General features: G+C 62.2%; 51 protein-coding genes and 2 pseudogenes (1 of these 53 cut by a window edge). 29 read left to right on the top strand and 24 right to left on the bottom strand.

Annotation, left to right across the window (positions count from 1 at the left end; translation table 11 throughout):
• The 7 genes from DBZ45_RS13715 to DBZ45_RS13745 form a co-directional block, all read right to left on the bottom strand.
• A partial coding sequence (locus tag DBZ45_RS13715; protein WP_111904485.1) for an NAD-dependent succinate-semialdehyde dehydrogenase occupies positions 1 to 1,415 on the bottom strand: 1,415 nt, incomplete at its 3' end.
• Positions 1,416 to 1,755: 340 nt separating this feature from the next.
• On the bottom strand, positions 1,756 to 2,355 hold the full coding sequence (locus tag DBZ45_RS13720) for a helix-turn-helix domain-containing protein (protein ID WP_111904443.1): 600 nt from the start codon (positions 2,353 to 2,355) through the stop codon (positions 1,756 to 1,758).
• A gap of 91 nt (positions 2,356 to 2,446) precedes the next feature.
• Positions 2,447 to 3,442, bottom strand: coding sequence for an ABC transporter permease (locus DBZ45_RS13725; RefSeq protein WP_111904444.1), 996 nt, complete (start codon positions 3,440 to 3,442; stop codon positions 2,447 to 2,449).
• Between the two features lie 33 nt (positions 3,443 to 3,475).
• Positions 3,476 to 4,972, bottom strand: coding sequence for a sugar ABC transporter ATP-binding protein (locus DBZ45_RS13730; RefSeq protein ID WP_111904445.1), 1,497 nt, complete (start codon positions 4,970 to 4,972; stop codon positions 3,476 to 3,478).
• Entirely contained in the window at positions 4,969 to 6,624 is a 1,656-nt protein-coding gene (locus DBZ45_RS13735) for an amidohydrolase (RefSeq protein WP_111904446.1), read from the bottom strand. Before DBZ45_RS13735 ends, DBZ45_RS13730 begins: the two co-directional genes overlap by 4 nt.
• Positions 6,624 to 7,772, bottom strand: coding sequence for a TMAO reductase system periplasmic protein TorT (torT, locus tag DBZ45_RS13740; protein ID WP_111904447.1), 1,149 nt, complete (start codon positions 7,770 to 7,772; stop codon positions 6,624 to 6,626). Before torT ends, DBZ45_RS13735 begins: the two co-directional genes overlap by 1 nt.
• The gene (locus DBZ45_RS13745) at positions 7,769 to 8,935 is read right to left on the bottom strand and encodes an FAD-dependent oxidoreductase (RefSeq protein ID WP_111904448.1); all 1,167 of its coding nucleotides are present in this window, start codon (positions 8,933 to 8,935) and stop codon (positions 7,769 to 7,771) included. Before DBZ45_RS13745 ends, torT begins: the two co-directional genes overlap by 4 nt.
• Before the next feature lie 1,188 nt (positions 8,936 to 10,123).
• Between DBZ45_RS13745 and DBZ45_RS23280 the strand changes: the two are divergent.
• Positions 10,124 to 10,304: pseudogene (locus DBZ45_RS23280) on the top strand (recombinase family protein); the annotation flags it as partial.
• Between the two features lie 289 nt (positions 10,305 to 10,593).
• Here the strand turns inward: DBZ45_RS23280 and DBZ45_RS13755 are convergent.
• The 4 genes from DBZ45_RS13755 to DBZ45_RS13770 are packed head-to-tail and all read right to left on the bottom strand — an operon-like array spanning position 10,594 to position 14,594.
• Positions 10,594 to 11,571, bottom strand: coding sequence for a PDR/VanB family oxidoreductase (locus DBZ45_RS13755; protein WP_111904449.1), 978 nt, complete (start codon positions 11,569 to 11,571; stop codon positions 10,594 to 10,596).
• 2 nt (positions 11,572 to 11,573) lie between these two features.
• Complete coding sequence (locus DBZ45_RS13760) at positions 11,574 to 12,089, bottom strand: hypothetical protein (protein WP_111904450.1); 516 nt, start codon at positions 12,087 to 12,089, stop codon at positions 11,574 to 11,576.
• A gap of 28 nt (positions 12,090 to 12,117) precedes the next feature.
• A complete protein-coding gene (locus tag DBZ45_RS13765) occupies positions 12,118 to 13,287 on the bottom strand; it encodes a zinc-dependent alcohol dehydrogenase (protein WP_111904451.1) in 1,170 nt (389 codons plus the stop codon).
• Between the two features lie 23 nt (positions 13,288 to 13,310).
• Positions 13,311 to 14,594 carry a Rieske 2Fe-2S domain-containing protein gene (locus DBZ45_RS13770; RefSeq protein ID WP_111904452.1) on the bottom strand — a complete coding sequence of 428 codons (1,284 nt, stop codon included), beginning with the start codon at positions 14,592 to 14,594 and terminating at the stop codon, positions 13,311 to 13,313.
• Between the two features lie 165 nt (positions 14,595 to 14,759).
• Here DBZ45_RS13770 and DBZ45_RS13775 point away from each other — a divergent pair, with 165 nt between their 5' ends.
• Both DBZ45_RS13775 and DBZ45_RS13780 read left to right on the top strand, forming a co-directional pair.
• Positions 14,760 to 16,355, top strand: coding sequence for an IclR family transcriptional regulator domain-containing protein (locus DBZ45_RS13775; protein ID WP_190243131.1), 1,596 nt, complete (start codon positions 14,760 to 14,762; stop codon positions 16,353 to 16,355).
• A 142-nt stretch (positions 16,356 to 16,497) separates the two neighbouring features.
• Positions 16,498 to 17,790: an MFS transporter gene (locus DBZ45_RS13780; protein WP_190243132.1), complete on the top strand. Its 1,293-nt coding sequence runs from the start codon at positions 16,498 to 16,500 to the stop codon at positions 17,788 to 17,790.
• Positions 17,791 to 18,553: 763 nt separating this feature from the next.
• On the opposite strand, the gene DBZ45_RS13785 is transcribed toward DBZ45_RS13780, so the two are convergent.
• Positions 18,554 to 19,168: a cysteine hydrolase family protein gene (locus tag DBZ45_RS13785; RefSeq protein ID WP_190243133.1), complete on the bottom strand. Its 615-nt coding sequence runs from the start codon at positions 19,166 to 19,168 to the stop codon at positions 18,554 to 18,556.
• Between the two features lie 188 nt (positions 19,169 to 19,356).
• Here DBZ45_RS13785 and DBZ45_RS13790 point away from each other — a divergent pair, with 188 nt between their 5' ends.
• The 12 genes from DBZ45_RS13790 (at position 19,357) to DBZ45_RS13850 (ending at position 31,125) form a co-directional block, all read left to right on the top strand.
• Positions 19,357 to 20,382, top strand: a complete 1,026-nt coding sequence (locus DBZ45_RS13790; RefSeq protein WP_190243134.1) for an ABC transporter substrate-binding protein — start codon at positions 19,357 to 19,359, stop codon at positions 20,380 to 20,382.
• Between the two features lie 108 nt (positions 20,383 to 20,490).
• Entirely contained in the window at positions 20,491 to 21,279 is a 789-nt protein-coding gene (locus DBZ45_RS13795; RefSeq protein WP_190243135.1) for an ABC transporter permease, read from the top strand.
• A gap of 16 nt (positions 21,280 to 21,295) precedes the next feature.
• Complete coding sequence (locus tag DBZ45_RS13800; protein WP_190243136.1) at positions 21,296 to 22,090, top strand: ABC transporter ATP-binding protein; 795 nt, start codon at positions 21,296 to 21,298, stop codon at positions 22,088 to 22,090.
• A gap of 8 nt (positions 22,091 to 22,098) precedes the next feature.
• Positions 22,099 to 22,881, top strand: a complete 783-nt coding sequence (locus tag DBZ45_RS13805; RefSeq protein WP_111904458.1) for an ABC transporter permease — start codon at positions 22,099 to 22,101, stop codon at positions 22,879 to 22,881.
• A gap of 198 nt (positions 22,882 to 23,079) precedes the next feature.
• Complete coding sequence (locus DBZ45_RS13810) at positions 23,080 to 24,492, top strand: DHA2 family efflux MFS transporter permease subunit (RefSeq protein ID WP_223257082.1); 1,413 nt, start codon at positions 23,080 to 23,082, stop codon at positions 24,490 to 24,492.
• 169 nt (positions 24,493 to 24,661) lie between these two features.
• Positions 24,662 to 25,384, top strand: coding sequence for an isochorismatase family protein (locus DBZ45_RS13815; RefSeq protein ID WP_111904460.1), 723 nt, complete (start codon positions 24,662 to 24,664; stop codon positions 25,382 to 25,384).
• A 1,162-nt stretch (positions 25,385 to 26,546) separates the two neighbouring features.
• A complete protein-coding gene (locus tag DBZ45_RS13825; RefSeq protein WP_111904461.1) occupies positions 26,547 to 26,870 on the top strand; it encodes a 2Fe-2S iron-sulfur cluster-binding protein in 324 nt (107 codons plus the stop codon).
• Positions 26,871 to 26,957: 87 nt separating this feature from the next.
• Entirely contained in the window at positions 26,958 to 28,238 is a 1,281-nt protein-coding gene (locus tag DBZ45_RS13830; RefSeq protein ID WP_111904462.1) for an aromatic ring-hydroxylating dioxygenase subunit alpha, read from the top strand.
• A 3-nt stretch (positions 28,239 to 28,241) separates the two neighbouring features.
• Positions 28,242 to 28,757 carry a 3-methyl-2-oxobutanoate hydroxymethyltransferase gene (locus tag DBZ45_RS13835; RefSeq protein ID WP_111904463.1) on the top strand — a complete coding sequence of 172 codons (516 nt, stop codon included), beginning with the start codon at positions 28,242 to 28,244 and terminating at the stop codon, positions 28,755 to 28,757.
• A complete protein-coding gene (locus tag DBZ45_RS13840; RefSeq protein ID WP_223257080.1) occupies positions 28,754 to 29,560 on the top strand; it encodes a 3-methyl-2-oxobutanoate hydroxymethyltransferase in 807 nt (268 codons plus the stop codon). Before DBZ45_RS13835 ends, DBZ45_RS13840 begins: the two co-directional genes overlap by 4 nt.
• Positions 29,561 to 29,572: 12 nt before the next feature.
• Positions 29,573 to 30,421, top strand: coding sequence for an alpha/beta fold hydrolase (locus DBZ45_RS13845; RefSeq protein ID WP_111904464.1), 849 nt, complete (start codon positions 29,573 to 29,575; stop codon positions 30,419 to 30,421).
• Positions 30,421 to 31,125: a 2,3-bisphosphoglycerate-dependent phosphoglycerate mutase gene (locus DBZ45_RS13850; protein ID WP_190243138.1), complete on the top strand. Its 705-nt coding sequence runs from the start codon at positions 30,421 to 30,423 to the stop codon at positions 31,123 to 31,125. The genes DBZ45_RS13845 and DBZ45_RS13850 overlap by 1 nt, the downstream gene beginning before the upstream one ends.
• On the opposite strand, the gene DBZ45_RS23680 is transcribed toward DBZ45_RS13850, so the two are convergent.
• The gene (locus DBZ45_RS23680) at positions 31,049 to 31,267 is read right to left on the bottom strand and encodes an RpiB/LacA/LacB family sugar-phosphate isomerase (RefSeq protein WP_190243139.1); all 219 of its coding nucleotides are present in this window, start codon (positions 31,265 to 31,267) and stop codon (positions 31,049 to 31,051) included. The two genes, DBZ45_RS13850 and DBZ45_RS23680, sit on opposite strands and share 77 nt — an antisense overlap.
• Before the next feature lie 127 nt (positions 31,268 to 31,394).
• Entirely contained in the window at positions 31,395 to 32,342 is a 948-nt protein-coding gene (locus tag DBZ45_RS13860; RefSeq protein ID WP_111904467.1) for an ABC transporter substrate-binding protein, read from the bottom strand.
• A gap of 99 nt (positions 32,343 to 32,441) precedes the next feature.
• On the opposite strand from DBZ45_RS13860, the gene DBZ45_RS13865 reads away from it, so the two are divergent.
• Genes DBZ45_RS13865 through DBZ45_RS13875 form a run of 3 tightly spaced genes read left to right on the top strand, consistent with a single transcriptional unit; the run spans position 32,442 to position 35,289 of the window.
• On the top strand, positions 32,442 to 33,590 hold the full coding sequence (locus DBZ45_RS13865) for a zinc-dependent alcohol dehydrogenase (protein ID WP_111904468.1): 1,149 nt from the start codon (positions 32,442 to 32,444) through the stop codon (positions 33,588 to 33,590).
• Positions 33,590 to 34,297, top strand: a complete 708-nt coding sequence (locus tag DBZ45_RS13870) for a 4-carboxy-4-hydroxy-2-oxoadipate aldolase/oxaloacetate decarboxylase (RefSeq protein WP_111904469.1) — start codon at positions 33,590 to 33,592, stop codon at positions 34,295 to 34,297. Before DBZ45_RS13865 ends, DBZ45_RS13870 begins: the two co-directional genes overlap by 1 nt.
• Positions 34,294 to 35,289, top strand: a complete 996-nt coding sequence (locus DBZ45_RS13875) for an amidohydrolase family protein (protein ID WP_111904470.1) — start codon at positions 34,294 to 34,296, stop codon at positions 35,287 to 35,289. Before DBZ45_RS13870 ends, DBZ45_RS13875 begins: the two co-directional genes overlap by 4 nt.
• Positions 35,290 to 35,380: 91 nt before the next feature.
• Here the strand turns inward: DBZ45_RS13875 and DBZ45_RS13880 are convergent, their stop codons facing one another.
• The gene (locus tag DBZ45_RS13880; RefSeq protein ID WP_111904471.1) at positions 35,381 to 36,643 is read right to left on the bottom strand and encodes an NAD(P)/FAD-dependent oxidoreductase; all 1,263 of its coding nucleotides are present in this window, start codon (positions 36,641 to 36,643) and stop codon (positions 35,381 to 35,383) included.
• A 595-nt stretch (positions 36,644 to 37,238) separates the two neighbouring features.
• The gene (locus DBZ45_RS13885) at positions 37,239 to 37,958 is read right to left on the bottom strand and encodes a FadR/GntR family transcriptional regulator (protein ID WP_317616965.1); all 720 of its coding nucleotides are present in this window, start codon (positions 37,956 to 37,958) and stop codon (positions 37,239 to 37,241) included.
• 563 nt (positions 37,959 to 38,521) lie between these two features.
• On the opposite strand from DBZ45_RS13885, the pseudogene DBZ45_RS13890 reads away from it, so the two are divergent.
• Positions 38,522 to 39,087: pseudogene (locus DBZ45_RS13890) on the top strand (recombinase family protein).
• Positions 39,088 to 39,326: 239 nt separating this feature from the next.
• Here DBZ45_RS13890 and DBZ45_RS13895 read toward each other — a convergent pair.
• Complete coding sequence (locus tag DBZ45_RS13895; RefSeq protein WP_111904489.1) at positions 39,327 to 40,730, bottom strand: xylulokinase; 1,404 nt, start codon at positions 40,728 to 40,730, stop codon at positions 39,327 to 39,329.
• Position 40,731: 1 nt separating this feature from the next.
• On the bottom strand, positions 40,732 to 41,703 hold the full coding sequence (locus DBZ45_RS13900; RefSeq protein ID WP_111904472.1) for a sugar-binding transcriptional regulator: 972 nt from the start codon (positions 41,701 to 41,703) through the stop codon (positions 40,732 to 40,734).
• A gap of 231 nt (positions 41,704 to 41,934) precedes the next feature.
• Between DBZ45_RS13900 and DBZ45_RS13905 the strand changes: the two genes are divergently transcribed.
• The 6 genes from DBZ45_RS13905 to DBZ45_RS13930 all read left to right on the top strand — a co-directional run bounded on the left by DBZ45_RS13905 (position 41,935) and on the right by DBZ45_RS13930 (position 48,553).
• On the top strand, positions 41,935 to 43,428 hold the full coding sequence (locus DBZ45_RS13905) for a sugar ABC transporter ATP-binding protein (RefSeq protein WP_223257083.1): 1,494 nt from the start codon (positions 41,935 to 41,937) through the stop codon (positions 43,426 to 43,428).
• The gene (locus tag DBZ45_RS13910; RefSeq protein WP_223257081.1) at positions 43,425 to 44,417 is read left to right on the top strand and encodes an ABC transporter permease; all 993 of its coding nucleotides are present in this window, start codon (positions 43,425 to 43,427) and stop codon (positions 44,415 to 44,417) included. The genes DBZ45_RS13905 and DBZ45_RS13910 overlap by 4 nt, the downstream gene beginning before the upstream one ends.
• A 49-nt stretch (positions 44,418 to 44,466) precedes the next feature.
• Positions 44,467 to 45,534: a substrate-binding domain-containing protein gene (locus DBZ45_RS13915; RefSeq protein WP_111904473.1), complete on the top strand. Its 1,068-nt coding sequence runs from the start codon at positions 44,467 to 44,469 to the stop codon at positions 45,532 to 45,534.
• A gap of 84 nt (positions 45,535 to 45,618) precedes the next feature.
• Positions 45,619 to 47,346 carry a dihydroxyacetone kinase family protein gene (locus DBZ45_RS13920; protein ID WP_111904474.1) on the top strand — a complete coding sequence of 576 codons (1,728 nt, stop codon included), beginning with the start codon at positions 45,619 to 45,621 and terminating at the stop codon, positions 47,344 to 47,346.
• Positions 47,343 to 47,804 carry a ribose-5-phosphate isomerase gene (locus tag DBZ45_RS13925; RefSeq protein WP_111904475.1) on the top strand — a complete coding sequence of 154 codons (462 nt, stop codon included), beginning with the start codon at positions 47,343 to 47,345 and terminating at the stop codon, positions 47,802 to 47,804. The genes DBZ45_RS13920 and DBZ45_RS13925 overlap by 4 nt, the downstream gene beginning before the upstream one ends.
• A 5-nt stretch (positions 47,805 to 47,809) precedes the next feature.
• Positions 47,810 to 48,553, top strand: a complete 744-nt coding sequence (locus tag DBZ45_RS13930; protein ID WP_111904476.1) for a GolD/DthD family dehydrogenase — start codon at positions 47,810 to 47,812, stop codon at positions 48,551 to 48,553.
• Positions 48,554 to 48,928: 375 nt separating this feature from the next.
• On the opposite strand, the gene DBZ45_RS13935 is transcribed toward DBZ45_RS13930, so the two are convergent.
• The 6 genes from DBZ45_RS13935 to DBZ45_RS13960 all read right to left on the bottom strand — a co-directional run bounded on the left by DBZ45_RS13935 (position 48,929) and on the right by DBZ45_RS13960 (position 53,906).
• Complete coding sequence (locus DBZ45_RS13935; protein ID WP_111904477.1) at positions 48,929 to 49,330, bottom strand: thioesterase family protein; 402 nt, start codon at positions 49,328 to 49,330, stop codon at positions 48,929 to 48,931.
• 39 nt (positions 49,331 to 49,369) lie between these two features.
• On the bottom strand, positions 49,370 to 50,287 hold the full coding sequence (locus DBZ45_RS13940) for a cyclase family protein (RefSeq protein ID WP_111904478.1): 918 nt from the start codon (positions 50,285 to 50,287) through the stop codon (positions 49,370 to 49,372).
• A 25-nt stretch (positions 50,288 to 50,312) separates the two neighbouring features.
• On the bottom strand, positions 50,313 to 50,789 hold the full coding sequence (locus DBZ45_RS13945; protein ID WP_111904479.1) for a MaoC family dehydratase: 477 nt from the start codon (positions 50,787 to 50,789) through the stop codon (positions 50,313 to 50,315).
• Between the two features lie 51 nt (positions 50,790 to 50,840).
• The gene (locus DBZ45_RS13950; RefSeq protein ID WP_111904480.1) at positions 50,841 to 52,460 is read right to left on the bottom strand and encodes an AMP-binding protein; all 1,620 of its coding nucleotides are present in this window, start codon (positions 52,458 to 52,460) and stop codon (positions 50,841 to 50,843) included.
• Between the two features lie 45 nt (positions 52,461 to 52,505).
• Positions 52,506 to 53,480, bottom strand: a complete 975-nt coding sequence (locus DBZ45_RS13955) for an aldo/keto reductase (RefSeq protein ID WP_111904492.1) — start codon at positions 53,478 to 53,480, stop codon at positions 52,506 to 52,508.
• A 123-nt stretch (positions 53,481 to 53,603) separates the two neighbouring features.
• On the bottom strand, positions 53,604 to 53,906 hold the full coding sequence (locus DBZ45_RS13960; protein ID WP_111904481.1) for an NIPSNAP family protein: 303 nt from the start codon (positions 53,904 to 53,906) through the stop codon (positions 53,604 to 53,606).
• Positions 53,907 to 54,067: 161 nt separating this feature from the next.
• On the opposite strand from DBZ45_RS13960, the gene DBZ45_RS13965 reads away from it, so the two are divergent.
• From DBZ45_RS13965 to istA, 4 genes are all read left to right on the top strand, one after another.
• Positions 54,068 to 55,021 (top strand): sugar kinase, encoded by a 954-nt coding sequence (locus tag DBZ45_RS13965; RefSeq protein ID WP_111904482.1) that lies wholly within the window; start codon positions 54,068 to 54,070, stop codon positions 55,019 to 55,021.
• Complete coding sequence (locus DBZ45_RS13970; protein ID WP_190243140.1) at positions 55,018 to 55,767, top strand: IclR family transcriptional regulator; 750 nt, start codon at positions 55,018 to 55,020, stop codon at positions 55,765 to 55,767. The genes DBZ45_RS13965 and DBZ45_RS13970 overlap by 4 nt, the downstream gene beginning before the upstream one ends.
• The gene (locus DBZ45_RS13975; protein ID WP_111904484.1) at positions 55,764 to 56,390 is read left to right on the top strand and encodes a bifunctional 4-hydroxy-2-oxoglutarate aldolase/2-dehydro-3-deoxy-phosphogluconate aldolase; all 627 of its coding nucleotides are present in this window, start codon (positions 55,764 to 55,766) and stop codon (positions 56,388 to 56,390) included. Before DBZ45_RS13970 ends, DBZ45_RS13975 begins: the two co-directional genes overlap by 4 nt.
• Positions 56,391 to 57,073: 683 nt before the next feature.
• Positions 57,074 to 57,196, top strand: partial view of an IS21 family transposase gene (gene istA / locus DBZ45_RS13980; protein WP_111904276.1) — the start only. It continues 1,095 nt past the right edge of the window; 123 of the gene's 1,218 nt are visible here — the first part of the coding sequence; it begins with the start codon at positions 57,074 to 57,076; the stop codon falls past the right edge of the window.

Raw genomic sequence — 57,196 nt, forward strand, 5'->3', positions numbered from 1 at the left:
CCGCCTTCACGGCCCAGGCCGGACTGCTTGACGCCGCCGAAGGGTGCCGCGGCGTTGGAGACGACGCCGGCGTTCAGGCCCAGCATGCCGGTCTCGAGCCGCTCGCCCATCCGGATGCCGCGGTTGAGGTCCTTCGTGAAGACGTAGGCCACCAGCCCGTATTCGGTGTTGTTGGCCAGGCGCACGGCCTCGTCCTCGGAGGAGAACGTGATGATCGGGGCGACCGGGCCGAAGATCTCCTCGGACAGGATCCGGGTTCCCTCGGTGACGCCCTTAAGGATGGTGGGCTGGTAGAAGTAGCCCGGCCCGTCCACGGGCGCGCCGCCCACCACGGTGGTGGCACCCGCGGAGACGGCATCGGTGACCAGTTCGTGGACCTTGTCCCGGCTCTTCGCGTCGATCAGCGGGCCCACCTTGGACTCGGGCTCGGTGCCGCGGGCGGTGGTCATGTCCTTCATCTTCGCGGCGAACTTCTCGGCGAATTCGTCGGCGACGGACTCGTGCACGATGAAGCGGTTCGCGGCGGTGCAGGCCTCGCCCATGTTCCGCAGCTTGGCCAGCATGGCGCCGGCGACGGCGGCATCGACGTCGGCGTCTTCAAACACCACGAACGGGGCGTTGCCGCCCAGTTCCATCGAGGTCCGCAGGACCGTCTCGGAGGCGTCGGACAGCAGCCGGCGGCCCACCTCGGTGGAACCGGTGAAGGAGAGCTTCCGCAGCCGGGAGTCCTTGATCAGCGGCCCGGTGGTGGCCCCTGCGCTGGAGGACGGAATCACGTTGAGCACCCCGGCTGGGAGGCCGGCCTCCTGCATCACGGCGGCGAACAGCATCGACGTCAAAGGGGTGAGCTTCGCGGGTTTGAGGACCATGGTGCAGCCGGCGGCGACGGCGGGGGCAATCTTGCGGGTGGCCATGGCCAGCGGGAAGTTCCACGGCGTGATCAGCAGGCACGGGCCCACCGGCTTCTTGGTCACCAGCAGCCGGGACTTGCCATCCGGGGAGACGGAGTAGCGGCCGAAGGCGCGGACGGCTTCCTCGGAGAACCAGCGCAGAAACTCGGCGCCATAGGTGACTTCGCCGCGTGCTTCGGCCAGCGGCTTGCCCATCTCCAGGGTCATGAGCAGGGCGAAGTCCTCGGCCCGCTCGGTAACCAGGTCAAAGGCCCGTCGCAGGATCTCTCCGCGCTCCCTGGCCGGCACCTTCGCCCAAGACTCCTGGGCGGTGGCAGCCGCGTCAAGAGCGGCCAGGCCGTCCTCCACCCCGGCATCGGCGATGCTCAGCAGGATCTTGCCACTGGCAGGGTCCTCGACCTCGAAGGTCTCGCGCGAGGTCGCCGGACACCATTCGCCTTTGATCAGCAGGCCGGTCGGGACAGCCGACAATATTTCATTCTCACGTTCTAAGGCCGTGGACATGTTTCTCCTTAATAAATTCCTTGGTGGCGCCGTTGGCGCAGTATTTCGGTAGTGAGACCCAGCGCTGGGATGGGACCACGCCGCATGCGGGAGTTCCTGCTGGATCCGGTGGCGATCCTGCCCTACGGGAGGGCCATTAGCCGCTGCTTCAGTAGTACCCAAGGGTCACCTCCTTGCCGAGCACTCCGCGCGGGTCGCCAGCAGTATCCCCAAGCTTGGTCCACCCGGAAAGCCGGCCCAGTCAGCGACGACGAGATCCGCTCCCGGCGAGAACCAGCGCAACCCGCAGCGTCCCACGTCAGGCACAAGGCTTGTGGTGGGAACGGGAATGCGCGGGAGTCTAGTGCCGGTGAGCGGTCTGCGTTGCCGAGATCCAGAGCCAGCGTGCCGGCACCGACCCCGGGTTCCGGTAAGAGTGCGGCGTTCCGGGGTCGATCAGGACGGATTCGCCTGCCTGCAGGTTGTAAACGGTCTCCCCTGATTGGAGCTCGAGTTGCCCGTCCAGCATTACGAGGCATTCTTCCTCGTCCGGGTGCGCGTATGGCGCCACTCGTGAGCCTTCTCCGGGTTCGAGCACCGCTTCGATGACCTGGATCGTTTTTGCGTTGGCGGGGGTGACGAGCCGGTCCCGGTAAACGCCGGATGGGTGCTTCACGAGCGCCCGGGGTGCGGGGCTGGCAGCCAAATTCGTTTCATCAGACTCGGCGAGCAGCAGCGACATGGGAACATTTAGGGCCCCTGCTATCCGCAACAGTGACGAGAAGGATGGGTTGGCCTTTTGCCGTTCGACCTGGGAAATAAACCCTTCCGAAAGCCCTGTCTGGCGCGCCAGCTCGAGAAGGGTCACGTCCTTGGACCTGCGGATTCTGCGGATACTGGGGCCAGGGGATGCGGCGGCGGGGGTGCCTCCGGAGTTGACCGTAGGCTCCGCGTCTTCCATGCCGATTGCTCCTTCTCCGATTATGCCTGCCCGGTGACGGCTGGCCAGTACATGACGATATCAGTGGGGTTGTGGTGGAACGCAGAGTGCCTCACGCCACTCTCTTGAGCCTTTCAGCCGCTACGGCGGCGATCAGGACCATGCCAATGACAAGTTCCTGGATGTAGCTGGAGACGTGGAGCAGGTTCATGCCGTTGCTCAGCACACCCAGAAAGAGGACACCGAGCACGACGCGCCACAGGACGCCTTCACCGCCGAAGAGCGAGGTGCCGCCGAGCACCGCGGCGGCGATGGACAGCATCACGAAGCTTGCACCCAGCGATGCTTCTCCGGAACCCACGCGTGCGGTGAGGAGGATGCCGGCCAGGGAAGCGAGGACGGAGCATAGGACGAAGGCCAGTATGACCGTTTTCTTCACGTTGATTCCCGCTACCAGCGCCGCCGCCCGGTTGCCTCCGACGGCGTACATGTTGCGTCCCGGTACGGTGCGCGCCATAAAGATCCCCATTCCGATGGCGATAACGGTCCCGAGGAGCACCGGCACGGGAATCCCCAGAACGGAGGATGTGGCCAGCGCGTCGGAAAAGATCATCGGGAGTCCGATGATGGGGGCGCCCTTGGAAATGATCAGTGCCAGGCCTGTCAGCACGGAGGTGGAACCGAGGGTGGCCATGAAGGATGGAACCTTCCAGAAGGCCACGATGCAGCCGTTCACCAGTCCAATCACGACGCCGAGCAGGAGCCCGGCTCCCAGTCCCAGCAGGACGCTTTCGGGCCCTCCGGAGCTTGCCGCGGTCACGGAGGCCACGACCACGCTTGTCAGTGCGACCGTTGCGCCCACCGACAGGTCCAGCTGGGCGTTGATCAGGACGATCATCTGCCCCATAGCGATGAGGAGCAGGAAAACGGATTGGCGGGCAACGTTGAGCAGGTTTGAGCCTTCCACAAAGCGCGGTTCCACGATGGCAAAGGCGACGCACATCAGTATCAGCAGGGCGGGCAGGAGGCCGGTGGTCAGTATGAACTGCATGCTGCGCCGGGCGTTGGCCGGGGCTGTTGTGCGTTCTGGACTAAGTGTCGTGGTCAAGGGTTCTCTCCTTAGAAGATGGGAAGTGGAGGCTCACGCCGGGGCTGCGGCGAAGAATGACCTCGCGATGTTTTCTTCGGTGATGTCGCCGCCGGCCAGGTGGGCGGCAATGCGGCCTTCGCGCATCACGTAGACCCTGTCGCTGATGCCGATGATCTCCGTCAGGTCGGAGGAGATCACGACCACGCCGTGTCCGGCATCGGCATAGTCGTCGATCAGACGGTAGACATCCGCCTTCGCTCCGACATCGATTCCCACCGTCGGTTCATCGAACAGGTGGACTTTGGCCGGGCGCAGCCGGCCCCTGGCCAGAACGGCCTTTTGCTGGTTGCCACCCGAGAACTTGCCGGACGCCCGGTCAAGCTGCATGGGCCGCAGGTCCAATTCCTCGGCGATGCTGTGGGCCAGCTCAGATTCCTTCTGCGTCCTCAGGAAACCTTTTCGTGCGATCTGCGCGGGCCGGTGGGCACCCATGGTCATTGATTCGAAGAGCGGCCGCCCCAAAACGAGGCCCTCGGCCCGCCGGTCCGAAGGATAGTAGACGAGCCCGCGCTCCAGCATTCCTGCCGGTGACGGTTTGTCGATCTGCTCGCCGTCGAGCTCAATGACACCGTCCTGAACCGGGTGCAGCCCGAAACAGGCCCGGGCGAGGTCTGATTTCCCGCAGCCGAGCAGGCCGGCGATTCCGACGACCTCACCTGCGCGCACATTCATGGAAACATCGCGCAGGGTTGCGGTGCCGAGCCCGGAAACCACGAGGAGTTCGCGGCCAGGATCCCGTCTCGAGTGCTGGTAGAGCGAGCTGGCCGGGCGCCCGATCATCTTCTCGACGATGAGGGCTTCGTCCATCGGGGCATCGAGAGTCTCGATGAACCTTCCATCTCTGAGGACCGAGACCCGGTCGGCAATGGCCTCCACTTCATGCATGCGGTGCGTGACATAGAGAATGGCGACACCTCTCCGGGCCAGCCCGGTCACGATGTTCAGCAACTGCCGGCTCTCGTTCTCGCCCAGCGAAGCCGTGGGTTCATCCAGGATCAGGAGCCGCGCGTCACCCATCAGTGCCCGGGCGATTTCGATCAGCTGCTGGGAGGAACGCGGCAGGTCACCGGCACGGGCCTCCAGCGGCAGGTCCGCCCCCAACCGGGACAGGGCGTCGGCGGCGCGCTCGAGCATTCTCTTTCGGTCAACGAGTCCGGATTTAAAGGGCAGCGAGCCCAGGGAGATGTTCTCGGCCACCGAAAGCTGCGGAACGATGTTCAGTTCCTGGAACACCGTCCGGATCCCGCCCTTCTCGGCGTCCTGGGGGCGGTCGAACACTGCCTCGGCGCCGTCCAGTGCTACAGATCCTGTCGTAGCCTTGTGAACACCACAGAGAATCTTGATCAGCGTTGACTTGCCTGCACCGTTCTCGCCCATGAGCGCATGGATTTCGCCGCGCCTGATCTCGAAGGAGACATCGCTGAGTGCGGTGACACCGGGAAACTTCTTGCTCACATTACGGATGGCCACTAACGGTTTGGCGATCATGCCTCCCCACCTCCTGAATAAGCCAGGACTCCGTTGACATATGTACGTTCCACGCGGATGTCCTTCAACTCCGCTTCGGTGACGGTATGGGGGTCCCTGTCCAGAACCACCAGGTCCGCGGCCTTTCCTGGTTCCAGGGAACCGGCCACAGGGTCGAGCCCGATGGCTTTCGCCGCTTCGATGGTGTGCAGTCTGAGGGCTTGCGCCACCGAGATCGATTCTTCCGGTTCGATGTGGTTCCCCCAGTAGCTTCTTCGGGACACCGCGGACCAGATGGTGTGTAAGGGATTCGTCGCTCCCGGTTCTCCGCCTAGGGTGATGTCCGAGCTGATGACGGGCGACACACCTTCGTGCAGCACGGTCCGCAGCGGAAGCCTTCCCGTGCTGCCCGTTGCGGGGAAAAGCATGGGCAGGTAGTCACCGATGAAGTTGTGCAGGAAGCCCGGTTGCATCACGGGGATCACGTTAGCCGCCCGCCATGATGCGATTTCCTCCACCGAGTCCAGCACGTTGCCAAGATGCTCGATTCGCACCGGCGGGTGGTCGTGGGCGTCGCCCACGGCGAGAATGGCCTCGATCGCTTCGCGCTGTGCCCTGGTGCCGTTGGTATGGATGGCGACCTGCACGTTTTTGTGGCGTGCAGTCCTGATGGCTTCCATCAGGGCGCCGCGGGAGAGATTGAGTTTGCCCCGGTATCCGGCGCGGGGGCTATGGTCGCGGGAGTAGTCGTCGAGGCTGGCCGCATTGCGTGCGGAGTATCCCCCGTCTGCGAACACCTTGACTCCCCGGGCCCAGACCCGCTCCGGCCCGCTGCGTGAGGAAAAGCCGGCCACCCAGTCGCACGCCGCCGCGGCCGGGAGCAGCGCCGGGGCCATTGCGTACAGCGCGATCCGTCCGTTGAGACTGCCGTCCGCGACCGCCGCGTCCAGCGCCTCCACGTTGCGTGCTGATTCGGCCATTTCGCCGATTGACGTGACGCCGTAGGCGAGGAAGTCGCTGCGGAAGGTTCCGGAGTAGAAGCGCGTCAGTTCCTCGACGCTGCTTTCCGGAATCGGCAGCAGGCCGTCGATCTCCGCGACGACGCCGGTCGGCTGGCCGGCGTCGTCAAGGTGGACCACGGGACTGCCCCACAGGCCTTCGCCGCCGGTGATGAAACGCTCCACACCGGCCAGGGCCAAGGCAGGGGTGTTGAGCACGGACACGTGGCCGCCGCAGTGCAGGACAATGGGAGTCGTCTTGCTGACCGAGTCCAGTTCCAGTCGGGTCGGCAGCCTGCGTTCTGCGATTTTCTGGTCGAAGAACAAGTTGCCGTAACCGATGAGCCAGTCACCCACAGTCCGGCCTGCGTTCAGCCCCGTTCGCAGGGCATCGAGAACGTCCGCGATGGTTTTGCACGTTGGCACGCGGCAGTCGATGCCCCGGTGCGTTCCTGCTGCGTACTGGGCGAAATGCACGTGAGGGTCAATGAACCCGGGAAGGATCGTCCGCCCGCCCAGGTCGTGCACAGCGACTCCGTTCCGCCGCAGTTCCCTGGCGTAGACGTCGTCACCAACGCCGGCGATCTTGCCGTTTTCGACGTAGACGACGCGCGCGTTGGGTGCCGCGGTCATGGTGATGACGTTGCCGGTCAAGGCAAAGGCAGTTGCACCCATCACTTGCCCGCTTCGACGTTGAAAGCGGGTGACCATCCCTGAGGTGCGAAGCTTCCGCTTGCGTCGAATTTCGCGCTGTTGTCGTAACCGTCCTCCTTGGGTCCGCAGATCAGGAGGGGCTCCGGGGCGTAGCGCTGGATTTCCTTGTCCAGCGGTTTATTCTCCAGCGTCCGCACCGCGAGGTCCACGGAGATCTTGCCGATCTGGCTGGACTGTTCCGACGGAGCGCATTTCGCCTGCCCGCGCTTGATGAGTTCCACTGCCTGCGGGGTCACGTACGTGCCGTACAGTCCGATGTCCTCGGCCTTGCCCTGCTCGGCCAGGAGCGTGGCGGCGACTTCCATGGTGATCGCCGTGCCGACAATTGCATCGATGCCGGGGTTGGCGGACAGGGTGTCCTCCACGAGCTTCAGCTGGACCTCTTTGCCGGTGTCTCCGTACTTGACATCCACGACCTCCACGGCTGAGCCTGCGACGGCTGCCTCGAAGCCCTTCCGGGACCGCTCCGTCCACCCTGCCCCGGCCGGTCCGGGCAGGAGCGCCACTTTCAGCGGCTTCTTCAATGCTGCCAGGTGGGTGCCGATCATCTTGCCCATGTCCACGTAGTCCTGCAGCACGCGGGCGTCCACTTCGGGAGAGGAAACTCCGTTCCCGACGTCGACGACCGCCACACCCTGCTTCTTCGCCTTGGCGATGGCAGGGTTCAGCGACTCATTGCTCACCGCGCTCAACAGCATCGCGTTCGCGCCGGAGCTGACACAGTCCTCCACCTGTGTCACCTGCTGGGCGACGTTTTCATAGCCCCCTGCATCCGTGGTGGTGAGGGAGACGCCCAGCTGCCGCGCCTGCGTGGCCTGACCGTAGTTCATTCCAACCCAGGTCGGGTCCTTCAGATGGGGCAGCACCGAGCAGATGCGCCAGGGCTTGGTGATCTCACTCCGGTTCAGGGACGTGTAGGTCCCGGGGGTGTTCGGCCCCGTGCAGCCACGCGGGTCCACTTTGGGGGACTTGCAGTTCGTGAGCAGCGCGGGTGCCGACCAGGATTCGCCGCTGACCGGCTCGGCCTCGGCCCCTGCGGTAGCGCACCCGGAGAGCAGCAAAAGTCCGACTGCGGCCAGGGCACCAATTTTCAGTTTCTCGGTTTTCATGCGAGCACGTCCTCCCGGAAAGCGGCGGTGTCGATGCGCCGGATCTGCCCGGCCGGAAAGCGTTCGGCAGCGAAGTTGATGGATCCCTGCACACGGCGGGACGCTGTGAGCTTCCTGACAAGGGCGGACCGCGCGTCCAGGAAACCCTTCGGCCACATGGTGCCGACCTTGCCGTAGACGCGGGAGTAGCGCTGGACTCCTTCGCTCATCTCGCGCTGGCCTTCCTGCCACGACTTAAGAGCGAAATCGATGCTGCTGCTGTTGGTGACCGAGATGGCCAGGGCCACGGCATTGGTCATGGCAACACAGGCCGCCTGACCCAGGTTCGGCGACATGGCGTGGGCGGCGTCCCCCACCAGCGCGGTCCGGCCGCTGTACCACTGGCTGACGTGCACATCGTGGAAGGGCGCCCAGCGTCCTTCCGTGTCGAAGGGGATCCGCTCCAGCTGGGAACGGAACTCCGGGAAGGATTCGATCCATGTGGCAGCGTTGAACGGATTCTGCTCGCGGCCCGCAACGTCGTTTGCAGGGCAGCAGAGGAAAACGTACGTTTCGTCCGGTGAGCACGGGATGATGCCGATGCGGCGTCCGCCGTTCCACTGCTCGATGGTCTGGTGGACCGGATCGTCGCCCGTTCTGGGGATAAGGTGTCGGCCGCCGCCGTCACGCAGATCCACAAGTTTCCGGCGCAGGCCCAGCGAATCCCGGACCTTGGAGAATACGCCGTCGGCCCCGATGGCAAGGTCAGCCGGGTACTCCTCGCCGGCGGCCGTGGTCAGCGTCCCGTTCGGGGTGGCCCCGATAACCGGCGAGTCGGTGATGATCTCCACACCCTGGCGGCGGGCCGCGTTGAGAAGACTCTGGTAGAGGTGCCGCCGGCCGACAGTGTAAAGGCGGTGGTTTCGCAGCCACTCGTCTTGGAGGGTGCTGCCGTCGTGGTCCCGCAGGAACGGAACTTCTACCTTCTCGGCCCGCGAGACAACTTCCTCGTAGGCCCCGATGGCTTCCAGAGCCCGGAGGCCGTTTTCCCACAGATAGATTCCAGCCCCGATCTCCCGGAGGATGGACCCTTTTTCGTGTACCCGGACCGAACACCCGGCCTTGCCGAAGGCTGCCGCTGCAGTCAGCCCCGCAAGACCGGCACCCGCGATTTCGATATGCACTTAGGTGGCTCCTTTGCCGTCCCTTATCCCGATCTGCATTTCAGATCCCTTGAGATGCTAATCACAAAAACTGTGATCAGCAATACATTTCTTAGATCTGATCAAAGTTTTTTAAGCACGCCTCTTTTTTCGCGCAGGAGTGGCTGCCCCTGAGGCAGGCAAGCGGCTCCGCGGCCGAAGCGTCCATTCCTTGCTGATTCGAGCTGGACGACCAGCTGAGGGCACAGCCGGAGCGCAGGCGCTCGGAGCCGAAGGCCAGGATTGGCCGCGCCGGCAAGGGCAGGCTTGCAGGGGGCCCCGGCCCCTCCCGCATGAGACGCTGGCGCGGCATTGCGCCATGAGGCCCGACCGCCGACCGCGAGACCTGGGACGCGATCGGGTGGCATCAACTCGCTGGATCGCGGCTATCAAAGACGTTAGGTGTGAGGCAGGGACTCCGTAACCACCTGGACACCGTCGCCCTCATGGATAAGACGCCGCCCTGCTCCAGCATCCAGCCAGATCCAGAAAGCGGACCCGTCGGGCATCCATTCGTCCAAGACGCCGTCAAGCGCGGGTCGGCCACAGCTTCGGAGGCGGACGCGACTTCCGGCCGGAACAGTGTCCGGTCCTGCAATCCACGCATCGCGCCCCTGAAAGGTTTCACCGTCATCGGGAGCGGACACAGTCTTACCCTGAGAACTCGCAGGAAGGCCCGGGAATTTTTCTCGTGCTGCCAACGGTCTGCCCTTCCTTCCGCCGATCGGCTAGACCGGAGGTGCACAAAAACTGTTGTTCGAGACTTGTCAGGTGGCGGACGCGGAATTGATGTGGCGGTATAAGCCGTCGCCCGCCGCACATACGCTCCGCCCGGGGTGGATTGGGGGCGCCACTCCGGGCGGAACCGAAACACTGTACCAAGCAATTGTTGCGCGAACAATTCGTGCACGAATTAGGTCTGCGGGACCAGCGTCACGTCTTCCATGCAAGCCAGCTGCAAGCCCTCGACGGCATCACCCGGCAGATTGGCCTTCCCTTGAGCTGGCCGCGCCGCCGCGGGTCACGCGAAGAGTAGCAATGTCACCGCAAAGCATTTTTTGGCCTGCCGACTTGAAGTACACCCCAACCTGACGTCTTTGGCTTGGTCTTGACGTTTTTCTGGGGATGCCTTAGAACTCAATCTGACCGGCTGATGGGTTGGAGGCGCCGGTGGCTGGTCAGCGGACCTGGTACGTGCGCGTGAGCACGTTGGACCAGAACGAGAAACGCCAGCTCGACCGCGAGGTTCTGGATCGCGCCTTTACTGGTAAGGCCTCCGGCAGGGACACGGCCAGGGCCGCGGCTGGCCGAGCTCCTGGGTTTCGCCCGTGACGGAGATACCGTCGTGGTGCAAATGGCTACCCTGGATTACTGGCTTCCCTCCCAGAAGATGTTTGATGTGTGTGGACGCCAGAGAGCAGTACGGCGCCTTCCAGTCCCGTCAGTGAAAGGTCGCCGCAGGCAAGCCACCAACGGCTTGGGCAGGATGTCGCCGTAGCATCAACGTCGACATTGAGGGGCAAGGGACAGGTCGTGGCGGCGGTCGTGCGGCCGCTTTCCGGGGACGGGGTGGTATCAGAACCCTACGGCGCTGTTACCTGCCCGGGCTGGTCCAGCTGTGCCGATAACGGGACGCGCTTCTAGGCGTCCAAGACCAGTTTGGGGCACTTGGAGCGGCTGACGCAGATGAACATGGTGTCATTCCTGGCACGTTCCTTTTGGGACAGGATGGTGTCGCGGTGTTCGACTTCACCTTCTAGGACCTTGGTTTCGCAGGTACCGCAAAATCCTTCCTCGCAGGAGGACATGAAGGAGGGGTTTACCTCGAGTACGACGTCCAGGATGGACTTTTCTGGTGGAACGGTCAGCGTGCAGCCGGATTGCCGCAGCTCAATCTCAAATGGTGCATCTGCCGCTGCGTCCGCTGCATCCTCGGTGGGGGCCGGTGGCGTGGCGGCAGCAAACAGTTCCGCATGGAAGGCGTCTGGACCGAGTGTGGCTGCGGTGATGTCCTGAAGGTCGGTCAGGAGCCGTTCCGGTCCACACGCGTACACGGCTGTTCCGGCAGGAGCGTTCTTGATTTCGGTGAGCAGGTCGGCACGGCCGCGCTCGTCCCGGGGGTAGAGCGCGAGGGAATCTCCCATGACCTCCTGAAGCTCCGAAATGAATGCCATGGTTTGCCGGCTGGATCCGCAGTAGACGAGGCGCATGCTTTTGCCCGCTGCCGTGAGTTCTCGCGCCATGGCCATAATGGGCGTGATGCCGATGCCGCCGGCGACCAGAAGGTAGTGGGTTGCACCGTCCTCTACCTTGAAATGGTTGCGCGGTCGGCGCGCTGACAGTTTTGTGCCGAGGCGTGTCTGGGAGTGGAGTTCCTCCGACCCGCCGCGGCCATCGGTCTCGCGGAGGACGGCGAGACGGTAGTTCTGAAGTTCACGCGGGTCCGAGCACAGGCTGTAGTGCCGCACCAGGCCCGACGGCAGGATGACCTCCAGGTGGGCGCCGGGCTCCCATTGAGGGAGTGAGCCGCCGTCGGGAAGGGACAGTTCGAGGGACATGACGTTGGTGGATTCCTGGCGCAGGCCGCGCACTACGAGGTCTAGAGTGTCTTGGGACATGGTCAGGCTCCGGTGGTGGGGTGTTGGAAGAGTTTGCCGGGGGTGGCTTCCTTGGTTCCGCCTTTGAGGACCTCGATGAAGTCGCGTGCGAGGTCGGTTTTCCTGACGGTGACGAGCATGTCGAGTTCGCGGCGGAGTACCTTCATGGAGGTCGAGCCGGGTTCGGAATCCCAGCCGCCGACGCCGACCAGGACGCCGGCGAGGAGCGTCCCCTGGTTCCGTCCTGCTGTGGCCATGGCCTCGACGAAATCGTCGGGAATCTCCTCAAGCCGCGATCCGAGGAACACCATCATGTCCGTGCTGGCTGTGAGGTCGCTGACGGTTTCGGTGGTCGGTTGGGTCTCGGGTTCGTGGATCCCGCGCAGGAACACCCCGTCGGGGTGGCTCGCGGGGGCGGCGATCAGAACTTCGCGCAAGCCTGCGTCGGACATTGACGAGACGAGCGCGTCGCCCGAGTGCCCGAGGGGGACAAGAAGGATGCGGGCTTTGTAGTAGGCGCGCGACGTTAGATGTGTCATGGGCTTCCTTAGTTTGGATTGTCGCTGTTCAGAGCGAAGGTCGAACGACGACGTGCGGACTGCTGGGTCCTGTCCGGTCCAGAAGGGTCCGGAAGAGTTCGTCGACGCCGTCGAGCTCGACGTCGATGCTGGGGACGTGTTCCAAGCCGGTGTCTTCGGTGGCCAGAAGTTCGATGCTCCTGGTCACGGCCTGCGGTGATCGGCCCCGTACCCCGACGACACCGGACGCCCCCCGCACCAGGGTCTTCAGGTTCACTTCTGCCACGGGGGTGTCCCCGAGTCCGGCCAGGACCAGGCGTCCCAGTTTCCGGAGGTGTTCCGTGGTTTGGAGGGCTGGTCCACCAAGGCCGACGGTATCGACGATGACATCGAATCCCGTGGCCTTGCCGTGCCGGCCCAGGGCCGCGGACGTTGATGAGGCGTCATCATTGACGACGACGGAGGCGCCCATGGCCTCGGCGATCTCCAGACGGTCGCGGCTGGTGCGCGAGTTGCGTCCGAGCACGACGATCTCGTGTGCGCCAGCTGCCCTGGCGGCCGCCACGGCGGCGATGCCGTGGTAGCCCGGTCCGATGATGGCCACGCGCGAGCCGCTCGTGGCGCCGCCGATGTTGATGACCCAATCAACCGCGTTGGCGAACGGTTGGGTCCAGGCGGCGAGGTTCGAATCCAGGTCCCTGGGCAGCTTGTGCAGCACTGTCTGGGTCGACAGTTCCATGTATTCCGCGTTGCCGCCGTGAAGACCGGAACCTTCATGGAGTCCCAGCATTCCAACCCGGCGCTGTCCGCCCCACAGATCCGCGTCCGGGCAGAAACGGTAGATGTCCGGCTGCCGGCAGGCCGCGCAGGTGGCCCGCCCGCAGGGGAGGTACTCCTCCAGTGCCACCCTGTCGCCGACCTCGACGTCCCACGACCACTGCATGACCGGCGTGAGGGAGACGATTTCGCCAATGACGTGGTGGCCCATCACGGTGGGGTGTCCGAGGCCGTGCTGGTACAAGTCCAGGTCGGTCCCGCACAGCGCGGAGGATTCCACCTTGAGCCAACCTGCGGCGCTTGTGGCCAGCCTCGGGTCAATCGCCCGGACGGTGGTGGTTGAATCAGGCAACGAGACAGCGGCCCTGACAGCATCGGGAAGGGGAGCTGCCAGCGTCGCGGCCGTCTCGGGAGACGCGACCGTGGAACCGTGGTCTTTCATGCGGGACTCCTAGCGGGTTGGGTCTAGATGGAAACGAAGTCGGTTCCGGGAACGACCTGGATGGCTTGGTTAGCGCCCTCGTGGAACGGCACGTCCTTGGGGAGCAGCATCGAGGTCGAGCGGACACGCTGGTCCGCGGTGTCGATGCCCGGGAGCGCCTCGTTCTCCATGGAGTCCAGCGCTGCGAGCAGGCGGCGCCGCGCCAAGATGATGGCGGCGTCGGAGGTGCCCAGCCGCTCCTTGGTGCGGTCAGCGATGTCGCCCATGCTTTCCTGCAGGGAGAAGTCCTGCGCGGCGATGCCCTCGATGCCTGAGAAGGTCTTGTTCTCCTTCTGGGCCTCACGGTCCATGAGGTAGTCGTTGTCCTTGTTGGCCAGGGTTCGATACGTTCCGGGGATGTATTTGGCGTGGATGCCGTCGCCGTTGCGCATCTGCTCCAGCTCGTCTTCCCGCAGGTCGCGGGTCGGGTGGTAGTTCCATGACCAGGCCCAGCAGGTGGTGTCGTCGATCGGGACCCAGGCGTGGCCGCCCATGGGGTTGTGTGTGCCAAACGGGGGAATGATCGTATAGAAGGGCATGATCCATTGGGTGATGCGCCAGTAGAACTCTTCATCGTTCGCGTTGCGCCGGGCTCCGATCAACAAGCCGCCGTCGCTTTCGGCGACCTCGAACTTCGGACGCGTGTCAGCCTTGATGTACTCATTGCCGGCCGTTCCGGAGTGCATGGGGTCGTCGTCCAGGTTGAAGCGGTGGGCGAAAGACACGTGGCTGGAATCGATGCCACCCTCCATGGCCTGGAGGTAGTTGGTTTCTTGAAGACGCTTGGAAATGAAGCGCTGGCCATCGCCGAGCAGGGCCCACTCAAGCTCCGGCAGGTCGGGCATTTGCTCCGCGGGACCCATATATGCCCACAGCACGCCGCCCCGCTCCACGAGGGGATACGACTTCTGCTTGATCCTGCACTTGAACTTCGAGTCCTCCGGCTCAGAGGGCATGTCCGTCAGGTTGCCCTCCACGTCGTATTTCCAACCGTGATACGCACACCGGAGGCCGTTTTCCTCGTTGCGCCCGAAGTACAGGGAAGCGGTCCGGTGTGCACAAAACTCGTCCAACAGGCCCAGCCGGCCGGAGGTGTCGCGGAAAGCGATGAGCTTCTCGCCTAGCAGCTGGACGCGCACCGGCGGGCAATCAGCTTCGGGAAGCTCCTCGGCGAGGAGAGCAGGGAACCAATACCGCCGGAACAGGCGCCCCATGGGCGTTTCCGGGCCGGTCTGGGTCAGCAAGACATTCTGATCTGAAGTGAGCACTGCGGGGCCTTCCGATGTAAGCCGAAATCTTCGTCGTATCCGATATGCGCGCATTTGCGCGTCATTCGGTCAACGAAGTGTTGCATGAGTCTCATTCGTCCGTCAAGCAATGCGCAGCGGCGGCACCTCCACTGGCCGGACGGGCGATGGTCTAGATTCGAGATTGTGAATGCATCAATGCCGGTCGCCGCAGAGCTCGCGGCCACAGACCCTGACTATGTGGACTCTCTGGAACGGGGCCTCTCGGTCCTCAGGGCATTCAGTACGCGGGAAGAGGCGCTCTCCGTCGCGGACGTGGCATCGCTTGTGGGTATTACGCGGACTGCGGCGCGCAGGTTCGCCCTTACGTTGGAGTACCTGGGTTATACGGGCCAGTCGGCGGAGGGGTACACGCTGGCTCCCGGGGTGCTCGCCATCGGGGACGCCTACCTTCGCAGCAATCCACTGCCGGACGCCGCCCACCCGCATCTGGACGAGCTCGTCCGGGCTGTGGGGGAAACGGCTTCCTTGACCGTGCTCCACAAGCGTCGCGTCTACTACGCCGCCCGGGTGGCCGCCGACAGGATCGTTACCGCAAACATCACCGTAGGCACAAGCGTCGCCGCACACAGTACGGCCACCGGCCGTGTTCTGCTGGGCGACCTCGCTCCGGACGAACTCGAGGACTACCTTTCGTCCATGGAACCCAGCCCTGCCTTCGAGCCCGGCCACGTGCGGGAGCGGGTCGAGGAAGCCCGCGGGCGTGGGTGGACGGTGGCCGATCAGGAGTTGACGCCGGGAATCCGGTCAGTGGCCGTTCCCCTGCATGACCCGGAGGGCCGGATCGTCGCCGCCCTGAACATTGCCGCGCACGCCACGCGCGTGGACACAAAGGTACTCGAGAACGACTTCGTTCCGCTGCTCCAATCCGCCGCGCAACGGACTGCGGCCGCCCTTTGGCCGGCTTCCGGGGAAGCTCCCGGCAGGTCCCTGATGACACCTGCCACCCCCGCTCGCCCCAAGGGGCGTCCATCGGATGTAATCCAATCGGTAGAACGAGGGTTGTGCGTCCTCACCGCCTTCGATGAAGGCAGCCCGGCCATGAATCTGGCACAGATATCCGAGCGGTGCCAGCTCCCGCGCTCGGCGGCGCGTCGCTTCGTCCTGACCTTGGCCTCACTCGGCTACCTTGAACAGCAGGGGCGCAGTTACGCCCCGACTCCCCTGGTCCTGGAGTTGGGGTATTCCCTGCTGTCCCGGCTTTCGCTCGCAGACGTGGCCAAACCCCGCCTCGAAGCATTGGCGCGAAAGCTCGGAGCCTCGGTTTCCATCGGCGTGCTGGACGGCATGGACCTGCGCTACGTAGCCAGGGCCAGTGCACCGAGTCCCTTGGTAGTGAACATTCGCCCGGGCACCCGGGTTCCAGCAGAGCGCACGGCCATGGGCCAGGTTCTCCTGTCCCTTCTGCCCGCCGCCGCCCTCAAGGACGCCAAACGTTCCGCGGGCAGGGACAGGGCCACCAATGGCTTGGCAGACCTCCAGGTCACACTGGCGGCGGTCCGAGAGCAGGGCTGGAGCTACGTTGACCAATTGCTCGAGGCCGGAATACGCGCCGTTGCGGTCCCCCTTCGGAACCGCAGAGGTGAGGTTGTAGCGGCCATGAGCGCCTCAGTCCACGAAGCCACTACCGCCGACCGGGACATGACCGCGAATTTCCTGCCGGCCTTACGGGACGCCGCCGATGAGTTCATGATGGATTTGAGGGATGGCCTGAACATCTAAACCGTCCGTCTTACGCGCAGAATGGCACTATGCGGACAAAAAGGGTTGATATCCGGTGCGCAGAATGGTTATATTCATCACACGCAAATTCTTGTTCTCGCGATGTCCCGCGGCAACGACGCCCCTTCAGAATGGGATACACATGACTGCCCTTGACCCTGCCCGCGTCTCCACCGATCTCGATCCATCCAGGCGCCCCTACCGCTGGCTGGTCCTAGTCCTTTGTTGGCTGGCCTTCACCATGACTTCCGTTGACCGTTCGACCTGGGGTCCGGCGTCGATCTTCATTGGAGACGACCTCGGCGTGCCTCTGGCAAGCCTCGGGCTTTTCGCCACCTTCTACTACATTGGCTACGTCGTCTCGAACGCGGGCACTGGATTCCTCACCGATAGAGTTGGCGGACGCCTACTCATTTCGGTTTCCCTCATAGGTGCCGGAGCGTCCATGATGCTCTTCGGGTCCACGACGTCCGCCTGGATCGGTATGGCCATCCAGGCGGTCATCGGCCTCTTCGCCGGAGCCGAATATGCCGCCGGCATCAAATTGATATCCAGCTGGTTCCATCCCGAGGAACTCGGCAAGGCAATGGGGATCTACACCTCGGCAACTTCGCTGGGCGTCGTGGTGGCGAACACCGCCGTGCCATACCTCATCGAGCACTACTCCTGGCATGCCTCCTACCTGCTTTTCGGAGCCATTTCCATCGTGGCCGGCATCGTCTGCTACCTCGCGCTGAGGCCCGGCCCGGTCGTGGCCAAGAGGGCCAACCGCTCGGAGGGCCGGTCCGTGCTTATCGAACTCGGACGCAACAAGAACCTTCTTCTCCTGGCGTTGGCCGGATTCGGCGGCTTCTGGGGGACCTATGGATTCATCACCTGGTCCAACGCCCTCATGATCAAAGGGCACGGCATCGACCCGACGGTCGCCGGCGGCATCGTGGCTATCTATGCAGCTCTCGGCGTCCTGGGGAAACCCCTTATCGGCTGGATCGCCGACAGGTTCAACGGCGCCCGCAGGGTTCCCGCGATGGTTGTCCTCGGCTGCTTCGCCGTCATGCTCGTCGTCTTCGGCATGCTGGACAACGCAGCGGCCTTCTTCATCGCCGCCCCGCTGCTCGGACTCGGGGCATACTGCTACCTCCCGCTCATTGTGGCCCTCGTACCCCGCCTCGTGAGCAGCCGGGTTCTCGGCGGTGCTGCCGGAATAACGAACGCCATGTGGCAAATCGGAAGCGTCCTGGTCCCCCTGGCAGTGGGCGCCGTCTTCGCCGCAACCGACAATTCCTTCATGGCGGCCCTGATCACGCTCGCCGCCGGCCCCTTCCTCGGCATGATCATCATGTACTTCGTCAACGAACGGCCCGACGACGTTGAAATCGCCGTAGCGGACCAGCGAGAATCCCAGAGTCGGTCGCGCCCAAAGTCCGTGACCTAAACGCCGCCACTGCCGCTGCCACCGCAACGCGCCCCGAAGCCGGGACTAGCCCGGCACCGGCCACACCTAAGGTGGCGACGGCGGCCAGGAACCCGCAGGCCAGGATAAGTCAACCCTCGGGATGCCGGCGTCCCGCGACATAAGCTGATGCGGCTCGACGCGACCTGCTGGGCGGGGCACATGCCTAGGGGGCGTTTCTGACAGGTCTCCGGGTGGCGGCGTTCGACACAGCCGCCCCCATTTCGGCCACGTTATTAATCCGGGGCAGCAGGGATGACCCCGATTGGGCCGGCCCAGTGCTTCCAGGCTCGGCTTTCGGCAGGAGTGTTGCATCTACACACGCTCACAGACTTCCGGCGGGCCGCCCCGCGGTACCGTCAGTGTTGAATTCGTGCGGAGCGTGCGAGCCGCGCCATGCGCTCCTGCAGGTCTTCAGCTTCGGACCAGGCGGGGCCCAGCGTATCCAGGACGGCGCCGGGCACGGTAAGGACCTTGTCTCGTAACGCCAAACCCTCGGGAGCCAGACTAACAATCGGGAATGGCGCCGACTTTAGCCCGATTGCGCTTCAGAAGGGCAGAGCCATGGCGGACTGTATCCCCTGCCCGTTCTTGCCCATGTATTCCAAACGCCAACATCGATGGCAGGAACTCCGCCCCGCGGGCTTCGATCCAGGAGGACTAGGACCTGAACTTCGCCGTAGAGCTGGCCCGCCGCGCGACCACGCAAGATGGCATTCGTATCCCGGCCCTGGAAAAAATAAGGTCACCCGTGGCCAGCGGAGATTCGGAGGCCCTCCATAACGTGCTTGCTCGGGGTAACCGCGCCGAAGCCGCTCGCGACCGATCTGACGGTGTTGTTGTGGGCTATGTCCGAGTAGTCTCCACAGCAGTCTTCGACGAGAGTGACCAGGAAGTCGAGGCAGGTTGCATCCCGCAGCGATGTTTCTACGCAGATGCTGGTTGCTGTCCCGCAGAAGAACAACGACGTGCGATTGAGAGATCGTAGGAGCGCTTCCAGCCCCGTATTCGTGAAGGCGCTGTAGCGTGCTTTGGGCAGCACGTGGTCCTGTGGCTGCGGTACTAGTGTGAAGAACTCTGCCCCCCACGTTCCGGGCAGGCAGGACTGTGAAGCGCGCGGCTCTAGATGACGAGCGCGCCATTCATGCGTATCACTTTCGGGATCATGCAGGTTCTGCATGAAGACGACTGGCACTCCGAGCTCCCTAGCTTCCCGTGTGAATTCTTCAATACGGCCAACGACGGATTGCACCCGCCCGACGTCCCGTCCACGTAGCCCCTGGTAGCCGCGGCTGTGACAAAAGTCGTTCTGAATGTCGATGACGACGATTGCCGCCTTCGTGGTATCAAGCCGATTCACGTAATGTCCCTTCAAATTGGGCGAATGGTTTGACCATACTATTGACATGCCTTCGTGATGTAAATTACTGTCCCTTTCAACGGGCGGCGAGACTTCGCCGCTGCCTGAACAGCGTGGTTCGCCTGCTCCAACCCTCGGTAGCAATGCGTCGAACCCGTTCGCAGCTGTCTGAACTAAGAGGAGCTTTGATGTTTGCTTGGATACTGGCCAGGAAAAAGTACCGCCCCGTGCGTCTCCCCGCCTTGGCCTCAATGGCGGCAGTGACGGCGCTTGCGCTGACCGCATGCGGCGGCGGCGCCAGCAGCGCACCCAACTCTGACGGCGCGCCGGTTCAGCTTCGGGTCATCGAGTCGAACAAGCAGGATCCGACCGAGCTCGGCGCGGAAGCCGGCAACTACATCAATATTTGGTCGAAATGCTCCCCGGAGGTGAAGGTCAACCTGACTGCCGGCGAGAAGGTGGCTGAGGCGTTGGCAGCCAAGAGCGCTGACATCGGAATTACATCCCCCAACCGCGTTATCGGTGCGGTATCCCAGGGACTTAGGGGAAAGATCATAGGATCATCGATGCCGGTTTGGGATCAGTACGTGGTTGTTAGGAAGGACAGTGGGGCCAAGTCGTTTAGCGATTTGAAAGGCTCCACCTTTGCCATCAGCAGCTTCGGCTCTGCGGGGGATTACGCCACTCAGAAGATCGCTCGTGAGGAGGGCTGGGGCCCCGACGACTTCAAGACTGTCACAATGGGCAGCCTTGATGGGATCATGGCCGGGCTCAAGAGCGGCACAGCAGACGCCTTCCTGTGGAGCGCCCAGGCGGCCTTTGGTCTGGAACTTGAAGGATCCGCAAGGGTTCTCGGCAGTGTGAAGGATCTCGTGGGACCCAACGCCATGACGGTGGTTTTCGCCACCGACGAGATCATCCAGAAGAACCCAGCGGCCGTTAAGGCCTTCGCGGAGTGCTACTACAAGGCCACCGAGGCAATCATGGACGACTCTGGCCTGGCCACGAAGATGCTGGTCGAAAACTGGGGAATGGAGCCAGCACTCGCGTCGAAGATCATCGAAAAAGAGATACCCATGAGCTCGCGGGACGGTGAATTGAGCCCGGACCAACTGGAAGGACTCCTCGAAGCTACGCAGTTTACGATCAAATCCGCCAAGTCGCTCACCATCGACGACGTCAAGGGCATGTACAAGCATTGGAAGAGCCTGTGATGACGGCTCGCCGAGGCGCAGGGAGCTGAACCGATGCAGACCAATTTGTCAGCACCACCTCGCACACAACCACGACTGTCAGCTCCGAAAGTGGTGCGGACTGCCGACGTGAAAGCCCAAGCACGAATCGGTCGGGTCGCGGTGGTCGTGGCGGCCCTGATCGTCTGGGAAGTCCTAACCCGATTCGGCCTAATCGACAGCGATTTCGTTTCCACTCCGTTGGCCGTGGGCGTGGCGTTCACAGAGATGCTGCGCAGCTCGGAAGTATTGTCGGCGTTGGCCAGCACAGGGGGAAATATCCTCTTGGCATTCGTCATCGGTACGGTTATTGGCGTCATAGCCGGGACCGTGATGGGCCTGTCCAAAACGTTGTGGCAGGCCTACTCGGCCCCATTGTTGTTCCTGATGTCCACGCCGAAGTCGATATTCCTGCCGATTTTCATCCTCTTGTGCGGCATCGGTTCCACGTCTGCCGTTGTCTTCGGCGCGTTCGAAGCGGCGGTTTTCGTAACTATCAACGTGGCCGCAGGCATGGCGCTCGTCGAGGATCGCCACATGAAGGTGGCACGTGCATTCAAAGCGTCCTGGGCCCAGACCATCCTTGCCGTGGTGCTGCCTTCTGCGCTTCCCGGGATCTTTACGGCCCTGTGGTTCGGAATCCGCCACGCCTTCATCGGGGTTCTAATCGCGGAACTGTGGGCTTCTTCGGACGGGGTTGGGGGACTGATCAGGGTCTACGCGGAACAACTCCACACTGACAAGACCCTCGCCCTAATGTTGGCAGTCACCATTCTCGCCATTATTGCGGGCACTATCTGGAATCACTTAGAAACACGGCTGACGCGATGGCGGCAAAGCTCCGCTGCCGGCGCCACAACAACAACCGCGACAAGTTAGGTAAACAGCAATGCGAATGTCCATCAACGATGTTTCAGTCACGTTCACGCGTGCCGGATCGACGGTCGAAGCACTCAAAGATATTAACTTGTCGCTGCACGAAGGAGAATTCGTAGCCCTTCTTGGTCCAAGCGGTTGCGGCAAGTCCACGCTGTTGACTTGTTTGGGAGGGCTGATGACGCCCACAAAGGGCGAGATCATCGTCGGCGAGTCAGTTGTAGAAAACCCAGATCCCCGAAGGGCCGCCTTCGTCTTTCAAGACTATTCCCTGTTGCCTTGGAAAAACATTCTGGACAATGTCGGCGTCGGTTTGCGGTTCGCCGGAGTCGGGAAACAGGAACGGCGGGAGCGCAGTCAGGAACTGCTCGAGATGATGGGATTGTCCCAGTGGGGAGAATCGCATCCGGGACAGCTGTCAGGCGGTATGCAGCAGCGCGTGGCGGTGGCCAGAGCTTTGGCGATGGATCCGTCAATCCTGCTCATGGACGAGCCTTTCGGTGCACTGGACGAACAAACCCGGCGTTCGCTGGGCGAAAGCATCTCGACAGTTCTGACAGAGAACAAGCAGACGGTCGTTCTGGTCACCCACAGCCTTGATGAGGCCATCTACTGGGCGGATCGCGTCATAGTCATGTCCGCGCGCCCTGGCCGAATCATGGCCGAGGTCCAGATCCGGCAGCCTCGGCCACGTCCACTCGAATTTATCGCTCAAGAAGATTTCGCTCAATTGCGTTCCCAGCTCTTCTTGATGCTGAATGAGGCCATGGGGCACGACCAGCAGGCCGTTTCGCTGGAAACGCAGGGAGCATAGGGAATTCGATGAAGGAACACAAAAACTCCCCGCTGGTATGGCCACTACGGGCCCTTGGGCTCGGGGCGTTGCTTGGTGTTTGGGCTTTTGGAAATGGTCCAGGTGGGATTTCGCCGCTGGTACTGCCTACTATCCCCAGGGTGGTGGAAGCGCTCGGGGAAGCACTGTCGCAGTTCTCGACATATGAAGCGGCGGCAATCACATTCGGTGAAATCCTCGCCGCATTCATCCTCGCCGCGGTGTTCGGCCTTGCAGCGGGCTTCTGGGCGGCGAGAACACCTTTGCGGATGCAGGTTTTCCAATCAATCTTTGTCTGGGGTTACCTCGCTCCATTGATCCTCTTCTACCCGATCTTTATTCTGTCCTTCGGAACGGGAGTAGGGTCCAAAATTGGTTACGGGGCAGTCAGCGCCTTCTTCCCAATCGCCTATAACTCGTTGCGGGCCTTTGCTACAGTGCAGCCTACGATGCTGAAGGTGGCCAAGGCGTTCGGCGCCAGCTCATTCCAGACCGACTTCCTGATCAAGTTGCCCAGTGCGTTGCCGCTTATCAGTTCCGGAGTTCGCATCGGTGCCGGCGCCTCAATGATTACGGTCATTTTCGCCGAGATGCTTGCCTCGACTGCAGGACTTGGGTACCAACTGGCTCTGAACAGTCAAACCTTCGCCGCACCCCAGGCCTTTGCCATGATCATTCTGCTCATGGCCCTCGTAGGGGTGCTTCAGGGATTGGTCAACCTCCTGCTTACGCCTAGGCGCGATCGAGGAAAAATTACCAATATCGCCCACTAACTAGAGAGCAGCGCCTAGGGGCTAACAGCGAGTGAATGACGGTCTGGCGGCCGGGCGAAAGGAAGATCGCAGAGCTTTGGCCGAAGCCACCCTGGACCTGGTGGATTCGGACCGACATCCGGAAACGCAATGACTGGAAGGCTGCGGAGCATGACTGAAACCGAAGTGCAACCGACCGGGCGCCGGTCTCGGGGGGGAATGGCCAGATGGATAATTCTTTTCTCCATCACGACAGGAACGTTCATGGCCAACGTCGATGCCACGGCGGTAGTGGTGGCGTTGCCCACGATGGCCAGGGAGTTCGGCGTTGAAATCGACTCTCTCCAATGGGTGCTGTCGGCCTACCTCCTGGCCATCACCGCGGTGCTTCCTTTTTTTGGCAAGCTCTCGGATGCCATTGGCCGAAAGAGAATCCTGAGCGTAGGCCTGCTCATATTTGTCATCGCATCACTCAGTGTGGCCTTGGCGCCGGCGCTGGCGGCCATGATCCTGTTCCGGGTACTCCAAGGAATTGGAGCCGGCATGTTCATGGCCACGATCACGCCAATGGCCCTGGCGAGCTTCCCGGTGGCCCAAAGGGGTCGGATTCTCGGAATCATCGGCAGTACTGTTGCCGCAGGAACGTTGCTGGGTCCGGCCCTGGGTGGAGTCCTAACGGGAGCGTTCGGCTGGCGGGGGATTTTCCTGATAAATGTCCCGGTCGGGCTGATAGGTGCCATCGGCACCCTCGTACTGCTCCCAAAGGACTCAAACAAGTGGAACAGGGCGCCCCAGCTGGACATCCTCGGCATGACTTTATTCATTGCATTTTCGTCCACCCTGCTGCTTGGGCTAGGTTTCGCGCCCCGCCTCGGGTGGTCGAGCGAGGTGGTGATCGCTCTTCTGGCGGCGGCGATGGTCGCTTGTGCGCTCTTCATTTTGCGCGAGCTGACCACCGCCAGTCCGCTGATCAATCTCCGGTTCTTCCGCAGACGCGTCTACGGCTGGGGGATGCTGGCGGCGTTCCTCTCGTACATTCTCATGCTGTTTCCTGCTTTTCTATTTCCCCTCTACCTTCACGACGTCCTGGGCTGGTCGATAGGCCTAACCGGATTGATGATGACGTGCCAAGCCTCCGCGATGCTCCTGGTGTCGCCCGTTTCGGGCTGGTGGAGCGACCGCGCCGGTTCCCAACGGCCGGCCCTGGTGGCCTTGGCCGTCATGGTCCTAACGTTCTTGGCCGCGTCGTTCCTCGAGGCAGATTCCTCGCCATGGTTGGTGGCTGCTCTTCTGGTGCTTTTAGGTGTTAGCGTCGGGCTCTTCAGCTCGCCGAACATCTCGGCGGTGATGGGCGACTTAGGGCAGGACCACGCCGGAGTAGCCAACGGCACAATCGCAACTCTCCGGAACCTAGGTAGGTCCATAGGAGTGGCGCTCACCGTCTTGCTCTACCAGCTGTTTGCTGGCTCTCCCGCTACAGCCGAGATCCCGGCCGACCGCTTCCTGGCTGGCTTTCAAGGTGTCCTGTTGGTCGGCGCGTCGCTGGCGGCAATTGCCTTTCTGGCGGTCCTGTTCATGTACCGGGCGGGCAGCGCCACTCCAGAGCCTCGCTGCCGGCCATTGGTGGACTGACGAGTTAGTTACCGAGCCATATACGGATATCCAAATTTGACGGAGTTCTCTAAGTAGAACGCCACTGACGCTACCGCAAGGTGCCATTTTTGCGCCCTTGTTCTGCGTTGACGGCACGAAGCTCCACCCAAACTGATGAGGAACAACAGTGAATTCTTGGCGAGACGTTATGTCGGATGAATCTTACGAAGCTTTCGACGCGTTCCTAGATCCCACCCCCGTAGTGGGCCAGCGACCGGCGCTTTTAATTATCGATGTAGTAACCGCTTTCCTTGGTGAAGAGGGCCTCTCCCTGGCGGCCTCGCTTGCCGACCGACCCTTGAGTTGCGGGCAAGCTGGATGGTTGGCACTGCCTCGAGTTCGGGCTCTTTTGGAGTGGGCACGTGACCGGGGTTTTCCCGTCATCTACACAGTGGGGGATTCAGATATCCTCGGTGGGGCTTTAAAAACCGCAGTCGATGACAGGCAGACCAGCCGATCAGAGATGGCCGAAATTCCGGACGCGATCACCCCCCTCCCTGGAGAGGCTGTCATCCCTAAGGCCCGTGCCAGCGCCTTCTTCGGGACGCCGTTGACCGCACTGCTGATTCAGCAAAAGGTCGACTCTCTTATCGTCGTGGGATGCACAACGTCCGGTTGCGTACGTGCCACGGTAGTGGACGGACACTCTCTCGGATGGCCGGTCGCCGTCGCCGAAGATGCGTCCTTCGATCGCGCAAAACTAAGCCATGACGTCAGCCTCTTCGAGATGAACGCCAAGTATGCGCAAGTCCTTACCGTCAAGGACATCATTGCCGCTTATGCGGCCTCATCGGATTCCATTTCTCGTGTCCCAAGTAAGACTAAGCGGCCTCCCCTAGACAAGAGCCAGAATCTGACTACAGATTTATAGCGACTACTTCCCGTTAGCCTTTCCCCTCCGTGTTGGTTGCCGTAGCAACCGCGGATCAGGTGACGTCGCGACGTGCGCGGCTCCCCCAGTTGCCGGGCCCGGCGGGCAGGGACAGGACGTCGCGTCGGTTCCCTCTAGGCCGAGGTGGATTATCGTCACAAACTGGGGGTGTGCGAGCGGGCCGCCGGCGCGCCAGGCTCCCTCTTTAACGAATGAGGCGGTGTTGCACCGGGCTCAGGCCCTTAGGCATTGTGGGAGTCTTTCCGTGTTATGCCAGTAGATGTAGTAGTGCAGTGCTGTTTCCAGTGCGTGGGTGTTGACGAAGCAGACACGGGAAGAATTGTTCTTAGGTGCCAGCAGATGTTGTGGGCTCGCCGCGGATGCGACAGTGTCGTTCGAGGTTGTCGTCGCTGACGAGCTTGGTAACTTGCCCGCGGTCCGCTCGATCACAGTGGCCAGGAAATGATGGTTGGCGCCATCGAGGCCCCGGTCCGCGAACTACGCCAGAAGCAGTTCCGCGGTCATTGTAGAGTCGCGGCTGCCTGCCGGAATCACAGGAGCGACTGGACGGGGTGATGTCGTTAAGGAGCTTGTCATGTCGCAGCGTTTGATCCTACCGACTTCCCGGCGGACCTTCACCTGTTTCGGGTAGGGCCGTCGTTCAACTAGCGGGACCGAACCGAGGACCGTTCAAAAGCCCACTCCCCCGGCACGCGGTCCGCGGTTTCCTGCAGGTGGGCGAAGGTGAGCAAGAGCTTCTCAAGCTCTTTTTATCCAGGGCGGTCGCATTGCTCATGGCCGCTGGCTATGGTCGAGGATCCTGCCTGTCGAGCCTTCGAGACGGCTGCTGACTGCGCGACAATGTCCTTACAGCCCTTATCCTCCTCCAGATCTTCCTCCAGTATGGGTCCACCGCAGCGCGCTGGCCTTGGGCGCGCTTGGCGCGGTTGATCACGGGGTCAGTCCGGTCAAAGCCCTTTCACGAGCTACGTTACGACGCGTGCGGTTTGGCTCGACCGTCTTTCGCCGGAATTGAACGAAGGTCCACCACCCTTCCCCCTCGTCATCGTGAATATTGACGTTCGGCAACTCCGCGTCAGAAACCGTTGACAGCCGCGGCTACTGAAGGGCATTATGGTTAGACCATTAGCAGGAGGTTTAGATGGTCAAGATTTCGTATGTCAGTGCCGCGGGCACAACCAATGTCGTTGACGGTGAGACCGGCGACTCGGTGATGTCTGCTGCTCTCCGCAATGGAGTAGCCGGCATCATCGGCGAGTGTGGTGGGAACAACTCCTGCGCTACTTGCCACGTATGGGTACGCGAAGAATTCTGGGACGCCGTCGGGGCCCCAGGCGACATAGAGGCGGACCTGATCGACATGGGCGTCTCTGAGCCGCGCGATTGCAGCCGCCTCGGATGCCAGATTGTGCTCGAAGAGAAACTCGACGGTCTGGTCGTCGACCTGCCCCCCACTCAGCCCTAAATCTCCCACCCGGGTGTTAGGTGCACGTAAAACCCGGACAACAGTGAGTAACTCTCGACTCCGGTCAGGACGAAAGGATCCTTCGCAATGCTGCGTACGGACATTAATGAATTGTTGGCCCAGACGGGTCCGCGAACTCCCATGGGCGACCTGTTCCGCCGCTACTGGCAGCCGGTGCTGCTCGCAGAGGAACTCCCTGAGAACGACTGCCCGCCGGTACGCGTGAAGGTGCTCTCCGAGCGTCTCATCGCCTTCCGTGACTCCGAAGGGCGCTACGGCCTGATGGACGAGTTCTGCGCGCACCGCGGTGTTTCGCTGTGGTTCGGTCGTAACGAAGAAGGCGGCCTGCGCTGCCCGTACCACGGCTGGAAGTACGATGTCACCGGCCAAGCCGTCGCGGTCCCGAGCGAGCCGACGACGAGCAACTTCTGCGCCAACGTCAAGCTGAAGTCCTACCCGATGGTCAAGCGAGGCGACGTGCTCTTCGCTTACCTTGGCGACCCTGCCGCTCAGCCGCCGCTGCCTGAGTGGGAAGCCTACACCGTTCCGGACGGCCAGGTCTTCACCTCAAAGCGCCTGCAGGAGTGCAACTGGCTCCAGGCTCTTGAGGGCGGCATCGACTCGAGCCATGTCACCTTCCTGCACGGCGGCAACTTGGAAAGCGACCCGCTCTTCAAGGGATCCAAGGGCAACGAGTACAACAAGGGCGATCTCAAGCCCTTCTTTGAGGTGGTCGACTCCGAAGGCGGCCTGCTGATCGGCGCCCGCCGCAACGCTGAAGAAGGTAAGTACTACTGGCGCGTGACACCGTGGGTACTGCCGAACTTCACGATGGTTCCCCCGCGTGGCGACCACCCCGTCCACGGTCACTTCTGGGTGCCGATCGACGACGACAACTGCTGGGCATACAGCTTCGACTACCACCCCACCCGCCAGCTCACCGAAGCCGAGGTCGCTGCGATGCGCGCCGGTAAGGGCGTCCACAGCGCGAACGACCCGTCCTATCGCCCGCTGGCGAACAAGGACAACGACTACCTGATGGACCGTGAGTCCCAGAAACGCGGCGAAAACTACTCGGGCATCGAGGGGATCGCGCTTCAGGACTCCTCGCTGCAGGAGTCAATGGGCCCCCTCGTCGACCGGACCAAGGAACGCCTCGTCGCCACCGACGCCGGCATCATCAAGGCGCGCCAGAAACTCTACAAGGCGGTCAAAGCGCTGCAGGACGGCGTCGAGCCCACAGGCAACCGCGCCAAGGACCAGAAGGTTCGCTCGGTAGCGATCGTGCTCCCGGCCGATCAGTCCTTCGTCGAGGGCATCGGCGAAGCCATGGTCGCCGAACCTGCCAAGCCGCACACCTCGGTCTGAGCCATGTCTGACCACGATCACGACCACGCGACTGGTCCGCGCTCGGTGCCGTCTGGCCCGAGCTCGTGCGCTGAGGCTGCGACCGCCAAGGAAGCGGCCTACCGAATCGACTACCCTCTCTCGGCCGCGCGGAACACCCGCGTCGTCGCCCTCGACGACGAGGCGGAGCGAATCATTCGCTCCGCGGCGTTGCTTGAGTGGGGTCAGGCTCGTTTCTTCTCCATAACCGACCCGGGCGAGGTGCTGGCCGAGGTAGACGGCTCGAACGTGCCCCTGGATGAGGTCATGACCGACACCAACACGGTGGTCATGGTGGCCAGTTCCGGCGAGAACGCGACGGCGGTCGCCGCCATCGGTGACCTCGCCCGTGAACGCGGCATCATGACGGCAGGACTGGTCGTCACCCCGGGTGCGCTCACCAGTGACGCCCTCTTCCACCTCCGTCCCCACGCCCGGATTCTGCTGGTCCCGGCGGAAGAAGACGATCTGATTGAACTGCTCAGGGCCACCCGCGCATGAGCACCATGACCATCCCCCAGCTCCAAGCCATGAAGACGGCCGGCCGGAAGAGTGCGTGCATCGTCGCATGGGACTACCAGATGGCACGCATCGCCGACCGAGCTGGCGCGGACATCATTTCCGTGGGCGACTCCGTAGGCGTCAACCTGTGGGGCCAGTCCCATCCGTTGGAGATCACCATGGAGGAGATCCTCGTGGCCGCCAAGGCGGTGCGGCGTGGCGTCGACAACGCGCTCATGAGCTGCGACTTCCCCTTCGGCCCCCTTCAGGAGGGTGTCAAAGAGGCTGTCAGTGCAGCCATCCGGCTCGCGAAAGAGGCCGGCATTGATCTCGTCAAGCTCGACGGCGCCGCCGACTTCCCCGAGGCGGTCGAGGCCGTCACACGCGCCGGGGTGCCCGTCTTTGCGCAGTTCGGTATCACACCGCAGACGGCACTCAAGTACGGCGTCGCGTATTCACAGGCCGAAGGCGCCCTGGTCCCGGACGAGATGGTGGAGCAGTTCGTCACTGAGGCCAAGCGGCTCGAATCCGCGGGTGCCGTCGCGCTCAACTTCACGAATTCAGGTCCCGTGGTGGGGCCAGCAGTGGTAGACGCCGTTTCCGTCCCGGTGCTCGGCGGTTTCGGCGGAGGACCCTGGCTTGACGGCCGGATCCGGATGTCCACCGCCGCAATCGGCTACAACGCCAACTGGATCGACAAGGAACCCACCACCTACGCCAACGTGGGGCGCGTTGCCTATGACGCCCTCACCGAGTGCATCGCCGATATTCGCGGGGCGCGGCATCTCCGCGGCCAAGGTTAATAGGAGCCAGTCATGCCCGTTATCGAAATTGATGGAATCACCACGCGCTACGAAACGGTGGGTGGCGGCCCGCCGCTGCTGATGTTCAGCCCGGGCGGATTCGACTCCACCCTGGAAAACTGGACCACTTTCGGCCGCTACCGCGACCTTGGCTTCGTTGATGCACTCAAGGACAGTTACACCTGTGTGGTCTTTGACCGGCGCGAGTCCGGACAGTCCGGCGGTCGAGTGGAGCGCCTCACCTGGGACCGTTATGTGACCCAGGCGCTGGGGCTCATCGATCACCTCGGCTACGACACCGTCCACACCATGGGCGGCTGTGTCGGATGCTCGACGGCGGCCGCACTCGCCGTGCAGCACCCGGAACGCGTTCGCAGCATGGTGCTGTTCTCTCCTGCCGGTGGACCGCAGTACCGCATGGGCCAGCACCACCGCTTCACCCAGCACCTCGCTTTCGCGATGGAGCACGGCATGCAGGCCGTCGTCGAGTTGGCCCGTTCCAGCACCGCCGGATTCAGCAAGGACCCACGCGTCGGGCCCTGGGCGGCGCCGCTGCGCAGCAGCGAGGAGTTCGCGGCGGCTTACGCAGCCATGGACGTGAAGAAGTACGAACTGATGGTTAGCGGAACCGTGCGGGGTCTCTTCGACCGGGACACGGTGCCGGGCGTCGAGGCCGAGGATCTCATGACCCTCCACGTGCCCGGTCTGATCGTTCCGGGTCAGGACAGTTCCCACGCACCATCCGCCGCGCGCTACCTCGAAGAATGCCTCCCCGTTCACGAGTACTGGGACGTTCCCGTTGTCGAACAGACTGCGGAAACGGCCCCCGCCCGGATTCGGGCGTTCCTCGAGCAGCACTGATGCCCCGCCTCGTGCTGCTGCGCCACGGTGAGAGCGTCGCGAACGCCGACGATGTATTCGCCGGTTGGCTCGACGTTTCCCTCACCGAGCGCGGCCGCACCGAGGCGCGCGCCGCCGCCGGGAGGCTTGCGGGGCTGTGTCCCGACACGGTGCACACCTCCGTTCTCGCACGTGCGGTGGAAACGGCCCGCCTGCTGATCGAGGAAGCCGGCTGGGACCTGGCGCCGAGCGCGCACTGGCGCCTGAATGAGCGGCATTATGGAGCCCTCCAGGGCCTGGTAAAGGACGAAGCCCGGGCGCACTTCGGCGCTGGAAAAGTTCAAGGGTGGCGTCGCGGCATCGACGCCCGACCGCCCCAAGCAGACGACGCCGTACTAGCCGCTCAGCGCGCCGATCCGCGCTACGCCGCGCTTCCTGAAGCGGCGGCCATTGCCGGGGAGAGCCTTGCGGATGTCGTAGAACGCATGACACCATACTGGCGCAATTTCTTGACCCCGGAACTCGCCGCGGACCGAACCGTGGTAGTGGTGGGGCATGGCAACGCGCTGCGGGCCCTGATGCACCTATGCACGGGGGCGCCCCTGGATGAGACCGGCTCCATCGAGCTGGGCACCGCGGTCCCGGTCACTATTCAGGCGCAGCTTCTAGCTCCATCCGAGTTCGCTGATCATCCCCACGCCGTCTGCGTGCTACCCGCCCCCTAAACCGTGTTTCCAGGCACAGTTCCGCCAGAGCCAGCGCTTGATCGTCGCCGAGGACTTTGCTGCCGAGGACCATGACGTTCGCCTCATTGTTGCCCCGCGAGATCTCCACCGCGAAGCGGCTGCAGGTGAGGCCCGCGCGCACCCCCCCGAATCTTGACGACGAGGCCGGGGCGCCCGTGAGCCCCGCCGTCGAACGTTCATGGCCACGCTCGCCGAGCCACGGGAGCAGCTGAGCCTCGAGCTGAATACGTCGTGGTCGGCTTGGGGACTTAGCCAATGAGCCCGCGAACGGACTCCGCGAAGAGCTCCTCCACCTTCACGGGCTTGGTCAGGATGTGCTGCTTGCTTGCCTGTTCGATGAGGTCCACGAGCACAGCACGGTTGGGTTCGATGCCGTACGGGAGCGGATCGTCCCAGCCCGTGGTCTCGAGCACCTCCAGGTGCAGTCGGTCCGCAGAATCGGGCTCGGCGATCGCACCGGCCTTGAGGTCGGCCACGTACTGACGCTTGGACTCGGCAAAGGCCTCGAACACGGCCATCGCTACATCAGGGTGGGCCTCGAGGACCTCGTCCCTGATGACCACAAGGTGGTTGATCGGGTAGAGGCCTGTTTCGCGCAAGGCAGCGAGGGCGACGTCGTTCGCGTTGGGGATGAGCGGGGCAAGATCAGGGCAGTCGCTCTTGACGCCGATCGCGGCCTCGAGCTCGCCGTCGAGCACCATCTGCTCGAGAGTCTTGCCAGCGGGGGCGGAAGTGACGTTCGACGGCGGTGTGTACGCCTCCACGTGCTCGTCGCCGGAGCGGACCCACGTGACGGAGTCGAGGTCAAGGCCGTACTGATTTTCCATAATCGAGCGGGCCCAGACGCCGGTGGTCACGGTGTAGCCGCGGTTCACGCCGACGCGCTTGCCCACGAGCTGTCCGGGATCGGTGATGTCCGAACCGCGGCGGACCACGATCGCGTTGTGGTGGAATCCGCGGACCAGGAAGATCGGCAGGGCGGTGAACTTCACGCCGTGTTCCCTGGCGGTGAGGTAGGTGGTGAGCGCCATTTCGCTGACGTCGAAGGCAAGCTCGCGGACCATGCGGCGGAATCCCTTGACGAGGACGGGCACCTCCTCGAAGTCGAGGAAGTAGCCTTCAGGGGCAATCGTACCGTCCTTGACACGGCTGTTATTCCCTTGGGTTCGGCTGAGAGCGGAAAGCTGGACGGACATACGGCCTCCGGTGAGGTCTAGTGAGGGTCAGTACTTGCATGGTAGATTGGACTAACCATTTTGCCAAGGCCTGTGGGCCGTGCTCGAGGGAGCCAGTAGATGTCTGAGAAGGTGCTTGCGGCGGTCCGGGTTGCTCCGGGAACCACCGAAATGCGCGAATTTGACCGGCCGAATATCGACGATGAGTCGGCCCTGTTGAGGATCGAGGTCGCAGGAATCTGCGGCACGGATGTGAAGCTTTATTCCAAACCACCCAGGACCCCGGCCACGCAGGGCCCGGTGATCATGGGCCATGAAAACGTCGGCGTCATCGTGGAGGCCGGCGAAAAGTTCAAGAAGCGCCAAGGACTCGAAGAAGGCGATCGCGTCTTCGTGGAGCACTATGTTGCCTGCTTCAGCTGCGAGTGGTGCCGCATTGGTGAATACCGCCACTGTGAGGCCACTGACTGGCGCACCAACGCGGACGCGCGCCGTTTCGGATACACCTCCGCTCACTTCCCCGGAACTCTCTGGGGCGGATTCTCGGAATACATGTATCTGCCGTGGAACGCGGTGCTCCACAAGATCCCGGAAACCGTAACCGCGGAAGAAGCCGGCTTGGTCATGCCGCTATCCAACGGCATCGAATGGGCGCTCCTTACCGCCGGTGTCGGCTACAACGACACCGTGCTGATCCAAGGTCCCGGCCAGCAGGGCCTTGCCCAACTTGTTGCCGCGAAAACCGCCGGCGCTGCCCAGGTGATCGTCTCCGGCACCACGCGTGACAAAGCCCGTTTCGAGCTGGCCAAGGAACTCGGCGCCGATGAGGTCATCGACGTTCTCACCGAGGACCCGCGCGAGAAGATCATGGATCTGACCAACGGCCGGGGCCTGGACTTCGTGCTCGACTGCACCTCCCGCGCCGGAACCGCTCCGGTGCTGCTCGGCGTCGACGTCCTCAAGCGCCGCGAGGGCACACTGCTCATCCAGGGCGAGCTGGCGGCTTTCCCCGATTTCCCGGTCAAGCAGGTTACCGAGAAGGCCATCACCATCAAATCGGCCCGCGGCCACTCTTTCAACGCCTGCGAACTTGCGGTGGCTCAGCTCGCCTCCCACCGTTATCCGTTGGAAAAGCTCGCCACGCACCGCTACGGCATCGACCAAGTGGACCACGCCATCCGCGTGCTCGCCGGCGAAACCGATGAGGATGCCATCCACGTCTCGATGATGCCCGAAATGATCGGCCAGCCCGGCGGAGCGGTGCGCTGATGGCCGGCCTTGTTGTGACTAACCCGCCGCGTGCCGAACGGGACATTGTGGACGCCTTCGCCAGCTACGGTGTCGCCACCATTCATGAGGCCCAGGGTCGCGAGGGCCTGCTCGGCTCGCACATCAACCCGGTGCAGGCGGGAGCCCGGATCGCCGGCAACGCCGTCACCGTCACGGTCGCCCCGGGCGACAACACCACCATCGGCGTTGCGGTGGAGCAATGCACCGACGGCGACGTGCTGGTTGTCGCGCCCACCGCGCCGTGCGATATGGGCTACTTCGGCGACCTCCTTGCCACCTCGCTCAAAGCACGCGGCGTGCGAGGACTCGTCATCGAAGCAGGGGTCCGGGATGTGGCCGATCTTCAGGAGATGGGCTTCCCGGTATGGTCCAAAGCCGTCTCGGCCGAGGGCACCGGCAAGGGAACCCTTGGCGACATCAACGTCCCCATCTCGATCGCCGGTCGGCTTGTTAACCCCGGTGACGTGGTGATCGCCGACGACGACGGCGTCGTCGTCGTGCCTCGCCACAAGGCAGCCGAGGTACTCGCCGCCTCGAAGGCGCGCGACGAGAAGGAAGCAAAGGCACGTGCGCGGTACCAGGCTGGCGAGATCGCCTTGGACGTCAACAACATGCGTCCGTTGATTGAAAAGGCTGGCGTCCATTACGTCTCTTACGAGGACTGGACCCAGGAGGCTCAGAAGTGATCATCGACATCCACGGCCACTACACCACGGAGCCTGCACAGCTGTTCGCCTTCCGTAAGGCCCAGCTCGCCGGGGAGAACGGCACGCTTGCGGCGATCAGCGACGACGAGCTTCGCGAAAGCGTTGAGCCGAACCAGCTGCGTGTGCTGCGGGAGCGCGGCGGTGACCTCATGGTCTTCTCCCCGCGGGCTTCGGGCATGGAACATCACGTCCCGGATGCCGGGACCGCGAACGGCTGGGCGCAGGCCTCGAACGACCTGGTGCATCGAGTAAGTGAGTTGTACCCGGAGCACTTCGCGCCGATGGCCCAGCTGCCACAGACGCCGGAGGGCAACCGTACTGGGGTCATTGCCGAGCTGCGACGCACGGTTACCGAGCTTGGCTTCGTGGGCGCGAACCTCAACCCGGATCCTTCAGGGACCTGGGCGGGAAAGCCCCTGACGGACGAGTCCTGGTTTGACCTCTACGAGGTCATCCAGGAACTGGACATCCCCGTCATGATCCACGTTTCCACGGCATGCAATCCGAACTTCCATACGCTCGGGGCGCACTATCTGAACGCGGACACAAGCGTTTTCATGCAGCTGCTGCAGTCGGACCTCTTCCAGCGTTTCCCGGGACTGCGTTTCGTGATCCCGCACGGCGGCGGCGCCACCCCGTACCACTGGGGCCGTTACCGGGGCCTGTCAATGCGTAACGGCTGGCAGGATCCCTCCGAGCTGCTGAAGAACGTCTTCTTCGACACCGCTGTATACCACCAGCCGGGCATCGACCTGCTGACCCGCGTTGTCCCGTCCCGCAACATCCTCTTCGCTTCCGAGATGCTCGGTGCCGTGCGTGGCGCGGACCCGGAGACCGGGGTGGAGTGGGACAACACCCTGGTCTACGTCAAGAGTGCCGGTCTGTCTGACGAGAATGAACGCCGGATCCTTCTCGAGAACGCCCTTGAGGTCTATCCGGGACTGGCCGCGCGCGTTCCCGCAGCTTCCTGAGCCGAGAATCCCGACAATAACGACGGGCCCCTCACCTCCGCGGAGGTGAAGGGCCCGTCCTTGCTGAGTGGCGCACAGGCTGCCGGGTGGATCAGACTGCCGGGGCCGCCACGAGGTCCTTGAGCGATATGTTCGTGTCTCCGGCGAGCTCAGCGGGAATGGTGCCGCCGGTGCCGAGGAGTTTACGGACCGCCATGTAGTCACGCGGGGCATTGATGGAGTCGATCGCGATCAGACGTCCGGCAGTGTAGTAGAGAACCGAGAACTGCTCCGTGTCCGGCTCGCCACGGACAACGACTTCGTCGTATCCGGTGGAGAGGCCGGCGATCTGGAGCTTGAGGTCCGCCTGGTCTGACCAGAACCACGGCACGGCGGCCTGGCCCTGCGGGCGTCCCACGAGCGTTGCTGCGGCGATCTGCGCCTGAGCAATCGCGTTCTGGACCGACTCAATGCGGTGGCGGCCCTCGCCGGTAAGAGGGTGAGGAAGCGTGGCGCAGTCACCAGCGGCCACGATGTTCGGGTTGCTCGTGCGTGCCAGCGCGTCCACGACGATTCCGCGATCAATCTCCAGGCCGAGCTTCGCGGCGAGATCGGTATGCGCCGCGAGTCCGATGCCCACGAGGACGATGTCGGCTGGCAGCACCGTGCCGTCGGTGATGCGGACGCCGGTCACGGTGTTCTGCGCGTTGCCCTCGATGGCGTCGATGCCGGTGGACAGGAGCACCTTGGTGCCGCGGCGCTGGTGCGCTGCCAGGTAGAACGCCGAGACCTCCGGGGCCACGGCTCGGCCCAGAAGCCGATCGGCGACGTCGACCACGGTTACGTCCTTCCCAGCAGCCGTCGCGGCGGCAGCCGCCTCTAGCCCGATGAACCCCCCACCGATGACGACGACATTCGACGCCGCCTCCAAGCGGCTACGCAGATCATCAGCGTGCGCAATATCGCGCAGCACGCAAACGCCGTCGAGATCGGCGCCGCGAATCGGGAGCCGGCGCGGCGTGCCACCCACGGCGAGTGCGAGTCGCCCGAAGGGGATCTTCTCTCCCGTGCTGGTGACGGCGGCGCCGCTGCCCGAGCCTGGGGCGTCAAGCTCGATGTTCTCGATGTGGGTGGAGAGGCGTAATTCGATCCGCTTCTCGGTGTACCAGTCCAGTGAGCGGAAGCCGAGGGACTCGACCGTTGTCTTGCCAGCCAAGTAGGCCTTGGAGAGTGGCGGGCGCTGATACGGGGCGATGTCTTCGTTGCCGACCAGGATGATGGGATCGATGTCACCGAATTCGCGCAACGACGTTGCAATCTGCAAGCCGGCCTGGCTGGCGCCGACGATGAGGGTTCCGGAAGCGGAGATGGTCATTTAGTCCTCCTTGGTTAGTCCATTATACCTTACCGGCGCTGGGTCCCCTTGGCGAGAGTCGAGTGCATCGAGGTGCAGACTTTTGGGAACGTTAGGGGGTGGCCAGTGCCTGAATTTATGGCTGCGGCCAGGTGTTCGTATGAGAATGCAGATTGAGAAGTTCTGAGGGCTCGCACTCGCGCGACCCTTGCTTGCGGCGAGTTCGTGGAATTGGGCCAGACGCGACGGGCTACACGGCACTTACGATCTTCGGAAAAAGAACGTCCACTTGGTGGTCTTCTCAAGAGCACGGGGGGCACGTGGCCTATACCGGTTTGAGCTGGTTAGCCTCCGGCGCCGTTGGCCCGCCGATCTCGAACACGGTTCCACAATGGGCGCACGACGCGGCCCGCTGGAAGATATCGGGGGATGCGTAGACGTGCCGGCCGAGGCCACGGCACCGACATAGACCCGCCTGGGGGCGATCTTCCCCGCCCCGACTCGCAGCACTCATCAACAGCGCCTATCGCGCCTGGGCCCCCTGGTAATACCCGGTGCGGTGACTTTCCCTGCTCACCGTTAGGATTCCAGGGAAGATTCTTTGTCCGGCGCCGCCTTAGGGGGTGGGTGTGCGAACGCGCTCGGCAGTCCGGCTGAGGTGCTCAGTCATGACCGTCCGTGCCGCTTCCACGTCGCGAGCTTCGATGGCCTCGGCAAGCCTGCGGTGCTCTGCAACGCCCTGCTGGCCCATGGGCGCGGAAATGTGCGATTCCTCGAGCGACATTCGCATGGGACCGTTGAAGCTCTGCATCAGCATCTCGATCGCTGGGTTATGGGTGCACTGTGCGATCCGGGTATGGAACGCCGCGGAGTGCTCCACATTGTACTGACCCGCCTTAACAGCCTGCTCGGCCTCCTCGACCATCGCAAAAAGAGCCCCGATGTCCTCCTCCGTAGCTCGCTCAACCGCCAGGGGCAGGGTACCGAGCTCGACGATGAAGCGCGCTTCGGTGACGTTGTGCGCCGTGACAGGCGCGAGCGAAATGAGGTCGGCCAGGCCCACGCCGAGTCGCTCGGCAGTAGGGCTGGTGAGGAAGGCGCCGCCATGAGAGCCGACGCGGATGGTGAGGAGCCCGTTAGTCTCAAGCACCCGTAATGCCTCGCGGACAGTCACACGACTGACGTTAAAACGCTGGCACAACTCGCGTTCACTGGGCAGCCGATCGCCCGGCTGCAACTTACCCCCACGAATGAGAACTTTGATCTGGTCGACTATGACCTGGGAAGCCCGGTCAACGCTGACGGGGAGGAACATGTCCGAGGTGTTGGTGGCCATTGTTCCCCTGTCGACCGTCAATCAGACGGCTTGGCGTTTGGCGATGCGATCAGAACAAAAAACTCGGTCTCCCGAGTTAACGACGAGATAAAAAGCTTTGGTGTAATGATACAACATTGGAATAATGGACAGACTCTTCTCGCACCAGCAGTCTTCCACCTCGCGCCGAGACTTATCAATCGGACGGACACCAGGGCGCGTCCAATCCGCTTCCTTCCTTACCGCTGGCCGGTGCGGTTAGTGATCCCCGCACTGTGGTGCTCTACACAATCCTTCAATGCAACCAATTCGCCAAGCACCACTAAGCAACGCACAGAATTGTCCGCCACCCGTGTCATATCCTTGGTGTTTAACCCCAGGACCGATGGGCGCGTCTAACAGATGCTGGCTGCTTTCCCTCACCGATGCAGTTCGATCGCGGTGCAATGGCGATTCGACCACAAGGCTGGCCGCTTCTCTGTTCAGCTTCCGGTTGGACTACGCCCACCCTGACATCACTCTTGACCTGCTCCACTAGAGGCCATAGAACTTAGGCTGACAGCTCGACGAGTTTAGAGGCATCAGTGGCTGGACAGCGAATCGGCTACGTGCGGGTGAGCACCCTCGACCAGAACGAGAAACACCAGCTCGAAGGCCAGGTTCTGGATCGGGTCTTCACGGACAAAGCCTCGGGCAGGGACACGTCCAGACCGGAGCTAACGGAGCTGCTGCGGTTCGCCCGTCACGGGGACACAGTCGTCGCGCACACCATGGACCGGCCCGCCCGCAACCTCGATGGCCTACGCGCCCTCGTCCAAGGCCTCACCCGCAAATGAGTGCGGGTGGAGTTCCTCAAGGAGAATCTGGTGTTCACCGGCGAGGACTCCCCCATGGCCAACCTCATGCTCTCCGTCATGGGGCCTTTGCCGAATTCGAATGCTCCCTGATCCGGGAGCGGCAGCGGGAAGGCATCGCCCTGGCCAAGCAGCGCGGCCCCTACAAGGGACGGAAAAAGACGCTCACCCCGGAACGGGCGGCCGAGCTGGTGCAGCGGGCAGCAAATGGAATTCCCAAATCCGTCCTCGCGACCGACTACGGCATCAGCCGGGAGACGGTGTACCAGTACCTGCGCCAGGCCAATCTTCCCTAAAGCCCTCCCCTGCCAACCCGGCCAGCCACTAGCACATAGCTGGGAGGCGCAGGTTTACGGAATCACGATTATCGGCGTTCAATCAACGGGAGTAGAAGTACCTGCAAGAACTCCCGTCCAGTGCAGAGTCTTCGCGCATAGATCGCGGCCGCAGAGTTGAGGTGGATGAGAGCCGATATTATGACAAGCTGCACACTGCGTATCTCATGAGATGAGTCATTCAGACGCACTCCCGCGAATTAGAGGAGCTCAGAGCCGTAAAGGGCTGCGCCGGTTGACTTGTGTCTGTTTCTGACGTCTCCGGCCCATTCAACATCTTCTGACGGATCCAGGAAGGTACGTTTAGGACGGGGCCAGTCGGGTAGTTCGCCTGTGAGTGCCCATGCTGCCTGCCGCGCGGCTCCCAGGGCTGCGTATTCGCGAGGTTCGGGCCAGCCAACCTGCCGGCCCGTCAGATCAGAAACCGCCTGTCTTAGCGCCATGGAGCGTGACCCCCCACCGATGAGGGTGACACGCTGAACGCTAAGGCCGGCCCGGGCCAGGTCATCAATGGCATCAGCGATAGCGCAGGCAAGACCGAGCACGGCGGCGCGGGCTAGGTTCTCTGGGGTCATGGATTGGCGGGTGAGCCCGACCAGGGCACCTCGCGAGGCCGGAAACAATGGAGTTCGTTCGCCATCCAGGTAGGGCAAAAAGCACAGTCCCTGGGCATCTGGGGGGGCCCCGGCGGCGAGCATGTCCAGTTCGTCAAGGCTTAGACGGAGCATTCTGGCGGTGGAGTTAAGTGTCCGCGCTCCGTTTAGGGTCGCGACAATGGGCAATTGGGCGCCGGCAGCGTCCGCCATGTCTGCGACGTGCCCGGCAGGGTCGGTAACGTGCATGGTGTCGGACATGGACACGGTCATGCTTGTGCCAATAGACACCACCGCTTCACCTGGCTCCGCGCCAAGACCGAACACGGCCGCTGCATTGTCCCCACAGCCGGCACCAACGACCACCCCGGACCTGGTGATGCCCGCACGCTCGCCGGGTTCCAGAACGCGCGGCACTTCCGGCGCCCTCCCGAAGGCGAATTCCATGATGTCTTCGCGGTAGCCAGCGCCGGTTGAGGTCCAGTATCCGGTTCCCGAGGCATCGGAACGGTCCGTAGTCGGCTCGGCTTTTGCCCCCAGCAGCTGCCAGGTCAGCCAGTCGTGGGGAATCATGACCTTCCGGAGCCGGCCGGCGGTCTCCGGATGAGCGCGGGCGAGCCAGCGCAGCTTTGACACCGGGTGAGCCGCGGTGGGGACCAGGCCCAGCTCTCTGACCCATCGTTCCTGGCCGTATTCGTGCCGGAGGTCGAGTGCGGATTGGGTGGCTCGGTGGTCGTTCCACAGGATCGCGTCGTACACGGGCTCATTGTCTTTGTTCAGCAGAATCGTCGAATGCTGCTGAGCGGTAATGGACACGGCTTTGACGCCGCGCAGGGACGCCGCGCCGACGCCCGTGAAGGCGTCCCACCAGTGGCGGGGGTCGAGGGCGGTTCCATCGGGATGCGGCAGAGCCGTGGATCTGCGCACTTCCCCCGTCGTCACATCGACGGTGATGTACTTGCAGCTTTGCGTCGAGGAGTCGACGCCGGCCACGAGGATTGGTCTCGCCATCTCAGCCGCCAAGGAGTCGTTCAGCAGTGGCGCTGTCGGTCACCAAACCGTGAAGGAGCCCGGAAGCCAACACCGCGCGGATCGCACGGGTCTTCGTGGCGCCGCCGGCGGCCGCAAGGACGGTAGGTATGGCACGCCATTGCTGCTCGGAGATCGCGATGCACCGGTCATCAATGTCGTGGATGACGTCACCCGTATCGGTAATCAGTGTTGCACCGAATTCTGCGACAACCCCTCTGGCCAGCAATTTTTCGCGGTCGGCAGGATCCAGTGCACGGTTCTTCATCATCTGGGAGTTTTCCGGCTTCCACGAACCGATCGCCCCGACCGCGATGGTGACGCGCGGGAACTGTTCAAATGTCTGGCTCGTGTCCGGCTGTCGGCGCACTCCCAAGGCGGTCTGGGCATCGCTCATCACCAGGGGTGAATAGATGGTCCAGGGCCGGACTCCTGCAATGGTGCTGATGCGGCGCATGATTTCGAGCCCAGTCTCCTGGATGGGACCTGCGACTCCTGCGAGCTGCACAACGTCGCATTTCGGCAAGCTGGACAGTGAACGCGCCATAGCGCTGAGGGTGCGCCCGGAGGTGAGACCGAGAACGTCGTTGTCGGTGAGGATTTCGCTCAACAAATCCCCGGCAGTGGCGCCCAGCTTCGCCTGGAGGACGTCATCCGCTTCCGAGGGTACGTCGACCACTATCGAATGCTGCAGAGCGAAACGCTCTTTCAACTGAACGGAGAGGTCCAACCGCACACCTGATGGACTCTGGATGTCGATGCGAACAATCCCTGAACTCATCGCTTCATCCAGCAGCCTGCCGACTTTGAAACGGCTCAGGCCAGTTTCGTTGGCTATTTCGACGCGGGTCTTGTTCTGCAGGTAGTGCTGCGTCGCTATATAGGCGATCTGCACTTGCCTGCCCGGGCCTGGGGCCTGTGCCATGAACATCTCCTCCTGGATCGATTTGAGCACAGTTTCCCCTCAAATGTTAGGGACGCTCTTCTGAGCAGACCTATTACTTTTTTACGGGACCGCTCATGTGAGCACGTTGTATTCACTTCTGCGCAAGTTCATCGTAGAGTGATTACGCCCACTCCCCCGTGGCGATGAGACGGCAAGCAAAGGAGCTCGATACAGGTGTCGACCGTCCAAACCGACGACAGAACTACGGTCGTCCCCATGCTCGAATGTTCGGGCATCACCATGTCTTTTGGAGGTATCCCCGTCCTCAAAGGGATCACCTTCACCCTGGAGCCGGGAACCGTCACCGCCCTCGCCGGCGAGAACGGAGCAGGCAAGTCAACACTCATGAAGATCGCCTCGGGTCAGTACCGCCCTGACAACGGTCAGGTTCAGGTCCGCGGCCAGCACCTGCCAAGCGGCAGCGCGCAGGCCGCCTATTCCTTGGGTGTGGCTATTGTTCCGCAGGAACTCGCGTCAATCCCCGAGATGATGGTCTATGAAAACCTGTTCATCGGACGGGAGCTGAAGAACGGATTCGGAATTCTCGACCGCGGCGCAATGATCAAGGCCGCCAAAGGTTACCTTGAAGAATTCGGCCTGGAAACAGACCCGAAAACACCGATGAAGGCACTGCCCGTGGGCGTGCGACAGATCATCGAAATCATCAAGGCAACCCATCGCGGGGCTCGTGTGCTGCTGCTGGACGAACCCACCAGTGCCATCGCAGAACGCGAAGTCGCGCGCTTGGCCGGGATCGTCCGGACGCTACGGGACCAAGGCGTAGCCATCCTCTTCACCACACACAAGATGGAAGAGATCCGGGCGATGGCCGACCGTGTCGTCGTACTCCGTGACGGCAAACTGGTCACCGACACACCACTCGGCGAGATCACGGACGACGGCATCGTCACCGCAATGATCGGTCGCGAACTCGATCAGCTGTTTCCGGACAGGCCGGACGCCGGTGCCAGCACAGTGCTCGAAGTCGACAACCTCGTCATCGCACCCGGTGCTGACCCGATCAGTTTCACGGTCAGGAGTGGTGAAATCCTCGGTCTGGCCGGACTCGTCGGTGCCGGACGAACCGAGCTCATCGAATGCATCTACGGCATCCGCAAACCCTTATCCGGGACGGTGCGGGTCTCCGGCAGCACGCTGAAGCCGGGAGCCCCGCTCAGCTCCATCGCCCGGAATCTGGCGATCGTACCGGAGGACCGAAAAGGCGCCGGCGCCGTCCTGTCCATGAGCGTTCTGGACAACGCAACCCTTCCTAGAATCGCAGCGTTCTCGAAGTTCGGTATCCTCAGCCGCCGCAAGCGCCAGGGGACCATCGGCACGGTCATGAAATTGATGCGGCTCAAGAGCAATGGCCTTGACCAGCACCTCGAAAACCTCTCCGGCGGCAACCAACAAAAAGTCGTCTTCGGCCGATGGCTCACCGGCCAGGTCGATGCACTGCTGCTCGACGAACCCACACGGGGCGTCGACGTCGGTGCAAGGAGCGAAATCTACCGCATCATCACAGAACTCTCGTCCGCCGGGATGGCTGTCGTCATGGCTTCCAGCGATATGCCCGAGATCCTCAGCCTCTCCCACCGCGCGTTCGTGATGCGCGAACTCGGTGTCGTCGGCGAACTCACCCGCGCCCAACTTGACTCCCCGACAGTTCAGGACACCATCTTCCGACTCGCCTCCGGTCAGAACACCGCACCCGTGAAAGACACCACATCATGAATACAACCATCGAAGCCCTCCCCGCCGTGCAACGCCGGGACTGGAAAGAATTCGCCAGCGCCTTCCTCATCCGCCACATCATGGTCGTGGTGATGCTGCTCATCGTTGCTTTCTTCGCCTACCGCAGCGCCCGCTTTGCCACGCCGGATAATTTGACCAACATCCTCATCGCGGCGGCACCTTTCGCGCTCATCGCCCTGGGGCAGACGCTCGTGATCCTGACCGGTGGCATCGACCTCTCCGTCGGCAGCGTCATGGCCGCCAGCGCCATGGCGGCCGCCTGGACCGCTAAGAACGCAGGCGACAACGCCATGCTGCCGTTGGTGGCAGCCGTGATCACCGGCCTGCTCGCAGGGTCCATTAATGGGCTGATCGTCAGCAAATTCGAAGTGCCTCCGTTCATCACCACACTCGGCATGCTGACCCTGGCATCCGGCATTGCCTATGTCATTGGCAACGGCGCTCCCATCAACGGGTTGCCCGCCAGCTTCGGCTCCTTCGCCAACACCCAGATCCTCGGCCTGACCCTCCCGGTCATCCTCATGATCCTGGCGATCCTGGTTCTGGCCTTCGTAATGAAACGCACAAACTATGGCCTGCGCGTTTATGCAATCGGCGGCAACCGCCTGGCCGCAGAAATCGCGGGCGTTCGCTCCCGCAACATCCTCTTCAGCGTCTACGCCATCAGCGGCGTACTCGCCGGCCTGTCCGGGCTCATGCTCGCCTCCCGGGTTATCACCGGCGCCCCCAACCTTGGCCAAGGTTACGAGCTGGACGCCATCGCTGCCGTTGTCATCGGTGGAGCGAGCCTCATGGGTGGCCGGGGAACCATCTGGGGCACGGCAATCGGGCTGCTGTTGATCCAAACCATCAACAACGGCCTGGATCTGCTGCTCGTACCTGCGTACTGGCAGAACGTCATCAAGGGCGTAATCATTGTCGCCGCCGTCGGCGTCGATGTATGGGCCGCCCGCCGCGGCAGCCGCTGACAGCCAGAAAACCACCCTCCACTAACCCAAACCAATGAGAAGGAACATCATGAAGAAAGCATCCTCAGTGACGAAGAAGCTGCTCGCCGGCACGGCGATGGCCGCCATCGCCACGCTAGGGCTCACGGCCTGCGGCGCCGGAGACCCCAGCGCGAGTGGCGGTGACAAGACAATCACTGTCGGTGTGACCGTGTACGACATGTCCTCGTTCATCACGCAGGGCAAGGAAGGCATGGAGGCTTATGCCAAGGCCAACGACATCAACCTTCAATGGAACTCGGCTGGTGGAGATGTTTCTACCCAGGCGAACCAGATGGACCAGTACATCAACAGCAAGGTCGATGCCATCATCATCGTCCCGGTCCAGGCCGACTCCCTGCAGCCGCAAGTTGCTGCTGCCAAGGCGGCAAATATTCCCGTCATTGACGTCAACACCGCACTCTCCGGCGCTGATCTGAGCGCCAGCGTGCAGCCCGATGACGTGGCAGCAGGCGAACAGGAAGCAACGATGATGGTCGAAAAGCTCGGCGGCAAGGGCAACGTCGTCGTCCTCGAGGGACCCATCGGCTCCTCCCCACAGATCAACCGGGGCAAGGGAATCCAGAACATTCTGGCTAAGAACCCGAATATCAAGGTCCTGGCCAAGGACACCGCCAACTGGAAGCGCGACGAAGCCGTCAACAAGATGAGCAACTGGGTGTCCGCCTTCCAGGGCGAGATCGACGGCGTGATCTCCCAGAATGACGACATGGCGCTCGGTGCGATCCAGGCACTGCGCGAAGCAGGCGTCAAAAACATACCCGTCGTAGGCATCGACGGCATCGAAGACGGACTCAAGGCCGTACAGGCCGGGGACATGATCGGCACTTCGCTTCAGCACGGGACAGTCGAGCTCGCCGCAGGCCTCGCCGTCGCTGCAAAGATTGCCCGCGGCGAGGACGTGAACAAGAAGCCCCTCTACACGATGCCCGCCATCACCGCCGACAACGTCAACGATGCCTTCAAGAACGTCGTGACCGGGCGGGAAGCATTCCTCGAAGGCCTGCCCAAGCTCATCGACGAAAACCTCAAGAGCGGCAACATCGCCTACGAAGGCCTGCCCGGCCAGACGAAGTAGTCCCTCATTCACGCAGCCGGGGTCCGACCATGACGGGCCCCGGCAAGCACTCTCAGCAAACCTTCCGACCGGAGCGCTCCACCCATGACTGTCCTCTATAACGACCCCGCCGATTTCGCCGAAGATCAGTTCGCCGGCTTCCTCGACCTCTATTCCGACCGCCTGCGAGGTGTCCCTGGCGGGGCCGTCGCCCATCGCTCTGAGACGCCGCAGGTAGCGGTCGTCGTCGGCGGAGGCTCAGGACATTACCCCGCGTTCTGTGGCATCGTCGGTCCCGGCTTCGCTACCGGAGCCGTCGTCGGCAACGTCTTCACCTCCCCCAGCGCCGCCCAGGTCTATTCCGTAGCCAAAGCAGCCCACCAGGGCCAAGGCGTTGTCCTCACCTTCGGTAACTACGCCGGCGACAACATGAACTTCGGCATCGCCGCCGAACGTCTGCGCAAGGAAGGCATCGACACACGCATCGTCGTCGTCACCGATGACATCGCCTCCTCGCCCACGGAATCTGAACGCCGTGGCATCGCGGGGGACTTCACCGTCTTCAAGGCCCTCGGCGCCGCCGCCGCATCGGGGCTGGACATCGATGAAGTGGAACGGATCGGCCGTGCAGCGAACGCCGCGACCCGCACCTTCGGTGTCGCGTTCTCCGGCTGCACCATGCCGGGAGCTACCTCCTCTTTGTTTACCGTGCCCGAACAGCACATGGGCGTGGGACTAGGCATCCACGGCGAACCCGGCATCCGGGACGAGCCCCTCAAGACTGCGGACGAACTGGCGCGGCTCCTCGTGACCGATCTACTGGCCAGCGCACCCGCCCGCAAGTCCTCCCGCGTGGCCGTCATCCTCAACGGTCTCGGCACCACCAAATACGAGGAACTCTTCCTCGTCTGGAAGACCGTGGCCCCGCTTCTGCGCGAGGCCGGTTTGGAAATCGTCGAACCCGAGGTAGGGGAGCTCGTCACCAGCCTTGATATGGGCGGCCTGTCCCTGACCCTGATGTGGCTCGACAAGGAACTCGAGCACATGTGGAAGGCCGACACCTACACACCGGCCTATCGCAAGCAAAACGCACTCCTAACCGGCCTGCGCCCCGCCCACACCGGCCATGACTCCGCTGAGGCACATGACGACGCCCCCACACCACACACGTCTGCCCTGCCCGTCGCCCGGCTCGTCCTCGACGGCCTCCGCACCCTGGCACGCACCATGCACGACAACGCGACCGAACTGGGCCGCATCGACGCTGTTGCCGGCGACGGCGATCACGGCCGTGGCATGGTCAAAGGCGCCGACGCAGCCCTCGCCGCGGCGGAAAGCGCAGCCTCCGCCTCCGCGGGACCCTCCTGGATCCTCCGGAAAGCCGGGCAGGCCTGGGCCGCCGCCGCGGGCGGAACCTCCGGCGTGCTCTGGGGCGCAGGGCTGGAAAGCGCCGGAGCAGCGCTGGACGACCAGGCAGCCAAGTTCGGCCGCGGCGAACTGGCCGCAGCTGTGCACGCCTTCGCCAGCGCAATCACGGACCTCGGTCGTGCGACGCCGGGCGACAAGACACTCGTCGACGCGCTGCTTCCGTTCGTGGACAGCCTCGAGCTCTCACTCATGAGCAGTACGGACCCCGCTGAAGCCTGGTCGACAGCAGCAGCTACGGCCACGGCTGCCGCCGAGGCAACCGCGGCCCTCACACCAAAGCTTGGACGGGCACGCCCTCTGGCCGACAAGAGCGTCGGCACGCCGGATGCCGGCGCGACCTCGTTCAGCATGATCGTCCGCGCCCTCGAGACACTTGCCCCCGCAACAGAAAGGACCCAGCCATGACCAACACCAAATGGCGCATCGTCGTCGGAAGCGATGAAGCAGGATACGACTACAAAGAAGCCCTCAAACGTGACCTTGAAGCCAACGGGCTCGTAGCCTCGGTTGTTGACGTGGGTGTTCCTGCTGACGGCCATACCGCCTACCCTCACATCGCCGTCGACGCCGCCCGCATGGTTGCCGAGGGCAAAGCCGACAGGGCACTGCTGGTCTGCGGCACGGGCCTTGGGGTCGCCATCACCGCCAACAAAGTCCGCGGCATCCGCGCTGTCACCGCGCACGACTCGTTCTCCGTCGAACGGAGCATTCTCAGCAATAACGCCCAGGTGCTGTGCTTCGGCCAGCGCGTTGTCGGCCTCGAACTGGCCCGCAGGCTGGCCAAGGAATGGCTGACGTACGAATTCGATACCAGCAGCCCCTCGGCCGAAAAGGTCCAGGACATCTGCGCTTACGAAGGATAAGAGCAATGGAACAGAACTTGGAAGGCCGCACCGCCGTCGTGACCGGCGCTGCCAGCGGCATCGGCTACACCGTCGCTCACCATTTCGCCTCCCATGGAGCCCGAGTAGTCGGCGTCGACCTCTCGGACCGTGTCGGCGCCCTCATGGCCGAACTTCCCGGCTCAGGTCACCACGGTATCGCCCGCGACCTCACCGCTCCGGAGGCAGCAACCGAGGTCATTGCCGAAGCCGTCCGCGTTGCCGGCACACCCCACATCCTGGTCAACTCGGCAGGCATCGCCCTGCTTGACCCGGCAGTGGACGTACCGGCCGCCCGCTGGCAGGCGACGCTGGACGTCAACCTCAGCGCCAGCTTCTACATGGCACAAGCCGCGGGCCGCGTCATGATCGAAGCCGGCTACGGCCGCATCATTAACCTCGCCTCTCAGGCAGCGGTCATTGGACTCGACCAACACGCAGCCTACTGCGCCTCAAAGGCCGCAATCGTGGGTCTCACACACGTCCTCTCGCTGGAATGGGCACCCAAGGGTGTCACCGTCAATGCAGTGTCACCTACCGTTGTTGAGACCCCGCTCGGCAAAAAAGCCTGGGCCGGAGAAAAAGGCGAGAAGGCCAAGCGCGAGATTCCCGTGGGCAGGTTCGCCCAGCCCGACGAGGTCGCGTCCCTCATTGCCTACCTTGCCAGCGACGTGGCCGCGATGATCACCGGCAGCAACGTCTTGATCGACGGCGGCTTTACCACCGTCTAATCAGTCATCGCACAACAGCGGAGCACGCTGCATCATGAGATGTTCCGCTGTTGTGTGAGGCCCGAAGGTCAAGAGGCGTCATGGGGTCGACTCGTTTTCTGGGACGCCATGTGTTGCCAAGGCATGGCGGCCCCAGCGGTCCTTCTCCAGAGTGGTGCCGGAAGGGACGTCTTTGCTGGCCTCTACGGTGAACAGTTTGCGTGATTTACCAGTGACGACAAAACCGCAGCCCATCCAGTTGCAGCTAGAAGCTGACTTGTCGCGCCACTACCGCATGTGGCACAGGACACCAACTCGTCCGAGGGGCCAGAGGCAGGCAAGCTTGCCATGGGGCCTTCCCCAATGGAGGGGCCGGCGTGAAACGTCCCAACACTTTCACATCGGTGCGAGGGAGGCTTTTTTATCGGCAAGTCGCGAGCCGAACGAGTCTAGGTCAACGACGAAACGCTCATGGGTGCTGGTGCCGATCGTCTCGATATCATCCCTGACGTCAACTTCGAAGGTAACCTTCCGACGATCAATTTCCCTCACCGTGGCGACAGCTGAGACCTTCTGTCCCAGCAGCGTCGGTGCAACGTGGGCGACCGTTATCTTGGTTCCCACGCTGGACTGATGGCTCGGGAGATGAGAAGCCAGGGCGGCAATCGCGGTCTCCTCGATGAATAGAACCAAATCGGGAGTGGAAAAAATCTGGTACTCGCCGCGGCGGGTGCAGTACTTCTCCTCGACGGTTCGGGTGAGGGTAAAGGTGTCTCCGATTTGTAGGTTATCGAGCATTGGAATCCTATCTGTCGATTTTGCGCAGTTGGGCGGATATCAAAAAATTGCAATTGGATTGACCGGTGAGCCGGTCGCTCCTACGAAACGCAGCGGCGCGAGAGTGAAGAGGAACTCCCAGACGCCCAATTCGCTGCACGTCATGGAGAGTTGCTCAAGGTACATGTTGTCGATGAGGGGCATGCCCATCGCATTCAACGCCAATGCGTGAATCGGGGAGTCGACACCCGGAACAGGACTTGGCCGGCAATCGCTGTCCCCGTCAGATCCAAGCACGGCAACATTGTGGCTCCCCAGCCACTTCATCGCATCTGGCAGAAGGCCAGCGCTGAAATTGCTTGGATCCCAAGGACCTAGAAAATTACGTCGGCGTCGGTGCCCGGTGCGGACCAGGACCACGTCGCCCGCACGCATTGTCAGGTTCGCGTCTTCCGCCGTCCGTTCGAGTTCAGCGGCACCCACTCCAGTACCAGGTTCCAGCCACTCCGCTTTGCGCAGAAGGGGCAGGTCCAGCAAGACGCCCCGTCCGGTAATGCCTTCCGAAGCCGCCATCACCGATCCGAAGGATCCTCCTGCGCTGGTAACTGCTTCGGCTGATTCCACTCCGTTATAGAGCTTTCCTTTGTAGTTGCAATGACACAACGCGTCGAGATGGGTCACAGACTTGCCATGGAAATCCATGCCAACAAAGTCTGTATTCACGCGCGGCTCGCTGGAACAGGAATCACTTAGCTGGCTCATGTAATGCAGTGCTGGTTTCGAGTTGTCTGGAGCAGGCTGCTGATCCAGATTGTGAGCCAAGCTGACCGTGCGACCGATCCTCACAGCAGATGCGGCTTGGACGACTGACTCAGCGGTAAGGAAATTGAGCGTGCCGCGGTCATCGTCCTCGCCCCAGCGGCCCCAGTTGCTCAATTCTGTATACAAGGCGTCGAAGCCGGACTGGGCAAGTTGCATTGAGGGTGAGTGGCTCAAGACTGATCTAGCTCTCGATCAAGGAGCGTTCTTCTGACGGTTCCGTGAACCGCTCTTCCAAACCGTCTTCAATCCGGAATATGAAAAGCTCGGCCTCGCCTTCCAACGCGACAATGCCGTCATTTCGTGTCACCGTGGTGTCGACCCAGATACGGGATCGTTTCGTGTCAATAGACGTAACTGCCGTCGTCACGGTTATCGTGTCGCCCAACAAAACTGGAGCTGTGAACCTCAGGTTTTGGGATACGTATGCACTGCGGACACCTAATAGCTGTGCAAGAGTGGCGCCAATGTAGCCGGCGCTGAGCATGCCGTAAGACACCCGCTTACCGAACCGGGTCGACTTGGCAAATTCCTCGTCTAGGTGCAGAGGTCCGCGGTCACCGATGAGACCGGCATAGACGACTACGTCGGTCTCGGTGATTGTGCGAGTCCATTTTTCCGTATCTCCAACGGAAATATCCTCAATAGCTTTGAACTGCATTACTACAACCCTTTCGTATGGTGCTGAACGTCACTCGATGAGAAATGGTATTTAGCCTGAAACCAGTTCGCGAAGAGAGATTCCAGCTGTGGCTCGGTCCCAGGAGGACGCTGTTACCCCGGCGTCGCGTAGCAGCGACTTCTGCGGTTTGCCCGTGGGCGTCCGAGGAAGATCATCGACGAAGGTTATGTAGCGCGGGACCATGAAATGCGGCAGCCGCGTAGCCAGATACCGCAACAGCTCCGGGTGACTCAGATCTGCCCCGTTTCTCCGGACAGCGTAAAGCATTACGTCATCATCGCCATCGAGTCCGGAAGGGACGCCAACGGCTGCGCAGGCGGCAATGTCTTCGTGCGTCAGCGCAGCGGACTCAATCTCATACGACGAGATGTTCTCCGCTCGGCGCCGAATCCGCTCCTTCGCTCTGTCCACGAAGTACACGTATCCGTCTTCCGTGATGTAGCCCAAATCTCCTGAGTGAAACCAGAGGTTCCGCCAGGCGCTAAGGGTGGCCTCCGGCATGCGAAGGTAACCCTGGGCGATGGTCCAAGGCTGCTTGGGGCGCAGCGCGAATTCGCCAATCTCGCCCCTGGGCATTTCGATGTCGGTGTCTGGGTCCACCACGCGGAAATCGAAATAGTCCGTCCTTGCTCGTCCGCACGACCCGATACGGGTCGCTTCGTCAAATGGTTGCCAAACTGGCACCGCAACCTCGGTCATCCCCCACGTTTCAATCCCGCGAAGGCCAAAGCGCTTCTCGAAGTCTGTCGCAATTTTTGCCGGGAAGGGCGATGCGATCAGCCGGGTCATCGGATTGTCAGCATCGTCCGGCAAGGGGGGCAACTTGTGAACCATCTCTACCAATGGCCCGTGCGCGAGTGCTACAGTCACGCCGTACTCACGGATCCTCTGGAGCCAGGTGTCGGCCGAAAACCGAGTGTCTAGGATGACCTTTCCGCCCGCGATCATGCTGCCGTAAATTGCGATGAACTTCCCTGCGACGTGGAACAGCGGGATGAAGCAGTACCAGACGTCATCTTCGCTCAGTCTCACTCCCTCAAGCCCGAGAGTTGCAAACAAGGTGATGTGTCCGTGCGGCATCATCACGCCCTTGGCTGGGCCGGTAGTTCCAGAGGTGTAAACCACTGAGGCGAGGTCAGATGCCCATATCGTCCTTTCTGGAATGCCTTTCGACGCATCGAGCACGTTCCGAAACGACGTAACACGTATCTTCTGAAAGTCAGGCCGCTCGATCGGTTCCGCTCCGGGAAGAACCACAATCGTGGCCAGGTGGGTCAGCGACTCCTGGATTTCGTGGACTCTAGGGAGCAGCTCCGGTTCGATGAACATGACCCGCGCCTGCGAGTTTTGAAGGGCGTGTTCCAATGAGTGCGCCCTATATCCGGTGTTGATTGCCACTTCCACAGCGCCGGCAAGGGTGATGCCCAGCCAGGTGCAGACAGAATCGATCGTATTGTCGGCCATAATGACAACGCATTCACCCTTTGCAACGCCAAGCGCCGCCACCCCGCCGGCAATGGTGCCGGCATAGTCATATACCTCTTTGTATGAAAGGGCATTCCCGCCGACCATTTGAAGGAAGGGCTTATGGCCGGACGTCAGCGCCCGCTCCCGCAAGACATCAGGAAGCTGTTGGTTTCTACTCGCCATGTGAATCTCTCCAAGTATGCAAAGGTATGGATATGGGTGACCGTTTCAGATAACCGCCGACATGTCCCCGTAGCGGTCTCCTGCGGCCACGCCGAGAGGTGCGATCTCGTTAAGTCGCGCTAATTGCTCCGCCGTCAGTTCAATCTTTTCGGCGGCGGCATTCAGCTCGAGGTTCACCCGCCGTCGAGTACCCGGGATAGGTACGATGTCGGGGCCCTGTGCCAACACCCAAGCCAGGGACAGCTGCCCCGCCGTGCAGCCGATTTCATCTGCCACTTCGCGGACTCGGGCCACCAATTCCAAGTTCCGGTCAAACGCTTCACCTTGGAATCGCGGCGAGTGCCGCCGGTAGTCATTGCTGGCCATGTCGCTTTTCTTCTCGATGGCGCCCGTCAGGAATCCACGCCCCAGGGGGCCATAAGCAACCATTCCGATTCCGAGTTCACGGGTAGTCTGCAAGACGTCAGTCTCAATATCCCGACTCCAAAGGGAGTACTCGTTCTGCACCGCGGCGATCGGATGAACAGCGTTCGCCCGTCGAATCATCTCTGAGGATGCCTCAGACAGGCCGATGTACCGGACCTTGCCTGCTGCTACCAGTTCCGCCATGGCTCCGACAGTTTCCTCTATCGGCGTATCAGGGTCCACTCGGTGCTGCCAGTAGATGTCGATGTTGTCCACGCCCAGCCGCTGCAGGGAAAGGTCGCAGCTGCTCCTGACATACTCGGGCGTGCCGTTGACTCCTAGATGCTGCCCGGTCGATGATCGCACAAGACCAAACTTTGTAGAAATGACTATGTCTTTCCGATGAGGCGCTAGTTCTCTACCCACTAGCGCCTCATTCGCGAAAGGCCCGTACACGTCAGCGGTGTCGAAAAGCGTGATGCCGAGTTCTACGGCGCGGCGCAGCGTTGCTCGAGATTCGGCATCGTCACGGCCGCCATATGCCCCCGACATGCTCATGCAGCCCAGGCCCAGGGCAGACACAGCCAATTCGCGGCCGAGGTTTCTCTTTTCCATCATGACTCCGTTGTCTATTCGTTCGTGATATCCGCTACCTGCCTGGCGCATTATGGCCGGCTTATCTGCATCATGCGCACTCGATATGCCCATTTCGCACGCTATAGGAGCGCGGGGTGCTGGTCAACCCGGAAATGCTTTCGCCACGACCTGCACCTGCATGTTGAGAATAAACTTCCTTGGTTCGTCGCCGATGACCTCAGCCCGCTCAGGGGAAGCCCTGTAGCGCGCCTCCTGTTCGGCCAGGGTCCCCGAACCAATAAATTCCCTCACCCAGATGAATTGGGACCGGCCTTCATCGACCCAGGCGGCCCGAACGGGCATCCCGAACTTCTCATGCATAGGGACAACTTTCCCCGCGAACAGAGTTAGCCAGTCCTGCATGCCGCCCGCAATGATGTCGTAGGTTCGCAACTCGAAACGCACTATTTCTCCTGTCGGCCGCGGCGAAGCGGCAATTTCCCAAGCAAATGTGTATGTCGCCCTTCATCATATGCATAGGCGCTGCGTAAAATGAAGAGCTGTGTTAAGATTGGGGCAGAGGTTCAGTTCGGGCAACAGTGCCGGCGAGAGGAAGGCGGTTTATCGTGGAGGATGATCCCATCTTTGACGTCATTACGTTGGGCGAGACGATGGCCGCCATCCACAAGCAACCCGAATCCGATCTCTACCGGGTCTCTCCCGCCGGAGCGGAATCCAACGTGGCGATCGGCCTGGCGCAACTGGGGTGTTCAACGAGGTGGGTGTCCCTCCTTGGCGGCGACAACTTCGGCGAACTTGTGCACGATGCTATTGCCAGCCACGGAGTCGATGTCCAAGCGCCTCGTGACGCCCGGCATCCCACCGGCCTCATGGTCAAGGAAATCAATAGAGGCCGCTCCCGCGTCATTTACTACCGCAGCCAGAGCGCAGCCAGGCACATGGATAAAGGCGTATTCGCTCACCTCGCGGGCTCACGCTGGCTGCACCTGACGGGCGTCACACCAGCGCTCTCTGCCAGCACAGCGGACCTCACGGCCGCTATCATTCAGGGAAGATCCGGCCACAATTACAAGGTCAGTTTCGATGTGAACTACCGACCCGGACTTTGGCCTGATGAGACGACGGCAGCGAGATGCCTGATCGACCTTGCCCGTCACGCCGACCTTGTTTTCATCGGAGACGACGAAGCCGAACAGCTCCTGGGCACCACCGACGCTTCTGATATTGCCGCCCAATTATTGCGAGACAATCAGGAATTAATTGTTAAGCGCGGAGCGGGGGCAGCGACTTACATCGGCCGTACCACCGTCTCGGAACCCGCGAAGCGCGTGAAGGTGGTCGATGTCACTGGTGCAGGTGACGCTTTCGCGTCCGGGTATCTCGCTGCTGACTGCTGGGGCTGGAACCCCAGTGCACGACTACGTATGGGGCACTTCATGGCTGCCAGAGTCGTTGGGAGCCTCAGCGATCTGGGTCCCGCAGTCGATCCGAGTAAGATTGCAGCTTTAGCCGGTTCTGAATCTTCGCAACCGACTAGCGAATGGAGCAAACCCAAATGAGCCAGACCCTCGACCGAGCACTAAGCATTCTCTCGATCGTCGCCCAGAAGCCGTGCCACATCAATGAAATCGCGGTTCAGCTTGGCGTCCACCACTCGACAGCTTTACGTTTGCTCCACACACTGCGCAAACACGGCTTTGTCTTCGAACTGCCCGACCACAGATACCGGCTCGGTTCAGCCACCTTCCGTCTGGGATTTCAGGCGCTGGAAGGGATTGACCTGCGGTCGTTGGCACGTCCTGCCATGCAGCGTTTGAATGACATCACGGGTGAAACCGTTCATCTGGGAATCCTCGAGGACAACGACGTCTTCTACGTGGAAAAGATTGAAGCTGTACACCCCGGCATTCGCATGCACTCTCTAATTGGTGCAGCAGCACCGCTGCATTGTACTGGGGTCGCCAAAGCCATCCTTGCTTATCTAGCCCCAGAACGTCGACAGGACCTGCTGAAGCAGCACGAACTCCATCGCTACACCGAGCACACGCTCACGAGCATCGACGAAGTGGAACGCGACCTAGCCTTGGGCGTGGAGCGCGGCTACGTCCTGGACGCGGAAGAACATGACCCTGGAGTACACTGCGTCGCCGCTCCCATTTTCTCTGGCAGCGGCGAGGTGGCAGGAGGCATGAGCATCTCAGTTCCCGTTAGCCGTGTTGACCGAGAAACCCTTTTAGGGTTCGCTCCGGCTCTCCTAAAAGAGAGTCATGAGATCTCGAAGTTACTGGGATGGAGTAAAACATGAGTTACAGAAGCATCGCCATACTCCGAGGCCACAGCGCGGAGCGCACTGCCGACATCGCGGAACAGTGTTGGGCAATAGGCATGGATCTTGTGGAGGTTCCCGTCCAAGGAGCGCTGGGCTGGGACGCGCTGGAAGCGGTGGCTAACTGTGCCAATGGTCGAGCATTCGGAGCGGGCACAGTCCTCAGCCCCGAGGGCGTCACCCGCGCGGTCGGCCTCGGCGCGTCGGTCATCATTAGTCCCGGAATCGACGCCGAGGTCGTCAGGGCCACCCAAGATAGGGGAGCGCTCCCGCTCCCAGGCGTTATGACCCCGACGGACCTTTCTCTGGCGGCCAAGCTCGGCCTAACGGTTGGCAAGCTTTTTCCGGCTGATGTAGTCGGCACCAGTTGGATCAAAGCATTGAAAGGCCCGTTTCCTTCTATGGCAGTGGTCGCCGTGGGTGGAGTCAATGCCACCAACGCTGCCAGTTGGATTGCCGCGGGGGCGAGTGGTGTTGCCTTCGGGAGCAGTATCACTGAGCTACTGGGGCTGAGTAACGCAGAGAATCGGATCAGGGACCTGCACGAACAAATCGCCAGCCGGACCTCGAACACGACGTACGAAGGGGCCGGCCCGGCCTAGAGACGTAGCCCAGGGGTGGTGGCTACCGACGAATCTCCTGGCTGGTGTCGGGCCTCCTTCCCGAGAGTCCTTTCGGGAGGAAAACGGATTGATAGGCAGCGCCGTTGTGGGATCCAAACGCTAGGCCTTTGATCCTCCCGCCGGCTGCCTCAAAATTGCCAGTGATGACCCTGTCATGATGGGCAATTATTCGACCCAAGCACTCTGGCTCGAGTCCCGAGACGACACTTTAGTCCCCGGCTGGGACTGGCATGACGTCTCTTCCTGCTAGGCCCAAACACTGCTGATCCTGAGTCTGAATCTGCGGGGCGCACAGGGAAGAGTTGTTTGGTGACTGGGGACTCGCATCCCTCGTAAAGCCTATGCGTTAATCCACGACGTGGCCTAGTAGGTTACATGAAAATACTGCCCATAGATGGCCACTGAATCACCTGCTAATGACCACGGGGGCTGCCCGCATATCTCCATGACATCTGCCCAGATGTGACCGTTTGGTTTGCCCACATTCTTCACAGGCCCGCCGTGCCGCAGGAAGGCGGGGCCACTTCCCGTTTGGATGCCGGTGTAGGGGACAACAGTAAGAGGCTTGAAGGACAGAATTTCCGCGGGGTGTCGGTGACGGTCGAAAACTGAACCATTGTGACGGTTGAAAACTGAGCCACCCGTTTCAAACGATTGGGTGGGTGATCACTGTGGAGGATTGGGCGCTTATTCGGCGATTGCATCTTGCCGAGGGTGAGTCGATGAGGTCGATAGCGGCGCGGCTGGGGATCTCCCGGAACACTGTTGCCAAAGCGGTTAGTTCT

The sequence above is a fragment of the Arthrobacter globiformis genome (assembly GCF_003261175.1).
GTDB classification, from domain to species: Bacteria; Actinomycetota; Actinomycetes; order Actinomycetales; family Micrococcaceae; genus Arthrobacter; species Arthrobacter globiformis_A.

Excerpts from the sequence above, each read along its gene's own strand:
- DBZ45_RS13720 (WP_111904443.1), bottom strand. The coding sequence starts at position 2,355 with ATGGAAGACGCGGAGCCTACGGTCAACTCCGGAGGCACCCCCGCCGCC.
- DBZ45_RS13730 (WP_111904445.1), bottom strand. The coding sequence starts at position 4,972 with ATGATCGCCAAACCGTTAGTGGCCATCCGTAATGTGAGCAAGAAGTTT.
- DBZ45_RS13735 (WP_111904446.1), bottom strand. The coding sequence starts at position 6,624 with ATGGGTGCAACTGCCTTTGCCTTGACCGGCAACGTCATCACCATGACC.
- torT (WP_111904447.1), bottom strand. The coding sequence starts at position 7,772 with ATGAAAACCGAGAAACTGAAAATTGGTGCCCTGGCCGCAGTCGGACTT.
- DBZ45_RS13755 (WP_111904449.1), bottom strand. The coding sequence starts at position 11,571 with ATGTCCCAAGACACTCTAGACCTCGTAGTGCGCGGCCTGCGCCAGGAA.
- DBZ45_RS13760 (WP_111904450.1), bottom strand. The coding sequence starts at position 12,089 with ATGACACATCTAACGTCGCGCGCCTACTACAAAGCCCGCATCCTTCTT.
- DBZ45_RS13765 (WP_111904451.1), bottom strand. The coding sequence starts at position 13,287 with ATGAAAGACCACGGTTCCACGGTCGCGTCTCCCGAGACGGCCGCGACG.
- DBZ45_RS13780 (WP_190243132.1), top strand. The coding sequence starts at position 16,498 with ATGACTGCCCTTGACCCTGCCCGCGTCTCCACCGATCTCGATCCATCC.
- DBZ45_RS13790 (WP_190243134.1), top strand. The coding sequence starts at position 19,357 with ATGTTTGCTTGGATACTGGCCAGGAAAAAGTACCGCCCCGTGCGTCTC.
- DBZ45_RS13800 (WP_190243136.1), top strand. The coding sequence starts at position 21,296 with ATGTCCATCAACGATGTTTCAGTCACGTTCACGCGTGCCGGATCGACG.
- DBZ45_RS13805 (WP_111904458.1), top strand. The coding sequence starts at position 22,099 with ATGAAGGAACACAAAAACTCCCCGCTGGTATGGCCACTACGGGCCCTT.
- DBZ45_RS13810 (WP_223257082.1), top strand. The coding sequence starts at position 23,080 with ATGGCCAGATGGATAATTCTTTTCTCCATCACGACAGGAACGTTCATG.
- DBZ45_RS13815 (WP_111904460.1), top strand. The coding sequence starts at position 24,662 with ATGTCGGATGAATCTTACGAAGCTTTCGACGCGTTCCTAGATCCCACC.
- DBZ45_RS13825 (WP_111904461.1), top strand. The coding sequence starts at position 26,547 with ATGGTCAAGATTTCGTATGTCAGTGCCGCGGGCACAACCAATGTCGTT.
- DBZ45_RS13830 (WP_111904462.1), top strand. The coding sequence starts at position 26,958 with ATGCTGCGTACGGACATTAATGAATTGTTGGCCCAGACGGGTCCGCGA.
- DBZ45_RS13835 (WP_111904463.1), top strand. The coding sequence starts at position 28,242 with ATGTCTGACCACGATCACGACCACGCGACTGGTCCGCGCTCGGTGCCG.
- DBZ45_RS13840 (WP_223257080.1), top strand. The coding sequence starts at position 28,754 with ATGAGCACCATGACCATCCCCCAGCTCCAAGCCATGAAGACGGCCGGC.
- DBZ45_RS13845 (WP_111904464.1), top strand. The coding sequence starts at position 29,573 with ATGCCCGTTATCGAAATTGATGGAATCACCACGCGCTACGAAACGGTG.
- DBZ45_RS13850 (WP_190243138.1), top strand. The coding sequence starts at position 30,421 with ATGCCCCGCCTCGTGCTGCTGCGCCACGGTGAGAGCGTCGCGAACGCC.
- DBZ45_RS13860 (WP_111904467.1), bottom strand. The coding sequence starts at position 32,342 with ATGTCCGTCCAGCTTTCCGCTCTCAGCCGAACCCAAGGGAATAACAGC.
- DBZ45_RS13865 (WP_111904468.1), top strand. The coding sequence starts at position 32,442 with ATGTCTGAGAAGGTGCTTGCGGCGGTCCGGGTTGCTCCGGGAACCACC.
- DBZ45_RS13870 (WP_111904469.1), top strand. The coding sequence starts at position 33,590 with ATGGCCGGCCTTGTTGTGACTAACCCGCCGCGTGCCGAACGGGACATT.
- DBZ45_RS13880 (WP_111904471.1), bottom strand. The coding sequence starts at position 36,643 with ATGACCATCTCCGCTTCCGGAACCCTCATCGTCGGCGCCAGCCAGGCC.
- DBZ45_RS13885 (WP_317616965.1), bottom strand. The coding sequence starts at position 37,958 with ATGGCCACCAACACCTCGGACATGTTCCTCCCCGTCAGCGTTGACCGG.
- DBZ45_RS13895 (WP_111904489.1), bottom strand. The coding sequence starts at position 40,730 with ATGGCGAGACCAATCCTCGTGGCCGGCGTCGACTCCTCGACGCAAAGC.
- DBZ45_RS13905 (WP_223257083.1), top strand. The coding sequence starts at position 41,935 with ATGTCTTTTGGAGGTATCCCCGTCCTCAAAGGGATCACCTTCACCCTG.
- DBZ45_RS13910 (WP_223257081.1), top strand. The coding sequence starts at position 43,425 with ATGAATACAACCATCGAAGCCCTCCCCGCCGTGCAACGCCGGGACTGG.
- DBZ45_RS13915 (WP_111904473.1), top strand. The coding sequence starts at position 44,467 with ATGAAGAAAGCATCCTCAGTGACGAAGAAGCTGCTCGCCGGCACGGCG.
- DBZ45_RS13920 (WP_111904474.1), top strand. The coding sequence starts at position 45,619 with ATGACTGTCCTCTATAACGACCCCGCCGATTTCGCCGAAGATCAGTTC.
- DBZ45_RS13925 (WP_111904475.1), top strand. The coding sequence starts at position 47,343 with ATGACCAACACCAAATGGCGCATCGTCGTCGGAAGCGATGAAGCAGGA.
- DBZ45_RS13930 (WP_111904476.1), top strand. The coding sequence starts at position 47,810 with ATGGAACAGAACTTGGAAGGCCGCACCGCCGTCGTGACCGGCGCTGCC.
- DBZ45_RS13935 (WP_111904477.1), bottom strand. The coding sequence starts at position 49,330 with ATGCTCGATAACCTACAAATCGGAGACACCTTTACCCTCACCCGAACC.
- DBZ45_RS13940 (WP_111904478.1), bottom strand. The coding sequence starts at position 50,287 with ATGCAACTTGCCCAGTCCGGCTTCGACGCCTTGTATACAGAATTGAGC.
- DBZ45_RS13945 (WP_111904479.1), bottom strand. The coding sequence starts at position 50,789 with ATGCAGTTCAAAGCTATTGAGGATATTTCCGTTGGAGATACGGAAAAA.
- DBZ45_RS13950 (WP_111904480.1), bottom strand. The coding sequence starts at position 52,460 with ATGGCGAGTAGAAACCAACAGCTTCCTGATGTCTTGCGGGAGCGGGCG.
- DBZ45_RS13955 (WP_111904492.1), bottom strand. The coding sequence starts at position 53,480 with ATGGAAAAGAGAAACCTCGGCCGCGAATTGGCTGTGTCTGCCCTGGGC.
- DBZ45_RS13970 (WP_190243140.1), top strand. The coding sequence starts at position 55,018 with ATGAGCCAGACCCTCGACCGAGCACTAAGCATTCTCTCGATCGTCGCC.
- DBZ45_RS13975 (WP_111904484.1), top strand. The coding sequence starts at position 55,764 with ATGAGTTACAGAAGCATCGCCATACTCCGAGGCCACAGCGCGGAGCGC.